The organism is Vibrio sp. 10N.286.49.B3 (assembly GCF_002873395.1).
Lineage (GTDB): Bacteria > Pseudomonadota > Gammaproteobacteria > Enterobacterales > Vibrionaceae > Vibrio.
In genome coordinates this window covers 57,672-102,781 of record NZ_MCUV01000018.1, presented here as the reverse complement: position 1 = coordinate 102,781, position 45,110 = coordinate 57,672, and the positions used below count along the sequence as shown (strand labels likewise).

Here is a 45,110-nt window from a genome sequence, read left to right as displayed (position 1 = left end):
TGTCGAGAATTAAGCGCTTACATTAACGCTTTCCTAGAAGGCGTAGATAAGGTACTTACTTGCCCCTGAATTATCTGCTTACTTTTCAGCCTCTTATGAACAAAAGCCGGTGTTATTACATTTACTAGACCTTCATTAGTAATTAGGATCAACTCATTTTCAATAGCTTCATCTAGGGCTTGACCTTTAAGAGTTGTCATTGACTAGCTTCCTCATCTTTATATTCTTGTTTTCCTTTCTCAATACGAATTTGTTCGATGGAAAACATATCAGCTATCGTCACAGGTCGCTTATTAACAACAAGTTGTTTTTTAGTTGGTGGCTCTACCAATGATACGATAACGCCTTTAGATAGAGATTCCACTGACTTAATTTTCATATGTTCCAGTACCTTACCGCTCGCTTTAACTTTAACTAAAGACTCCGAATAGTTGCTATCGTTCTGTGTTAGTTCAGACATGGTTACAACGTGTTTCGTATTACTAATAGAGCGATTTATTATTGTTTCTAATTCGCCAGCACGCCCGGTAAGATTATGATAGGCACATTCTTGCCCTGCCTGACATTTAGCCCCAAATGGACAACCCCAAAGGCTAAGATTTCGCGTACAAATACCAAGAGGGAATGGATTGAGGTGTGAATGTGTCTCAAGTAATTCTTTCGCTTTTTCTTCTTGTTCACTACCCATTAATTCTGAGTAACTATCGTTGAGGTCAGGCATGAAATTTTCTGAAAGAGTCTTAGCTAGATAAGCCGTATTTTCTTTGTGGGAACCTAGTGTATGAAGGTTGTTTTTAATATTTATCTCTAGATCAAAATTAGGGTTAAATATCATTGCACCTGTCTTTTTTACGTACTCCACAGGGTTTGTTGTGACTGAGTCATCTAGAGACCCAGCAAATAGCTCATCGAGATCGGTACTCAGGCTGTTGTCAATACTAATTTCCTGAGAGATAACGTAAGTATCAGTATCTCTTGTCGCAATAGCTTCGCTTTCAAGCTCATCAAACGTAGACAGCGATGGTGCTTTGAGCTTTTGAGCCATTGTTAGGTGTTGGTAATGTTGGTTCTGAAATATATTACTTCGCCCCATAAGCATCGCTTGTAAATGCTCTGAAATATCAGCAATAGATAAGAAGGTATTAACATTGTGCCTAGGGATATGTGTGGTTAACTTAGTCGTTGAGCCATCTTCTTCAACTAATCCATATTTCTTAAAGAAAGAAACACCTGTTGGACGCCCACTCTTATTTGGAGAACCCAACACGCGAGCTATCTCATTTTTATCAACATCTCGAATAATATTGTTATAGGAACGATTTTGACCGATGGAGCTAGCTCCTGAAGGGTAAATGAATAGTAAATTTTCGTAGTTAATCCGAACATGCTTACCTTTATGAGGTTGATTTCGAAAAAAACCATCACCATTATTCAACAGTTTCATTTCCTTGGAGATATAGTGCAAGTAGCCATCGTTAAGGTCTGTTCTGGTGTACTTAAAAATACTTTTTGACGCATTATTGGGATCTTCGATGTCTATAGAAGGAAAGATCTTCAAATTAGTTAATGTTTTTTTTGCACGGTTTCTAGCATCTTGTCCACCAGTAGCCGCTGTTGTAACTAAAATCCCATCGATATCACTTAGATCGACCAAACCATCAATTCCAATAGGTAATGCAGAAGGTAGAAAATCGGTAAAGTTTGAACTTCTTTGGTTTATAAGGACCTCTCGAAAAGGCTTGGTTAAGCTAATTACAGTAGCAAATATTGATTCGACTAACGGTATTGCATTGGGTTCTACCCAGTGCGCTGTCGCTGATGAAAGTTTAGCCCCAAGATAGTTTATTTTTAAATCATACAACGGTAAATTAAACTTTTTCGCTAGAGCCAGCGCATCTCCTTTCAATGGAATTCGTTCTAGAGCATCCTCTTGAACACCAGATGCTTCCTCAAACCTAAATCCAGTAGCAATTAATAATAATAATAAATTAAGTAAAATTTTCTCTCCGACAGTTTTGGTAAGAGTAATCAAAGCGACAATATTCAGAAAAGCTTTAATAGTTATTAGCTTATTTTTATCGCCAGCAATACTAGGATCAGCACTACCATCAGGCGTCTCTTTTACTGCTTTTGCGTCTTGAGCTTTCTTTGTATAATTGGTGTTAACACTGCCATAAGTAGATTTGTAATCGGTTGGCGTTAAAGTAAACCCCAATGCATCGATAGCCTTTGAAATGGCTTGTAGCCGTATTGCGTTGTTTGCCACATTGCGTAAATCATTAGGTTTAGCTTCAAAGATCAGCCTAATAGCGTGATTGAATACCTCATGATTAAGATAAATAGGATTAGTCTGCCCAGTAACTTCTATCAAAGAACGGTAAATATGGCGTAGGAGTTGGATGGTATCGTAAGTTTTAGATGCTGAAGGCACTTCGCCATTCAATGGAATGATTGACATAAAATACGCACGAATAAAATCTTGATATTTAATATCTTCAATTTGAATATCTGGTTGTTTGAAAGCCTTACCTGTACAAACAAAGACCGCGTTGACTGAACGACCACTCGTTTTCAACCAACCAATACCTTTTATTCCTAGGCGGTGAAATTCTGAGTTCCAATCAAGGCTATCGCTAAAGTTCTCATTCCGAATATTCCAACGCCTTTTTTGTACTGCTATAAATTCATTCAGTTTTTCACGACTTTCATTCATAACCGTTTTCCTTATCTGAGTTAACAATTGTCTCTGAATATGTTGCTGGTAACTCACTCGAAAGTAGGACAGCAAAGTATACTCTACTCATATACTCTACTCAGATCTGGATGGCAGATTTTCAACACGCTTCACTACTAACATGATGTTCTCTTTAATACGAGTTAGTATCTCCACTGCGGGGTTTCGAGCATCTCCAACAGCATTGGAAAGTGCTACCGCTTCAGTAATTTCTTTTTGCACTCCTAAAAGAACTTGTTCATGTTCACCGTCAATAAAAGGGCGAAAATAGAGGCATCCGTAGCAAGCTCTAAGCTCAGCGAAAGGACATTTCATAGAAATCCTCCCACAGCCACCGCAATTAGTGTGCAGTTGACTACCGACAATTCCAGCTACCTTTATTCCATCCCAGTCTTCGGCATAAAGTAAATCTCCTGTAACCATTAAACTGATCATATTCTGCCATGCCGCATTTACACCTAAAGCCCGGTAGCGCACTCTTGCTAATTGTGGAGTAGCTAAAATATAATGCTTTGCAACCACATGCGAAGAGTGACCCAAAACAAACGCAATTTCAGCAGCAGATGCACCTTGCATTGCTAGTGAGTGACCTACGTTGTGACGGAATTCTGAGGAGGTAAATAGCACAATGGCTATTTTATTTTGGCGTACAAGCTCCTGATATTCCTTAGGTGAGAACCTGAGTATTTGGCGGTTTAGTGCTCTTTTTATAGCTGAACTAGTTTGATTCCAAGTAGGGAAAAGTTTATCTTTAAAGCATAATTTTTTTTGTTTAATGTATGTAGAGATTAGATTAGCGATTTCATAGGGAAGGGCGATATTTATTCGTTCCATATCACCAGAAAGCTCTCCTGTTTTAGCGTAGGGCATACCTATCGAGTAACGTCCTATTTCTCCTTTTTTTACTGATGTATCTACGTTAAAATCTGCGACCACCAACTTATCTAACTGAACAGGGCGAGCCCCAGTTACATATTCTAACCCTAAAATACTAGCATCCATTAAATTTTTCGTTTCAAACACTTCTCCGTCATTAATCGATTTACTCATCGCCCAAAGACCGTTTGATATCAAATGAAGAGTATTATTAGATATGACATTGTCTATTTCTTGGTATATGAGGAAAGAATCATTTTTAGGGCGAGCAATGGGTACTAAATCATCCTCAATTTCGCCACCAATTGATGGAAAGTCATATTTAGACAATGTTCTGAGCATAAAAACAACACTATAAAACTGTTGATTTCTAGACGGGAACTCATCCCATTCGCCACAATCTAGCAAAGCGATTAAGTTTTCCTTTGAGAACTGTAATTGATGATCTGCAAGCCAATCGAGCAGATGATGTATATCCATTGAAAGGTTATACAACTTGGTTGGGAGATTACCTATAACGTATTGAGATAAAATGAATTTTACTATGTTGTTTCTATAGTGACACGATGCTCTATTTGTGCACAAGGCGAATGTTTGGCCAGAATACCGATACAGCCATACATCGCTATCAGTTTCAATTGATTTAGTATCAAATTCACCCGCTGCTAAGAAAGTTAGCTCTTTAGGAATGGGCAAATCATCAATTGCACGCTTCTGACTAGCCGAAAACAATTCATATTGGCTAATTCCATTGAGATGATTTAAATTATTAGAATTCATAGAAGGTTTCCTCGGTTTCTTCAGTGTCTAGGTGTGCTTTGAAACTATTTAGTATGTTTGACCTATCAGTATCTATACGCTTAATATTTTGAAAATTGCCTTGTTCATCAAAGAAGCGTCTTGCATATTTCATAGGCATTTTACTGTCTTCTGACCAACCACCTTGTGAGCGCAAAGTGTTGACTGCATTTGACATTAACTCTTTGCTGTTTAGGACTTGACCAGTGCTTGTCGCCATCTCGATCGCTTTTCTTCTTTCAACATTGTATAAGTGATTAAGTTGCTCATAAGCCCAAGTATGACGAGCTACTTTAGGAGTAAGCTTCGGCAAGCCTAAATACAGTTTCGTATCCCTGAACATTGGAAAATGCTTTGTTATCGCAGAATCAAGGGCTTGGAAAATATCCCTAACTGTTTCATAGGAAAGTGGGTTAAAAGGAGCTACAGATGAGGTGAAAATATAACCATGATCATCATAAGTGCCATCGTGAAAATGTTGGTTTCTATACTGCGTAGTAAATCCTTTTAGGTGTAGATAATCTCGCTTACTTAACGAGATTATACGATGAGAGTGACCAGTTTTTATTGAGGGTTGGCGGGTTCGTTTATCAATTACACCTTCTTCTCTATTAGTGACAACTAGCAAATAATTAATAGCACCACTCGGATCGGGTGCGCTCATTTTAAAAGATCGAGTATCCAATATTAATGCTTCAGAGGCTCGTAAACCATAGTAAAAATATAGCCTGATCAGTAAATCATTACGGATCTGGAGGTAGGTGGAAGAGAAAGGATTACGTGAATTAGGTTTAGTTGGGGTTGATGGAATCGTTATTACCATAATTGCCTGCCGCATGACTTTAGGAATATCTTGGTATAAAGTCTTTCTACCACTAGAATCACTACTTGTACCTATTAGATTTAATCTATTACTCATAGAGACAAGGTCTTGCTCGTACTGTTCACGAAGTTTATTACAATCGTTAACTGACATATTGAGGTATTTAGTAGTTGAGTATGTACGAGATATATATTTAAGGAATCGTATAACAGTTCGCACCCGCCCAGAGTTGGTTTTTTTCGCACTGCTTGAAGCTGCATTTAAGTAATGAACAATTCCATCTTTTGAATTATCATTTATGTGCTGGCAAGAGCAGAGGAATTCGAAATAGCTATCCAATTCATTTATTACTTCAGTTAAACAATAATTATTTTTTTGTAAATAGTGGCAAAAGGACATTTCATATTTTTGTTCCCAAAACTTATAAAAGTAGGATAGGGAATAAAGCGTCTTCTTTTGAGTCTCTAGTGCATTCATTGCTTGCTCAGCAAGATAATACATCGTTGGATAAAGGATCGGCATCGTGGTTTCTGAATCATACATCACCCAATGCTTATGTCTTCCATTTGAAACCATTTTAATCTTAATCATTTTTTTCCAGATTTATTAGGAGTTGTTTAACAAAGACTAGTAGTAAATAACAAAAGGAAACCAGATCAATATCTCATTTATCAATGTAAGACCATGTAAATAACAATCAACAATGAGTGGGGCTTGACATTTTTACCAACCATGGTAATAAAAGTAACTCAATGGAAAGACGCAACTAAAGAAAATAATTAATAGTAGTATTTGTCGTTGTATTCGATGATGTGGCGTGTACATAAATATGACAGTGTAATAATGTAGGGCATTCTTGTAACAATAGGTTTGTAAAAAACTTTACAAAAAGAAAGTAAAGCGATTAAATTTAGTCGCGATCATAATATATTTTGATCGAATTAAAAGCATAGTAACTTCGATCATTAATAAATGAGATAAGGTTTCATAGTGAATTTTTTAATAAAAAAATTCACAGGATAATAAAGCAAAATCACTTACCATAATATTCATTTTTATTTAGCTAGCTAGAATGAAAATGAATATTATCTAGTTTATGGTAAATACTGTTAAATATGAATTTATGATGCACCACAGATATCACACGATGAATATATGGTAAACACTGAGTATGTCATTTGGATTGGAAATAGAGTAGTGATAATTCATTGATCTATAGTACTGAACTAAAGACCATGAAGTTATAGAACCCCACAGAGAATTTAACATAAGATACATAATGCGCACCTAATTTGTAAGCGCAAAGCGATAATGTCCTTATTCAACCAAGTTAAAATGTCCCTGCATGTATACTTTATACATCCATTTTTGCTTGGAGTATTTGGATGTTAATTACTATGAGTCAGCAAGAATTAAACCGTTTGCCTTTAATACGTGATGTTGCTGAGCGAATAATTAGTCGCTCAGATGCTGCAAAGATTTTATCTTTAAGCATCAGACAAGTTCAGCGTTTAGTTTCTTCTTATCGTCTTAATGGCCATGAGGCATTAATCCACGGAAATCGCGGTAAGCCTTCGAATAATAAATTAAACTCAACGACTAAGGTTAAAGCTTTAGCTTTAATTCATGAATATTATTCTGATTTTAATCCTACATTAGCTCACGAGAAATTAGTTGAAAAACATAATGTCAAAGTATCACTTGAAACACTCCGCCAATGGATGATCGCTGATGGTCTTTGGGTACCTCGATCTCAACGTAAACCCAGAGTTTACCAACCTCGTTACCGACGAGATTGTTTAGGTGAACTTATCCAAATTGATGGTTCACATCATGATTGGTTTGAAGGACGCAGTGATAAATGTTGTCTTCTGGTTTTTATCGATGATGCGACTGGTAGATTGATGAACTTAAGATTCAGTGAAACTGAATCTGCTTTTGACTATATGATGGCAACAAAAGATTATATTAATCAGCATGGTAAGCCTGTTGCACTATACAGTGACCGGCATGCAATTTTTCACTCAAGTAATAAAAATGCCGTCGAATCAAAACGCCCAACCCAATATGCACGTGCACTGAACGATTTAAACATTGAACTCATTTGCGCTAACAGCTCTCAAGCTAAAGGTCGCGTTGAACGCGCGAACTTAACGCTACAAAATCGTCTGGTAAAAGAGATGCGTCTCCATGGAATTAACACCATTGAGGAAGCCAATGCCTGGCTTCCCTACTTCATCGACGATTTTAATCAGCGATTTGGTAAAGTCGCTAACTACCCGAAAGATATGCATCGTCCAGTCCGTGAGACTGAAAATCAACTAAGGGATATCTTTGCTTGGCAAAGTGAACGCCGAGTCAGCAAATCACTCACTATCCAATATGATAAAGTTTTATATATTATTGAGCCAACTGAAGAAAATACACGATTAAGCAATGAAATCGTGATGGTTTATGATTACCCTGATGGAAGCATTAGTCTGCAATATGGATATAAAAATCTGGCTTTCACTATCTTTGATAAGTTAGCAAAAGTTGACCAAGGCCAAGTTGTCGACAATAAACGTTTAGGAAATGTGCTCAAATTTGCAAAACATAAACAAGACGAATTGGAAGCTGAATATAAGCGAAACCGGAGTCAACAGATGCCTCGTCGACGAGCACAAAAACGTGCCATACATGAACAACTCAAAGCATTAAATCCAGTATTAGTTGAACCTGAAACCTTTAAAGCCAGCTCATCAAGAAAGAGTTAATTGAACTAAAAAGGGACATTTCTATTTTGGAATAAAGAGGACATTTTAAAATGGGATTGACATAATTTGATTTTTAATTGTGGGTTGAGTCTAGCCATATCTATCTCAATTTACTTAGCGTCTCTAGCGATGTGATCACTATAAATAAGCTTCAACGCTTAACTATCTTACAACTTTAAACAGCAACAAACTTCATCAATACTTACCGCTAGCTCTTGCCATTTACCTCGCTCGCTGAAAACTTTCAAAGTATCAGCCTAGCAATTCTACCTCATCAAAATCTTTTGATAGTTAAAGCAAACCACTGACTATTTTAATTATCAGCTTCACAAAACTCTGCAGAGATTAATTTAAGTTCACCGCCAAGCCGATAATTTTTAGTCGAATTGAAAATAGTAATCACGACTAAAAACCTTATTCACCAGTGACTATGTAACTAATCCTGGTAGTCTCTATAATTGCAGTATAAAAACCTAGTCATTTTTATCTCAAATATACCATATGTAATTTAATTACAACGTAGCTCATTGGCAGTATATAACTCCGCGATAACATACTGTTTTTTATGCTGTTTAATGTTATTTATACATTCAACTACACTTTTTTTAACTATGGGCTTTCTCGCTTCTTTCTTGATAAAAGTATTGGTTATCTTTGATAGCGTCAGTATATAATATTGGCAAACACAAAAGGTTAGTTATAGTGCATCAGATAGATGTAAAAAAAGGGCATCTCTACCCTTTTTATTACTCTTGATCTTGTTCCGCTTCTTTGGCTTTCTGCTCTCTAATTTCCTTAGCCACTATACCAATAGCTTCACCGGTACTGATCCCTTGCTTCATCATTTCTTGAATACGCTCAACCGCAGCTTGTTGCTCAGAATGAGAAAGGCTTGGTAAATCATTAAACATAAATTTTAACTCCAAAAAAAGAATGCAGACTATATAAGGACTATCAATATGTAGCAAGGAAATTTAGCGTTATACCAAAAGCACTTTCATCGGTATAACTCGCGGCAATGTCCATTTCAATTAAGTTAAGAGGTGATAACCCAATACCAGCGGTCAAAGTCGTTTCATTATCTTGAGCTAGGTTAACCTTATAACCTCCCCTAGCCTGTATTTGACGCAGTAAATCCACTTCAAAACCAACACTTAGCATCTGAATATTATCATTAAAACCAGCAAAGCGTTTTTGTTCGTTGAGATCAAAGTCTGCACTTATAGTAAAGTAATCAGCCACAATCCCAGCACCAACGGTTAAAGCTGGTCTCATGCGGTATGTGTGCTGAATTGTACTGCCATTAAATGAGTAGCTTTTAGTTTCTATATCACGTGGGATCATGTTCTTGCCGGCAAAACCAACTCGAAATGGACCATGGAACCATAAAGCGCCAACATCAAAGTTAATGGCTGTCTCCGAGTTTTCATTATCTCTAATTTTACCTGAGTCAAAGCCATCAAAATCAACAGAGTAACCATAAGTATTGATTCTTTGCATCTTAGGCGTAATGCCCCAAGAGATATGCTGATACATAAAGGTTTGATATTTCGCTAAGGTAATACCAACTTCAGCCACGCCTAAAGTCACAGCTTCAACAAAAGAATCTGAGTATTCATTACCAGCATGAACTCGAGGAGTAATAAATGATTCAGTATAAATCTGACCAAATAGATTAGCAGCAATGTAGCGGTTAGGAATACCAAGAGCAAAAGCGGCTCCTAAATCAAATTTAACTGAATCACCATCAATGCTTTTTAATGCTTCTTCCAGTTCATTATCATCCTTTATGTTACCAATATCCTCAATACGATTGATCACATCATCTTTGTCATTAATCGATAAGCTAACACTTGGTAAAATCATACCGGCATCATCATTACGACGATAAATAGCGACAAGGGCTGGATTATAGAATGGCGCTGTTAGATAAGAGGCCGAAACAACACCAACACCACCCATTGCTGCACCTCTTGCCTCCGCACTATAAGTTGAAGCAAAACTATTTGAAGCAAATAAAAGTCCGGAAGCAATCAATAAAGGATGAAGTTTATGCATAGTAGAATCAATAATATAGAGAAAGTTATACCTATAACGACCGTGCTATTAATAACTTTAATTATTCTTCTTCATTAAGTAGATCATAGGTTTTACTGATCTGCTGGATGGTATCAATCACTATCTTTCCTTGCCATCGACTTTGTTTTAAAGAGAGTAATAAAACATAGCGATTATCCGGAATATTTTTTTCTTCTATTACTCTTGGGTAATCTGAAACATACTCTTTTCCCCATACTTGTCGATAATCACCATCAACATAATCGAGCAGTTCTACAGTTAGTGTTGGTAGTGAACAATATGGATTCAATAACGCTCTTTTTTCAATGGCCCACTCATCTTGAGAAACCCAAAGTACTCTTTGTCTTATATTTGGCTTCTCAATGATCACCCAAGTATTCCAGTCCACCTGACTTTTAGCTTGTATCTGTAACCGATAGAGACCATAAGCAAGCGGTTCGGTTAAGTTATAGCGCTTTACATACCCAGTTACACTGTCACTATCGTGTTTACGTAAGTAACTATCGGCTGACAATTGCTTATCAACCCATCGAGATAAGGTAATACTGGCTACCTTTTCATCAGTATTAACCTGAATTAGCGCCTTAGCTGAGTCATTACCAGGGCTTCGCGTTGTTATTCTCTGAATATGGATACTATCTATCCAATCAGGCAATGGATTGTGGTCAAAACTAGCACCACAATCTTTCTCTAAAGACTGAGCAAAAAGAGCATTCAGATGTTGACCTAAAGGTTGATGCTCCATTTTTTGCCAAACTTCAACTAAAGATGTAAACATTCCTGATAAATCATCGTTTAGCAAATGAGTATGAGCTTGAGTGAGTGCTGAACTATCTTCAAACCAATCAATATTCGCTTTGCCTTGGTAACTAAAGCTAAGTAGTGCTGAACTCAGTAATAGCGTTTGTAGCCTTTTATTCATACTAAGCTTTCATCTTGTAGCCGACACCGCGTAACGTTTCTATCTCTAGACCCACTAGCTTTTGACGTAATTGCAATACATGAGTATCAACAGTACGTGTGGTTGGGAAATGATTATAACCCCAAACATGATCAAGTAATTCATCACGGGTAAACACGCGCCCTAAATTACTCGCAAGGAAAAGCAGCAAGTCAAATTCAGTGCGAGTTAACGTGATGTTTTCACCACGGAACACCACATCACGAGTCAATTTATCAATCATTAAATCGTCAGTGATCACTTTATCGCTATCTTCCTGTTCATTTTCAGGTGAGCGTAATTGAGCACGAATTCTTGCAAAAAGTTCAGCTTCAGCAAACGGCTTAGTTAGATAATCATTTGCCCCAGCATCGAGTCCTGCCACTTTGTCCTTAATCGTGACGAGTGCGGTTAATAGAATAACCGGAATATCCTTCTCATTTTTCCACTCTGGTAAATGTGAAACGGAATCACCATCTGGTAATTGGCGGTCTAAAATAACCAAGTCAGCTTGGCTCCATAATGCGGCTACCTTAGCAATCGTATCAGCATGTAGACATTCATATCCTGCCTGCTCTAAACTTACCAATAAACCATCGGCTAAGTTTTTATCATCTTCAACGAGAAGCAATGTCTGTTTCACAGGGTATCTCCAAAATAAAAGTTGTCGGTGGGCCAATTAGGGTCATCTTCCCTCCCATTCTTCCCACCATTGATTCTACAATAGTCAATCCAAGACCAAGACCACTTACACTAACAAATGGTTTTCTTAAATGTCGCCAATCTTTTTGAGTTAACAAACCTTGGTCGATGACCTTAATAAATAATGTACCATCATTATGTTCTACATCCAGTGTCACTGGGGCAACACCGTACTTTAATGCATTCTTGATCAGGTTATCGATACAAGTCCCTAACCAATAAATATTCAACTTTGCAGCAAAATCTTTGGGCATATTCAGTTGTAATTGATTGTCAAAATCTTCAACTTTATACTCTAGCCACTCAGCGACAGAAGGCACCCACTCAACAGCAAGTGGTTGATTATCCGACTGTAAGTAATCTTTACTTGCTTCTGCTAATTGCCTTAGTCGACGTGTATCCTCACATAGTCGTCGGAACTCATCGTAAACACTTTCAGGCAACGATTCAAATTCTCTTCGAAAACCTTCAACGGTTAAAGACAAACTCGCAATAGGTGTTCTTAATTCGTGAGTCAGTATCTGTAAGACTAGCATACGACTTCGAAGTTCTTGTTTTTTTGTATTCCAGCGATAAAAAATCCAGAAAATGACGAACAAAATATTGGCAGTAATAAGCAGTATCATACTCAATTGCAATATTCGAGAATGATCTTCTGGCTCCCAGCACAAATTACCTCGTTGTACATAACAGTTGGCTGCTTCCCCTAACAACTTGTAATTGAGTTGCGCTTTATCAGCATTACCTTTCCAAACCGAAGGGCTAAATAGATAATATTCATCGCCTCGACGCAGCCAAATCTCATCTTGCTCGACAAACATAGTCGCACCCGATAACAGAGCGGAAATCGCATCACTATCCATGGCCTGTAAACGAGAGAGTAACGAACCATCGGCATTATGCTCACGCTCTTTGATATGCATGACATGCTCTAAATCTTCAAAGTATTCTGGGAATTTTGTCACGTAACGGTAAGCATACGTACCACCACCAGGATGTATAAAGTTGCTTCTTGAAAACCAAGATAGTGAAATTTCTGTGCCTTTACACATGGTTCTAGTAAAGAATAAAGGCTGTGTCGTTAGTGGGCTCAACGGCAGTTTGCCATAACATGTCTTGGCAAATTGATAGAGTTTTTGTACATCACTTAACGGATATTTTGACGTCTGTGGAAGCATCGATTCAGGTGCAATCAATGTCGTGGGGTAATCGGTTTGTAGTTGACGAATATCATAGGACTCAACGGCTGCACTGTAATCAAACCGTTTGGTAAAGTCGTCAATTCTTTCTGGTAAAGAGTCAGCGTGAGCTAGATATGAGAAGCTAACTAATAGTAGAAGACAATAGGGTCTGATTAAGTTTATCAAATTGAATACTATATATTGTGATGAAAAAAGTGTGTCACTATTGCCATTATTCTAGCGTATAGAGAAACCTGGATTGTGAGAACCATGTCAGTTATACCGTAAAAATAATCCCCTATTAAATGTAGTTGCAAACCCATCCGTTAACTTGATTGTTTAAAATATCACCAACTCATTCCAGCCAATTGTACTTTGGTGGAAGTTTAAGCAACAAAAATACATTCAAGCATATAAATTCAATAAGAAAGCGGTGTAAGCCTTTTTTTATAAGGGATTATTCAATTTATAAGGTATGATGCTCTACTTTCTACGGCACAGCAACTTCATAGACAGGTTAATGTGCGTTTTGTTCCTAATACAGATAATCTTTTATGCTTTACAACGAAAATTTACCCGTAAGATACCCTAAAGGATCGTTCGCAATGTGGACGGTGTATAGTTTTACTGGCGCATCGATTCTTGCGTCAATTGTCTTTTCTTTGCTTCTATTTCTATCTATTGATGATGACCCTTTAATGCAGGTCTTATTTGGTGGTTTAGCGGTGATCTTTGAACTGGGTAAATTCTTTGCTTGGTATGAAGTTGGAGAGCGTAAATCTCGTCGTAATTACCCAGGAACCCTATCCGCTTTTACTTTTTACGCGGTACTCGCAGCCATTTCCATTGGTGGTTCCGTCGGTGGTATTAATAGTGCGACAAACAAAGCGCAAGAACATATCAACCTACATGAAAGCAGAATTAATGCCTTCAATATGCAAATTGCCTCTCTTGATCAGCAAATCGCTCTTAATAATACGGCGGCTGAAAGATACATTGAAATGAACATGATCGCGACGGGTGTATCAAGAATTCAAAAAGAGAACGAAGCACTGCGCCATCAACAGCAAGAACTCGCCGTTGAACGTGATAGCATGCCGATTGTTGGTCAAGGTTCTGTCATGGGACTTATCGATAGTTTGGCACAATCGTTAAACGTAGAGAGTCAAACTGCGCAATTAGGCTTAGTGATATTCCTCTCCATTTTGCTTGATTTCTTTGCTGCATTCTTTGTGGGCTTAATTGGTGAGGAGCAGCGCTTCCGCAATACATTTAAGCATAATGAGCCAATAACCATTGATGAATTTGATAAAGCGCTACCGCAAAAAACTGAGCTATTAGCAAGCAAAGCAAACAGTGACTGCGATACCAGCGAAGGGACCATTCATGAAGGGGATATAGCGGAAGTTAAATCTTTATATGATCAAGCGATTGATGCACTTAGTCGTAACCAAGTGAATTGTAGCAAACGTGCCATGGGAACATACCTAAAAACAAACAGTGATGAAGTTGATACAATTTTCACTCAACTGTTAGATAAGGGCTATGTAAGTAAGAAGCCAAATAATCATTATCAGTGGCACGGCATTATGGAAAGCTAATCTATTCTTCTGTATCGAAAATATAAAAAGGCTCATCGATTGATGAGCCTTTTTGCTTTTATTTTTAAGTAATTACCACATTATGACACTGATCCCAGATGGGATGGGGAACTCTAATGTAAGCTACTTGTGCTATAATATTCGTCGAATAAGTTGTAAAAGAAATTGAGATTATCATGGGTCTAAATCTGGAGTATGCTTTATAGACTTTTTGGGTGCGATATCAATGCGAGTCATAATCGATAATTTCTAACTGATAAGAGCCCTGCTTTAATCTTGATAGTTTTATACTTACATCAGGATTAGCAGAGCGTGCAGTGTCGATAACAAGTTTTTTCTGGTCTTTAGGCATTTTCTCACCGATAACAATTTCAATCAGTGAATCTGGCAGATAGTCATGCGCATTACTATTCTCTAGACTTATCATTCTGAATTCTTTTTCATAGCTCCATGCTTTAGATTTTGTACCAACCGATTTAGTTACATCAGAGATAACATCTGTCATCAGATTATCATTCAGAATATATCTAGAGCGCGCGAATTCATTTAGCGATAACGTAATTGGTACATCTTGATACTCAACCTCGATTGGGCGAACTATTAACTCTTGTTCATAAAAGTGTGTTTGTAGCTTTTCACTATCGAAAACCATACAGAATCCTCTCAAACCATCAGCGTAATGAGACCACATTAAGTTTTCGTACAGCGGATCCTTATCTGCTTCTAAATCTTCCATAGACATACAGATAGCTTTTGATTTATGGACAGTACCTACTAACGCTTTTTCGAAGTCACGTTTTAACATTTTGCGGAAGAATACTTTTTTATCAGCACCACCATCTTCAACTCCCGCTTCTTCAAACATTCTTTGTCTCAAAACGACATCTACTTCAGAATCAGGCTTTGGAACAACTCTATTGACAAGAATCTGCTCTACCTCACGAGAAAGTTGCTCATCGAGAATATAACTTCGTTCAAAAGGGTCGTTAAAATCACTCAAGTTAGAAAACCATAAGGTACTATTCGAAAGCCCACTCAAACTGTAAGTATCTACCTGCCTAAACTTATATAACTTCATAATTCACCATGAAAAATTATCTTCGCTGATTCTACCTTATAGGCACAAAAAAGCCGACTCATTGAGCCGGCTATTTGTTCATTCAATTTAGAAAACCACACACCACTTAGACATCTCCCCACCACCTTAGAACACAACTTATCCATCTTGAGTAGAGACGCTGTTCATAGATAGAAGTTTGCTTTTTAACTCATACACGTTTTTGTTCACTGAATTGAAACCTTTATCTTCAGTAACAAACCTTAGGTAGTTCGGCTTTTGCTCGATACTAATTACTTTAGAAGTGCCTTTCGTAACATGGCTATTGTGATTTTCATTATATGTCAGCAAGGTAACGGTAGCACCATACGTATATCGGTCTGAGCCGTATTCAGCGCAAGATATGGTCAAATTAGTATTGGATAATGCTGGAAAGCCAATTAAGGCAGTAACTAATAATGCGTACTTCATGGTTGCCTCTCGATAAAGAACAGAATATCCATTATTACTAGTAGTTATCACACTGTCTCTAGTTCTTTGATAGCAGCTAACACAGGCATCATCTTGATACTTCAAATCAAATCCATCGGATCCGAGCAACGTAAAGCAAGTTAATTGATAAATGTTCTATTCCTGTACCAACGGTCATCGAGAAAAGCATTATAGAAGATAACAAAAGGATCCTCGCAAGAGGATCATTTTAGGCTTATTTGGTTTTATTTCGTCCAAGTAAGTGCTGTAAGTCTGTGTATGCTTTACTTATGAATAAGTCATATACCAATTTGAATGACGAAAATAATAAAGAAGATATTGCAGAAATCTGTACTGCAAATAGAAACCAAACTAATATCGCACATAATGCTTTAATGCTGTCTGCACTAGTCAACTGACTTATCGAGGTGTGCGTTGAGAAAGTTAATGCTAAATCACAAAGCAAAGACGCTATTAGTGACGTGGTACTAAAGAGCAATACAAGTACTAAGCTCTTTAAAACACTTAGGTCTACACCACTATAGGCAAGCCCAATGTTTTCTTTTCCCTGTACCTTTTGCAATGCAGTAGGATAAATCAGAGCTAGCCAAGCTCCGATTACACCAAACAAGATTGCTGACACATTAACTAGTATTCCTATCTGAGACTTTAGCAACTCTACTTTGAGAGTTGATGCCAAGTCATACAGGTACTTATTGGCTACTATTCCATAGCCAACAATGAACGCAATCCATAAACCAAACTTTAGCCAGCTGAAACTAGCGGTTTTACCGGTCATGCTGCTTTTCTCTTCTTAGGTTTTCTTGGTACCAATCTGACTTGCTTTGTACCGATGTAATCAAGCAACTCAGGTGCACCAAATGGATTTTTACCAGCTCTCTTTATCTCAAAATCATGCTCTGTTCTGAGGTACTTACCATCTAAGAATACCTTTCTACCACTTTCCCCTTTTAGTACAAAACCAAGATTATTGTACTTATCAGGGTCAATGATTTCCTTTTGATAGGCTGCAACTATATCCAAAAAATCTCTTTCAGTTTCAGGAGTAAAATCAAGCTCAACCTCCACATGGACATCTTTTGCTTTCGGCAAACCACGACCAACAGCTTTACTTGCTAAATTATGAAACCAACCTATAAGCTCAACATCCTGAGCTTGCTTTTGGGTTCGACGAACGATTTTAGTTATCTTACTATACTTTTGAGTAAGCTCTTCAATCGTTGACTCATCAGTTTTACGCTTCAAGTCAAATTTAAAAAAACCTACATCACCTTCTTTATTATCCGGATGTCGATAGCCAATAACTTTATCTTCGTTATCTTTATGCGTGACAGCAAACTCCGAATAGTTTTGCATATATCCTGTAATGTAGTTTCTTAAAGCCACAAGAGATGTCATAGCATGGTCAAAATGGAGCGTTGCAACAAGATCATGATTTAAAGACACCCAATAGTAACTCGGTAAACCGGGGATAACTGTTTTAGAGTCAACACCCGATTTGACTTTAGCACTGCCTGGTTTTGAGTCTTTCGAAATAGTAAGAATTTCATCGTCTGCATTAGTCAACTCATTCCAAAGAACAAAGACGTACTCACCATTAGCACCATCAATGTCATAGCAATAGACGTTTGATTGCCCTATTGCCTTATCAGCTTCTCTTGTACTTGTGTTTACTAAACTGGGTCTTTTCTTAAACCAGCCAATAAGTGAATCGAGTACAGCCTCACTTGAATCAAACAACTGCTCATCAGAGCCTCTCTTATAAATACCAAGCTTTTCGATATCGTAATACTGAAGGGTGCCTTTCATTCAAACCTCTTATTGATTGTACGAGGCACGAATGCCATCCTGATAGCCTATTGCAAAAGCTGCATGAGGACTTTTATGCCGAACTGTCCCCGCCTGACTAATAGGTAAAGAATCAATATTGATATTGAGCATTTCTTCACGAACCAACCCAAGCTCATATCCTCGCTCATACGCACAGCCACAACACTTGTGACGCCCCATGCCACCTTGGTCATGTGGTAACTGTTCAAATTCAGGGTAATGACGATGTTCACTTTGACATGTAGACATAAAACCTCCTATCGCTTCTTGTTCGATTGTGCGAGCACTGAAGCCGCAAATTCTTTGGTATCATCGTTGTACTTGTCTGACTGAAGAACTTTAGAGGCTTTTGTCTCCATGTCTTTGCCTGTCTGTTTTGATGAACTAGCTTGAGCCATTGCGCTAGCTGCAAGTGACTTTTGAATCTTCGAAGCGTTAGGGTCTGAAAGGGCCTTAGCTGCTTTTGAAGCAACTGACTTAGAGGTTTTCTTAGTATTCATAATCTTATCCTGTGAAATAGATAATAACGATATGGTGTTCGTTGAATATCATTTCAAGGCATAGATACAAAAAAGCCCTGAATAAATCAGGGCTTTGTATTCTAAATTGAGCTAACCCAATTAAAGTGCAGAACTTATCGCATCTACCGACGCTTTCGCATCACCAAATAACATATGTGCATTATCTTTAAAGAACAATGGGTTTTGCACGCCAGCATAACCTGTGTTCATTGAACGTTTAAAGACGATCACGTTTTGTGCGTTCCATACTTCCAGAACTGGCATCCCAGCAATTGGACTGTTTGGATCATCAAGCGCTGCTGGGTTAACAGTGTCGTTAGCGCCTATAACTAAGACAGTATCAGTGCTAGAGAAATCATCATTAATTTCATCCATTTCTAATACAATATCGTACGGCACTTTCGCTTCAGCTAATAAAACATTCATGTGACCAGGTAAACGTCCCGCGACTGGGTGAATACCAAAGCGAACATCAATCCCTTGAGCACGAAGTTTGTCAGTAATTTCATGCACTGGGTATTGTGCTTGAGCAACTGCCATACCGTACCCTGGAGTGATGATCACTGACGTTGAGTTTTTCAACATGTCAGCCACATCCTCTGCGCTGATTTCACGGTGTTCGCCTTGCTCTTCATCACTGGTTGAAGTTACTGAGGTCTCTTGCCCAAAACCACCGGCAATCACACTGATAAACGAACGGTTCATTGCTTTACACATAATGTAAGACAGTATCGCACCAGATGAACCGACTAAAGCACCAGTTACAATCAGTAAGTCATTCGCTAGCATGAAACCTGCTGCCGCTGCTGCCCAACCTGAATAAGAGTTCAGCATTGAAACAACTACTGGCATATCAGCGCCACCAATCGAAGCCACTAGATGATAGCCAAATACAAAAGCAATCAAGGTCATGACAATCAGGGCAAACATGCTGCCTTGTGCATTTACAAACATAATCATTAATAAAACAGAAACGACAATCGCTGCTAAATTCATTTTATGCTTGTGTGGAAGATTAAGTGCTGATGATGGGACTAAGCCACGCAGTTTACAAAACGCAACAACAGAGCCTGTAAAGGTCACCGCACCAATGAATACACCAAGGAAAACTTCAACTAAATGGATATTCAGCAAAGCGCCTGTCAGTTCACCATGATCAATATAACTATTATAACCAACCAGAACAGCTGCCATACCAACAAAGCTATGTAGGATCGCCACTAACTCTGGCATTTCCGTCATTTCAACTTTCTTCGCATAGTGAATACCAATGCCACCACCAATAACCATGGCAACAATGATCCAAGCGATACCTGATGAATCTGGGCTAAAAATAGTCGCTACTAAAGCAATCGCCATACCTGCGATACCATAGTAATTACCTGAACGTGCCGTTTCCTGCTTAGACAATCCTGCCAAGCTCATGATAAATAAAACCGCAGCAACAATATATGCCGCTTGTACTAATCCTGCAGACATTTGTTACTCCTTAATCTTTACGAAACATTTCAAGCATACGTTTGGTCACGGTAAAGCCACCAAATATATTAATACTTGCAATTAACACGGCGATAAATGACAACACAGTCACCACCGTACTTCCCTGACCTATTTGTAATAAAGCGCCGACAACAATGATGCCAGAGATAGCATTCGTTACCGACATAAGTGGAGTATGCAGTGAGTGAGAGACATTCCACACCACGTAATAACCAACAACACATGCCAATACAAATACCGTAAAGTGCGCAAGAAATTCTGGTGGAGCAACAGAAGCAATCCAGCCAAATGCGACAATCCCTAAACCAAGCGCGGCAATTTTCTTGATCGGTGATTTAGGTTCTTCTTGTTTTACTTCAGGCTCGGCTTTCGTTGGCTCTTCCTTTTGCTGAGGTTGAGCTGAAACTTGAATTGGCGGTGCAGGCCACGTCACTTCACCTTCTTTAACAACGGTAACGCCACGCAATACCACATCATCAAAATCAATATTGACGCTGCCATCTTTCTCTTTGCATAGCAGCTTTAACAAGTTAACGATGTTGGTACCATAAAGCTGTGAAGACTGCGTTGGCAAGCGAGCCACCATATCGGTATAACCCACAATTTTCACACCATTTTCCGTCGTGATAACCTGATCGGCAACGGTATATTCACAGTTACCACCATTAGCCGCAGCCAGATCCACAATCACGCTGCCCGCTTTCATATTATCAACCATCGCTTTGGTAATTAAGCGTGGTGCAGGTCGACCAGGGATAAGTGCAGTAGTAATAATGATATCAACGTCTTTAGCTTGCTCGGCATAAAGTTCTTCGGCTTTTTTATTAAAAGCGTCAGACATTTCTTTAGCGTAACCATCACCTGCGCCTGAATCTTCTTCAAAATCCACTTCTAAAAAGTCAGCGCCCATTGACTGAACTTGTTCTTTTACTTCAGGGCGAACATCAAACGCACGAACAATCGCCCCTAAGCTACCAGCAGCACCAATGGCAGCTAAGCCTGCAACGCCTGCGCCTGCAACGAATACTTTTGCTGGCGGCACTTTTCCTGCCGCGGTTATTTGCCCGGTAAAAAAGCGTCCAAATTCATGAGCTGCCTCAACAACAGCACGATAACCGGCAATGTTTGCCATTGAACTTAAGGCATCGAGCGCTTGTGCACGAGAAATACGAGGTACGGCATCCATCGCCATAACATTAATATTTTTACTTGAAAGTTGCTCCATCAGCTCGGCATTTTGTGCAGGCCAAATAAAGCTGATCAAACTGGATCCTTCATTAATCAGAGCGATTTCATCAATTGATTGGTTTGAGTCGATAAGTGGTGCATTAACTTTTAAGATCAGTCCTGAATTCCAAACGTCTTCTGCTGTTCCTATTTTTGCTCCAACCGCTTCAAAGGCAGTATCATCAAAACTAGCAAGTGCGCCAGCTTTCGATTCAATAATGACTTCAAAGCCTAACTTTAATAACTGCTCGACCGTTTTTGGTGTTGCAGCTACCCGCGTTTCTCCAGGTAGTATTTCTTTTGGTACCCCAATTTGCATAGCGATTCCTTGACATTGGCAGAATGGATATTTCGTTTTTAACGAATGATAAGGTTAACTTCAAGACTTTTGTTACAAAAACATGAAATTTTATTACATATAACCATATAACGAGGTAAATTGTCATGCCAAAGAAAGTAAAAGCACAACATAAATCAAACAAAGCCGAGGTCAAACCGTAATTATTTTAACTTTGCAACCAACAAATTACCTCTACTTGGTTAACAAAATCAAAAAAAGAGCGACTAGCTACGCACTAATCGCTCTTTCTTTATGTTTTAGAGGTGAACAATTCACTTAATCTATTGAAATATGCTATCACCCATCTGATCTATTAACATTTGAGATTTTTTTAACATCAATTCATTGGCATCATCTTTTGCAGAAATCACATCAGAGCGAATAAATCGGTGCTCTTTAAGTTCACCATCGATCTCTTTGGTGATTCGACCAGCTATTCGGTATTGACCACCTTCTGGCAAAGAATCTTGATATATAAGACAACCTTTGTACTCAACTGGCGTAATCTCAGTTACTGCTTTTTCATCTTTTTTACCGAATAAACGTGAAAAAAATCCCATAATAAATTCCTGTATGAATGCGTAAGATTAGCCTTAGTATATTATAAAATTAGCGTAATTAAGTTATTGTTATTCATTTATTTATACCGCAATCAATAATTTGAATTTTTACTGCTGCATCAACCTAGACATTAATATCGATTTAGTTTTGACCATTGATATTATCGTGTTCTGATACTTTTTCCATGATGTAGGCAATAAGTGCTTTCGCCTGAGGCGATAAGGTTTTTCGTCTTGGATAGAGTAGCCAACCGTGTCCTTGCAAGGTAGGGAAACTGGGTAAAATTTCGACTAACTCCCCTCGCTCAACTTCTGTTCTAACTGACTGATTGGCAAGTAAACAGATGCCTTGATGATCGATACAAGATTGTGTCATCAAATCAACATTGTTTAATATTAATCGCCCTGAAACATTGATCACTTCATGTTCAAAGTGAATTTGATTATCCAGTTTACCACTGAATCGCCTAAATAAAATGCATTCATGTTTCTCTAAATCTTTCGGTTTTTCAGGTACACCATGCTGGTTTAGGTAGACTGGAGAGGCATAGAGATTAAGATCGACAGATGTCAGCTTTCTTGCAATAAGATCAGTATTTTCAAGTTCATAGCCAATACGAAAGCCAATATCGACATTATTCTCAATAAGCTCAAACTCTGTTGAACTCGTGATGATTTCTACGGTGATCTTTGGGTGATCACGCATAAAATTTGTAATGATGTGAGTGAGAGCTTTAGAGTTAGGTAATGCTAAAATTTGTACTCTAATATGACCCGACAATTCAAAACTATGACTGGTGATTTCTTGGATCTCAGTTTCAAATTGGTCTATGAATGTTTTACTCGATTTATAAAAGTGACGTCCATTCTCACTAACTACAATCGTTTTATGCTGACGATGAAAAAGGTCAATACCAAGCTCCTCTTCCAGTGCCTTTAGGCGACGACTTAAGTTTGACTTCGGTAAATCCATTAACTCAGCCGCTCTAACCAGTCCACCGCTTTCGACGATGCGGTGGAACATCTTGATATCTTCTGTTTTCATGCTCTGATCTCAACATTAAAAGCAAGTAAATATCATACAAAATAGTTCTGAAATATGGAACTCTTGGTGCTAATTTGTTGTGTTTTATGCAACAAAAATATTCCGTATAGTCTTTTTTTAAACTTCAAAGACGGTAAATACCACCATGCGCCCTAGTCTCTCATTTAAACTACGCTACTTTATTGCAATATCAGTGACTGCCATTGCAATATCCGCTTTTATCTTTATTCCACGAACCAGTGCCGAGCAAACCTCCCAAGAGGTTGAAAAAACTCCGAGTTACGCTCGCGCTGTTAAGCTCATGCAGGTTGATAACTTATCGTCTCATTTTACCAGAACGTTTCCTGCTAAGGTTGTTGCCAGTCAACAAGTCGATCTTGCTTTTCGTGTCAATGGTCAACTAACGCATTTAGACCTTCTCGCTGGTCAACAAGTGAAGAAAGGCGATCTATTAGCTCAATTAGATAATAGAGACGCAACGAACAACTTATTAAATGCGCAAGCTAACCACCAATTGGCTACAGCAGATTTCTCACGTAAAAAAGAGTTGCTAGCCAGAAAGTTAATTTCAAAATCAGACTTTGATACCGCTGAAGCACAACTACAGTCCACCTTGGCTACCCTTAATGCTGCTAAAGACCAGCTGAGTTATACTCAACTTATCGCACCTTTTTCAGGCATCGTTGCCAAAGTTGATCTCGAAAATCATCAAATGCTTCAAGCATCTCAAGTTGTGATGACGCTTCAAACTAACAAAAAGTTCGACCTTACCTTTAATGTACCTGAATCCTACCTTTTTAATAATAAAGAGAATATCAACGCTAACCAAGCTGAATACAGCGTCAAATTTCATGGCTCAGATGACACGTTTCCTGTGACATTCAAAGAAATGAATACCGTGGTTAATAATGGCAGTCAAACCTATCAAATGACTTTATCATTTACACCGGCAACGCATTTTAATCTGTCTATTTTACCCGGTATGAGTGCTGATGTTGTCGTACATGAGAAACATGCTAGTCAACCCCTTCCGGTTTTACCGCTTAGTGCAATCGGTCATGACGAACAGACGGAGCAAGATTTTGTTTGGATTTATCAACCTCAAACACAAACACTGACGAAATCGATCGTGCAGCTAGGAAAGATCCGCACACAAGGCAGTGAAATAATTAGTGGTATTAATGAAGGTGACCAAATCGTTGCTATTGGAGCAAGCAGTATTCATTCGGACACAAAAGTAACGCCGTTGCGTTGGGAACGAGGCATTTAATCAATGAACGCAGCAATTTTTAGTATTAAAAACAAAGTGATTACATGGATGGTTATCATTCTAATGACACTGGGTGGCGTTATTTCATTTTCAAAACTTGGTCAACTTGAGCAGCCTGAATTTACCATCAAACTTGCCCTTGTTATTACGGCTTATCCAGGTGCATCACCTGAACAAGTTGAAGAAGAAGTGAGCTTGCCACTCGAAGATGCTATCCAGCAAATGCAGCAAGTGAAGTTGGTTAAATCCATGAACAGTGCTGGTTTATCTCAAATCGAAGTCGAAGTTCACAGTCAATATGGCAAAGATCGTCTGCCTGAAGTTTGGAATGAATTGCGTAATAAGATCAATGATAGCCTTGCTCAACTTCCTTCCGGTGTGCAGCAACCTATTATTGTCGATGACTTTTCAGATGTATTTGGCTACTTAATGAACCTTGTGGGTGACGACTACAGTTACCAAGAGCTAGAGAAGTATTCAGACATCATCCGTCGAGATCTAGTATTAATCGATGGGGTAAAAAAAGTATCAGTAATGGGGGCGCCTCAGCAACAAGTTGTGGTCGAAATCAGTCAAGCTAAGTTATCAGCATTGGGCCTCGATCCTAGTTATATCTATCAACAATTACAGAACCAGAATGTGGTTTCAAATGCTGGTAAAATGTTGATTGGCTCAACACGAGTACGAATCACACCAACAGGTGAATTTAGCCAAGTTGAGGAGATGGAAAACTTAGTGATAAGTGCGCCTAATAGCCATGCTTTGGTTTACCTAGGTGATATCGCGAAGATCTATAAAACCACCTCAGATAGTCCGCAAGAAATTTATCATGATAAGGGACAAAGAGCACTTTCCATTGGCGTATCGTTAAGCCCTGGCGTGAATGTCGTTGATGTGTCTAAAGCCATCACTAACAAAATGGATGAGCTACTGGCAAAGCGTCCTATCGGTATGGAAATCAATACGGTTTATAATCAAGGTGCCATCGTTGAAGATACCGTGAGTGGTTTTTTGATTAACCTTGCTCAGTCGGTTGCCATCGTTATTGTTGTACTACTTATCTTTATGGGTGCTAAAGCCGGCATATTAATGGGGGGCGTACTGCTTATTACGATACTTGGTACCTTCATTGTAATGAACCAGATCGGCATTCAACTGCAAAATATCTCTCTAGGGGCACTGATTATCGCGCTCGGTATGCTGGTTGATAACGCGATTGTGGTGACCGAAGGCATCATTATTGGCATTAGACGTGGTCATACGAGATTGCACTCAGCCAAGAAAATTGTCGAGCAAACACAATGGCCACTCTTTGGTGCAACGATCATCGGTATTTTGGCTTTCGCACCGATCGGGTTATCACCTGATGATACCGGTGAGTTTTGTGGATCTCTGTTCAAAGTGCTTCTGATCTCTTTGTCTATCAGTTGGTTTACAGCGATGACAATTACCCCTTTCTTCTGTTATCTATTATTTAAAGATGGTAATAACGAGCACGCCAATGATTCAGATGATGCGACGTATCAAGGTGTTGTCTTTACGGTTTATCGTGGCATTTTAAATATTGCTATGCGCTTTAGAAAAACAACCATGCTATTGATTATCGGTCTTCTTTTTTCTGCCATCATAGGTATGGGACATGTTAAACAGGTATTCTTCCCTGCTTCTAATACACCTATTTTCATGGTTGATGTATGGCTAGAGGAAGGAAGTGACGTACTGTTCACCGATGACTTCTTACGCCGAATCGAAAAAGACATTATTACCCAGGATGCGACCAACCCCATTGGTCTTGAAAATATCACAACGGTGATTGGCCAAGGTGCACAGCGATTCATGTTGTCGTATCAACCAGAAAAAGGCTACAGCTCATATGGTCAAATGATCATTGAAATGGATAGCCTAGACAGCATGGATGCTTACCTACCGATTATTAGTCAGCACCTGCGTAGTGAATATCCCGAAGCAGAATACAAGGTAAAACGTATTGAGAATGGTCCGACACCAGCGGCGAAAGTTGAAGCGCGTTTTTATGGTGATGACCCTGTTGTATTGCGTCAACTCGCAGCGAAAGCTAGCCGTGTCTTTAATGATGAACCGGCTATGGAAAATGTGCGCCATAACTGGCGTAATCAAACCCTACTCTTGCGTCCTCAGTTTAACTTAGCGCAAGCGAAAGAAGCCGGAATTAGTAAACAAAGCCTAGATTCAGCCTTACTCACTAACTTTAATGGTCAAGTGATCGGCACATACCGTGAACAATCGGATTTAATGCCAATTATTGCTCGTGCGCCAAAAGAAGAACGTTTAAATGCTGAAAGCCTTGCTCAATTACAAGTTTGGAGTGCCGAAAACAACACGTTTGTTCCCGTAGCTCAAGTTATTTCATCACTGGATAGCGAGTGGGAAAATCCGCTCATCATGCGACGAGATCGTAAACGAGTGATTTCAGTACTTGGAGACCCAGTACTGATGAGTGATGAAACGGCGGATTCTGTGCTTAGAAAGGTGCGAGATAAGATAGAAGCCATCGAACTACCTGAAGGCTACGAGTTGGAATGGGGTGGCGAATATGAAACATCACTTGATGCCCAGCAAAGTATTGGTAATTCTTTACCACTTGGATTCCTTGCCATGTTCCTGATCACTGTCGCCTTATTTAACTCTGTCAGACAGTCGCTGGTTATTTGGTTAAATGTCCCACTGGCATTAATTGGTATCAGCTTTGGCTTACTTGCTCTTAATGCGCCTTTTAGCTTTATGGCTATTCTTGGGATGTTGAGTTTAAGCGGAATGATCGTAAAAAATGGGATTGTACTCGTCGACCAGATTAATACGGAGTTAGATGATGGTAAGCCAGCTTATCAAGCCGTTTACGACTCATCAGTTAGTCGAGTTAGACCAGTATGCATGGCAGCACTGACCACAATGTTGGGGATGATCCCATTATTGTCTGACCCATTCTTTTTATCTATGGCGGTCACCATTGTCTTTGGTTTAGGTTTTGCAACAGTATTAACACTGATTGTCTTGCCGGTTGCTTATACGCTCATTTTTAGGATTTCTGTTCCTAAATTTAAACCGTTGAATCAATAAAGCGCTCGTTTTTGCGTGAACCCCCACCATTGCCAAGTTTTTAGGGTGTTCACGCTTTTTCTACTTTTTATTAGCGACTCTCTACTAAGAATGCGACTCGATTGAGTCGTATATTATCTACTTAGGTGGGCTTAGCTCTTCTAGCATTTCCATAATCACCAACTCTTCCATCTTTTTAGGCGACAAACGCTGCTCATCAGGGATAGCAAGTTGTGTTGCGGCATATTGCTCAAACAGTTTCCAATGAGCCACCAGCCGATCATCAAAAGTGAGCGAAGAATCAGGCCATATCACTTGCATAAAAGGTCTTAGTGAAGCTGCACCATGGGCAGAAAGCATCATCTGCCATTTCAAGTCGAAAATATTGATCACCTTCTCTGGCATGTACTGATTATGCTTCTCGGCTAAATCTAAAAAGAATGTCTTCATCGTATCAGCTGAAGTTATGAAGTAATCCACCAGCTCATCCATATCTTGACGCACAGCATCCGCAACCAATTGAATCGGTGCAGGATGAACAAGCATCAAAGCTAACATCCTAGTCGAAAAGTGATAAAGGAACTCATTGGGAAGCAGGCTTTTGTTCAGTTCAGCAATTAATTGATCGCGATAACATCCCATAAAGTTATGAAAATTATCACTAATGCTATGCCAGATTTTTTCTTTGCTACCAAAATGATAACGTATCAAACTATGAGAAACGCCCGCTTTTTCACTAATATGACGCAAAGAGACACGATCATAACCTTTCTCACAAAATAGCTGTGAAGCAACCATCATGATTGTTGATTTGGTTTTTTCAGCATCTTCAGCACTTCGCTTACCCTGCTTTCTCTCTACAGTGTCACTCATATACATCACCTCTATATTTCTTTACTGCCGATTGTACTTAAAAGCGCAGTATATTTTCATTATTTTTACTGCACAGTCGGAAAATAAACATTGATCAACCTCTTCCTTTGATTATACTACACATATGTGCAGTAACATATTATCCACTAGGACAGTAAGAGAACACTCATGAACCAAGCCTATTTTTTACCCACTCGGTGGAAGAAGTGCTTAAACAGGGCTATGAACAAGTCGCGCTTGGAGAGCCTGTAATAACTATTTATGACTCTTCTGTTGTTTACGTGGAGCTATTAGTCTCAGGCTCTATATTAGTAGTACAAGAAGCGATGTTTACCTCGCTACCTATGGGTTACATGTTAATGTTTCTTATCACTATTCTTCTGTTTAACTCAGTCAAGAAGTCACTGGTTATTTGGTTTACAGTGCCGTTGTCTATTATTGGTGTGGTTATCGGATTATTAGCGACCAATATGCCATTTAGCTTTACTGCACTACTGGGTTTATTGAGCCTAAGTGGGATGATTTTGAAAAATGGCATCGTACTGGTTGATCAAATCAATATTGAGCTAGAGAGTGGTAAACATCCATACCTTGCGATTTATGACAGTGCAATAAGTCGTGCTCGCCCAGTAAGTATGGCGGCATTAACTACTATCTTAGGGCTTATTCCGCTGATGTTTGATGCTTTCTTTGGTTCGATGGCAATCACAATCATGGCAGGCCTTGGTTTTGCTACCGTATTGACGTTAATTGTCGTTAATTGTCGTGCCGGTTTTATTTGCCCTCTTCTATCAAGTAAAGCCAATCACTGAGTAGTAAGTAGTAAGTAGTAAAACGCAATAATGGATTAAGCCTTATTGCGTTTATTTTGATGGTTCACAAACTTGTGCCCTCTGAAGTATATAAACGCTAACCCAAGCCCTCACACTGTTTTATCGAGTTGAAGTTTTCGCTTCTCTCGTAAAAATGTTAAGATCATCACATTAAACGTTGTGTGGTTCTTAATTTGTATATACTGATTAAGAAACAAACGCTTTGGGCTTGCTTTATTTTTGTACCCCCACATCGTACCCAGAATAGAAAAAGAATAATTAATACAAGGTATTCAAATGGTTAACAATACAATTCAATGGTATCCGGGCCACATGCATAAGGCTCAAAAAGAGATCGCAGAAGTGATCCCTCAAGTTGATGTCATCATTGAAGTCTTAGATGCTCGTATCCCTTTTAGTAGTGATAACCCAATGATTGCAAAGCTTCGCGGAGATAAGCCTTGTGTAAAAGTGCTGAATAAACGCGATTTAGCCGATCCTGAACTCACTCAAGTATGGATTGACCACTTTGAGAAAGAGCAAGGGGTAAAAGCGATGGCTGTTACCACTTCAAACCCACAAGAAGTTCATAAAATCATGGAACAGTGTCGTAAACTGGCGCCTCACCGTGAACAGTTGGGTAAAAACATTCGTACGATGATTATGGGTATCCCGAACGTGGGTAAATCAACCATCATCAATACTTTAGCAGGTCGTATGATTGCAGTAACCGGTAACCAACCAGCCGTTACTCGTCGCCAACAACGTATCAACTTACAAAACGGGGTCATTCTTTCCGATACTCCTGGTATTTTATGGCCAAAAGTTGAAAACCCGCATAGTGGCTTTCGTTTAGCGGCGACTGGCGCAGTAAAAGATACGGCAATGGAATACGACGAAGTGGCTTTCTACACTGTTGAGTACTTAGCAAAACAGTACCCAGAGCGCCTAAAAGAGCGTTACCAGTTAGAAGAGCTACCAGAAACCGATGTTGAACTGATGGAAGCGATTGGTCGTAAACGTGGTGCGCTACGTTCTGGTGGTCGTATTGATCTGCATAAAGCATCAGAGATCTTACTGCATGAGCTACGTAACGGTACTTTAGGTCAATTAACGTTAGAGCTACCAGAAATGGTAACTCAAGAGTTGGTTGAAGTTGAGATTGAAGCGGAACGCAAAGTTGAAGAGCAAATCAAGAAAAAAGCGGAACGTCGTAAGCGCTACCTACGTAATAAGCGTTAAGTCTTAACCGATTAAAATACAAAAGGGCGAGTCACTTTGTCGATAAGATAGATTATCAACAAAGTAAACTCGCCCTTTTTCGTTGTTATATTATCCCAAACTCAATAAAGGACTAAGAACGACGTCCGCGACCAGACTGACCTCGGTTTTTATGAATTTGTAGCTTCGCTTTCATCTTTCTCTTTTCTGCAGAGCGACTATTGCGACGACTCGGTGCTGTCTCTTCTTCAATATCCGCCACTAAGCTTGGTTCAAAGCCCTGTAGCCACTCTTGAGGTAAACGGTTATCAAGTAACGTTTCGATTGCTTCTAATAAGTACGCTTCATCACGACTCATTAAAGAGACCGCTAAGCCCTCATTACCAGCACGACCAGTCCGTCCAATACGGTGAATATAGTCTTCGGCTTTATAAGGTAAATCGTAGTTAACCACTTGCTCTAACTGGTGAATATCAAGACCACGAGCAGCAACATCAGTGGCAATTAAAGCGCGAACGGCACCCGATTTAAAATCATCTAATGCCTTTTGTCGTGCGCCTTGGCTCTTATCACCATTAATTGATGCCGCTTTAATACCGTCTAGTTTTAACTCTTTCACTAACGCATCACTGCCCTGCTTTGTCTTAGTAAAGACCAGCACTTGCTTCCAGTTTTTAGAGCCTATCAAGTAAGCTAATAATTCACTTTTTCTTTTCTTATCAACAGGATAAACCATCTGCTTAACGGTATCAGCGGTGGTATTTTTTGGTGTTACCTGAATTTTTGCCGCATCAGTTGCCATCATGCGATGGGCTAATGTCTTGATTTTCTCATCAAAGGTTGCCGAAAAGAACAGAGTTTGACGCGCTTCGTTCATACGCTTCAAAATACGTTGGATATCAGGCATGAAACCCATATCGAGCATGCGGTCAGCTTCATCCAGTACCAATACTTCAGTTTGGCTTAAAATGATATTGCGGGTAAATAAGTGATCCAATAAGCGCCCAGGTGTCGCGACTAAGATATCAGCGCCACCACGAAGGTTCTTAGTTTGAACATTCATGCTGGTTCCGCCATAGGCAACCACGATCTTTAGACTGCTCGATTCAGCATAAGTTGTCAGGTTATCGAAAACCTGTTGCGCTAACTCACGGGTTGGAACTAGGACAAGTGAACGGATGATTTTTGAAAATGGGTCGCGCTCTTCAGAAGTCTCTGCTAAACGCTGAATAATAGGCAAACCAAAAGCCGCTGTTTTTCCTGTTCCTGTTTGAGCACCAGCCAGCACATCCTTGCCGTTAAGAATAAGAGGAATGGCTTGTTCTTGAACGCTTGTAGGCTGGGAGAAGTTTAAACGATCTAATGTAGATAATAGATACTCAGACAGCCCTAAAGCGGCAAATGAAGATACAGATTCAGACATATGGAGAAATACTCAAATAATAATGGGGGGTAACAGGTAACTAAAGGCAGATTGTAGCAAAAGAAGGATAAACAATCGAATTAGCTTAATTTGTACATAAAAGTTTACAGTGGTTATTTATTTTTACGTTTTTGTTGATATTAGCATTAAATATCTTCATTATAGCCAACATAAAGTTATTTAACGAAGTGAATGGTTATAGATTGAGTATAAATAACTTGCATCTATCCTCTTACTTATCCACCATCAATCAAACGTAAAGAATATTATACAATGACAAAATCAAAGGTAATCGGTAGTACTTTGATCATTGCAGGAACCACAATTGGTGCAGGTATGCTTGCCTTACCATTAGCCTCTGCAGGGATTGGCTTTTTCTCCTCTTTAGCGCTTATGCTTATGATCTGGGCATTGATGGCGTTCACTGCGCTATTAATGCTGGAATTGCACCAGTATGCAGATAAAAGCGCGACTCTACATACTTTAGCGAATACTATTCTAGGCAAGCAGGGTAAATGGGTAGCGAGTGCTTCGGTTCTTTTCTTACTCTACGCATTATGTGCCGCATATATTGCTGGTGGTGGCGCTCAATTTACGCAGCGCATCAACGGACTATTGAGTAGCGATATTTCTAGCATGGTTGGTACGGTTATCTTCACACTCGTCGTAGCGGCTATCGTAACGGTTGGTACACATAGTGTTGATAAGGTGAATCGTGTTTTATTTACTATCAAGTTAATCATGATGGTGGCAGTACTTACCTTCCTTGCTCCTAATGTTACTCAGTCATTCTTATTAAGCATGCCTATCCAGCAAGGTCTTGTTGTTGCCGCAATTCCAGTGATTTTTACTTCTTTTGGTTTCCACAGCAGCATTCCTTCTATTGTTAATTACTTAGATGGTAATACTTCTGCACTACGCAAAGTCATCATTATTGGCTCCGCTATGCCGCTTATTGTTTACATCTTATGGCAGGTCGTGACTTTAGGCGTTATCAGTCAGAATGAGTTACTGGCAAATACTGGGCTAACGGCTTTATTAAGTACGCTATCTGATTCTGTTCAGCACTCTAATATTTCTCACAGTATCGGCCTATTCGCTGATTTAGCCCTTGTCACTTCTTTCTTAGGTGTGAGTTTAGGTCTATTTGAATTCTTAGGTGACTCTCGTAAGAAGCAGCAAGGGACAGCAAACCGTATTCAAGCAGCTGTGATTACCTTCACTCCGCCACTATGTTTTGCTCTATTTTACCCGCAAGGTTTTATTACAGCGCTTGGCTACGCAGCCATTGCACTGGCGGTTCTTGCAGTATTATTACCTGTTGCGATGATCCATACGGTTCGTAAAGGAAAGATTCAACCAGTAACGGTAACGGGTAGTTCGGTATATAAAGTGGCTGGTGGTAAGTTCTCTCTAGCGATCAGCTCGATGGCTGCTATCCTTGTGATCAGCTCACAAGTATTGATTAGCTTTGGCGTCTTACCGTCACTCGGCTAACAAGATATAATCAATAAAGCCGAGTAATCTGTTTATGATCACTCGGCTTTATAATTATAGAAATTGTGCAATATCATCTAAATGCTTAATCGGTGTTACCTGTTCAAATAAGTTCGGTATCTCTTGCATATCATAGCAATAGTGTAAGGTTTTAACGCCTGCATTCACCCCTGCTTCAACCCCCATCGGCGTATCATCAATATACAAACACTCACTTGGTAAGAATCCCATATTCATGATGCTGTACAAAATCAGATCAGGATCAGGCTTCCAACTGTTCGCTTCAAATCCAGAAAAAATCCGCCCATCGAAGTTAGTCAATAGCCCTGTTAAACTCAGCGCTTTTTCTATTTTGTCTTTGGGACCATTGGAAGCAATGCAGTATTCAATCTTTTGAGCTTTAAGATAATCGAGCAGTTCAAATGCACCAGGCATTGGCAAAAGGTATTTTTGGAACAAGTAGCTTACATTTTCACGATACATCGGCTCTAAAATATCCAAAGAGATAGATAGACCGAGTCGCTGCTGGGTTGTATTGAGAATATCCGCCAGTTTTCCACCTTGAAAGTGCTGCAAACACTCTTGCATGGTTAAAGCGACATCAAATTGCTCGAAAACATTAACGATAGCTTGGCAACATAGCCTTTCACTATCAATCAGTGTCCCTTCACAATCAAAAATAACGCATTTAATATGAGACATACACAACCCTATATTGGATATTGAGTTATGAGCTTAACGGAGGAATGTGGATTGTAATGTCAGAGGGGCTAAAAACTGATAAGTTAAACCACACTTTATAAAATAAGTTCCATATTAGTCACAATTTAACGACAAACTGCTTCAAAACTCATTTTAAGCTTATTAGATAACTTATCAGCTTTATATTTTCACTAAGGTTCTTTTTTATAAAAGATTAAACTTCAACCCATAGATTATCAAGGTTAACATTTTCTTTTAACGTTAAGATTTGTTGGCAGAATGAGGATTTGAACTGCGCATTATCTGTTGGTGGGATGACAATATCAGAAATAAGTACCGATTCATCTTTATCTGTCACGATGGCTGCTGTCACGGGTGTATTACCATGAAAGCCGACATAAAGTTGATGTGCATCGGATAAAATAATTTGTGTGAAGAACTCAATCAGGTGGGCTTGATCTTGCTCTGCTGGCCATTGCTTAGCTTGCAAGATAGAAAACATAATCGTCAAACGGTGGAAATCGACTAAATAGAGTTCATCAACCACAGGGGCTAAACTGGTATCACCAGACCACATCTTATACTGTTTTTCAGTCAGAGCGGTTTGGTAGAGATCGCGCCCGATTAAACTTTCTTTGGTGGGAAACTCGACATTAACTTGATCTAATAACCATTGATTTTTATCGTCTATTACAGATGGTAAGGGATGATTCATTCTTTTTATACCTTATTTTTGCTATTCATCCACTGAGAAACACCTATTTCCCGCAATAAATAGCATCTAGACTGCTTTACCTCTCACTTTAGCAGCTTTTTAGCCAGAAAACTGATTTCATTGCTGGTCAAAGCTGGGTTATAAAACTTGATAAGTCATTCACTTCACTCAATATCTGCCCTACACTTGAGGTAACTACATAATTGGATAATGTTTAATATGAAAAAGATAATCTTGGCGGCATGCCTATCTACTCTGCTTATGGGGTGCTCTGATAGTGAGGTAGGAGGAGTTTCATTAGGACTCTTTACCATGAAGGATATTAAAATCAGCTCTCTAAAAGATGAAGTAGTTAGCGGTGTGACTTGCCACATTGCCTCGATTGAAGCCAACCTTAGTCTATCTGATCCTAGTGATAGCTCGATTTCATGTCGTCAAACAGGTGACATTACCCCTGAGATGATCGCTGCCATCGACAAGAGTAAATCTGGTGAGGTGGTATTTAAAAAATCCAAAAGCATCTTCTTTAAAACAATGAAAGTTCGCCGTATCTACGATCCAGAAAACCAAACTCTGCTTTATGTCTCCTATACGACCAAAGAAACTGAAGGTAGTTTCAAGCATAGTTTGTCAACGGTTCCTCTATGGGGAACAAAAGCTTATGTAGATCCATCCGTGATTGATAACCAACAGTAGCGGATTACATCGCGTAAAATTCATGCCAATGTAATAAAAATGAAAGAACCGAGGAAGTTTTGTGATACAATGCACAAAATTTCCTAGCTATTTTATGTTTATATGAAGTTTCCTGGTCAACGCAAATCTAAACACTATTTCCCAACTCGCGCTAAAGATCCACTCGCTAACCAACCACAGCAGATGCCAAAGTTGCATCGACCAATTATTATTGGGGTCGGTCAAACTATTGTCGACATTGAAGCTCAAGTCGATGATGCGTTTTTAGCTAAATATCAGTTGAGTAAAGGACACTCACTTGTTTTAGAAGAAAGCCAAGCTGACGCTTTATATGAAGATTTGGTAGCTGAAGGTTTGATTACTCACCAATACCCAGGTGATACCATTGGCAACACTTTACATAACTACTCAGTACTAGCAGATAGCAAATCGGTTCTACTTGGTATTATGTCAAAGAATATCGAAGTTGGCTCATACGGCTATCGCTACCTTTGCCGCACTTCTTCTCGTATGAACCTAAACCACCTACAAACAGTAGATGGTCCTATCGGTCGCTGCTATACCCTGATCACTAAAGATGGTGAACGTACTTTCGCTATCAATGAAGGGCATATGAACAAGCTTGAACCGGATAGTGTTCCTGAGAAAGTGTTTGAAAAAGCGTCTGCATTAGTCGTTTCTTCATACCTGATGCGTGGTAAACCGGAAGATCCAATGCCTCAAGCTGTTCAACGTGCTGTTGAATATGCGAAGAAGCACGATGTTCCTGTTGTATTAACGTTAGGCACTAAGTACGTTATTGAAGGCAATGCGAAGTGGTGGCAAGAGTACATCCAAGAAAATGTAACGATTGTTGCGATGAATGAAGAAGAAGGTGAAGCACTAACCGGTGAATCTGATCCACTTCTTGCAGCAAATAAAGCATTGGACTGGGTTGATCTTGTTCTTTGTACTGCTGGGCCAAGTGGCTTATACATGGCTGGTTACACGGACAACGAAGCAAAGCGTGATACTGCACTACCTTTGCTTGAAGGTAAGATCCCTGAATTTAACCGCTATGAATTTAGCCGTGCAATGCGTAAAGACGATTGTCAGAATCCATTAAAAGTGTACTCGCACATTGGTCCTTACCTTGGTGGTCCTGCTGAAATCAAAAACACCAATGGTGCTGGTGATGGTGCCCTTTCTGCACTACTTCATGATATGGCGGCTAACAGCTTCCATATTAAGAATGTAAAAGATTCAGAGAAGCACGACTTTACTTGCTTAACCTATTCTTCGCTTTCACAGATCTGTAAGTATGCAAACCGTGTAAGTTTTGAGGTTTTAACTCAACACTCACCACGTTTATCACGCGCGCTACCAGAGCGTGAAGATAGCTTAGAAGAAGCTTATTGGGATCGTTAATCTAACCTTCTACAATACTATTAAGGTCGCTTTTGCGGCCTTTTTCTTTCCATAAAGATAAATAATCTATTAAGCACAGATATTTACACAACTCATGATTTGATAAGCTTATTTATCTCTTATATTTTAGCTTTACAAAGCGTTTTATATGAGTATTATCATCACGCAAACGTTTCCCTTTCTACTTTAAGCGTTATTTGAGGACTTTTATGCTATCTGACATTGATATCTGTCGACAAACCCCACTTTCTAAAATAACTGATGTTGCTCAAGGCATGGGCTTACTTGAAAATGAAATTACCCCTCAAGGTTATAACAAAGCAAAAGTATCCCTCACTTCTCTCCAGCGCTTGAAAGACAAAGAAGATGGTAAGTTAATCGTTGTTACTGCAATTACACCAACCCCGCTTGGTGAAGGTAAAACGGTAACAACAATAGGTCTTGCTCAAGGCTTAGCAAAACTGAACCAATCGGTTACCGCTTGTATCCGCCAACCTTCTATGGGACCAGTATTTGGTGTAAAAGGTGGGGCTGCTGGTGGTGGTTACTCACAAGTCACACCAATGGAAGAGCTCAACCTTCATTTAACCGGTGACATTCACGCAGTAACTGCAGCACATAATCTTGCCTCTGCTGCTATCGATGCCCGTATTTATCATGAGCAACGTGAAGGCTATGACAAGTTTGAGCAACGTACTGGACTAAACGCATTACAGATCGATCCAAATTCAATTAGTTGGAAGCGTGTTGTCGACCATAATGATCGTGCATTACGTATGATCTCAATTGGCCATAATGAAGCTGGTAAAACCATTAATGGCTATCAGCGCGAAGAGGGCTTTGATATTTCAGCAGCCTCAGAGTTAATGGCAATTTTAGCATTGGCCTCCGATCTTCAAGATCTGCGCAAACGTATCGGTCAAATTGTTATAGGCTACACTTTTAGTGGTGACCCTGTAACGACGGAAGATTTGCAAGTTGCAGGTGCAATGGCCGTAACGATGAAAGATGCGATTGAGCCAACACTGATGCAAACACTAGAGCATGTCCCTACCCTAATTCATGCCGGTCCTTTTGCGAACATAGCGCATGGTAACTCTTCAGTCATTGCTGATAAAATAGCGCTTAAGACATCGGACTATGTCGTAACTGAAGGTGGATTTGGCTCAGATATGGGCTTTGAGAAAGCGTGTAATATTAAAGCTCAAACGGCAAACAAAGCACCGGACTGTGCGGTGATTGTGGCAACTTTACGCGGTTTAAAGGCAAACTCTGGCTTATACGACTTACGTCCTGGTACACCACTGCCTGACTCCATTTTTAATGATGACAATAAAGCACTTAGCGCTGGATTTGCTAATTTGGAATGGCACATAAACAATGTCAAAAAATATGGCGTTCCAACGGTTATTGCCATTAACCGCTTCCCGCAGGACTCAGATGAAGAGTTAAGCAGCCTAAAAAACCTAATCGAATCTTTAGATCCTACTATCAAAGTCGCCATCAGTACTGCTTTTGGTCAAGGTGGTGAAGGTGCTATTGAACTTGCTAAACACGTCATTGAAGCTTGTAAAATGCCTAGCCAATTTAAGCCGCTTTACCAATTAGAGCAGTCAATTGAAGAGAAGTTAATGGCTGTTACTGAAGTTGGTTATGGCGCATCAATGGTAACGCTATCGGATACGGCAAAACAGCAATTACAGCAATTCACCCATCAAGGGTATCAGCACTTAGCCGTTTGCCTGGCAAAAACACCATTATCGATCACTACTGACCCATCAATTAAAGCAGCACCACGTGGCTTTAATGTGCATATTAGAGAACTTAAACTTTGTGCAGGTGCTCAGTTTATTTATGCACTGTGCGGTAATGTAATGACAATGCCTGGATTGCCAGATAAGCCTGCATTTATGAACTTAGATATCGATGCACAAGGTAATGTTACGGGAATATCATAAGCTTGTAACGTATCTATTGTTTAAATATAAGGCTATTGGATTTTCATTTAGTAGTCTTATTATTGCTAGTCGCTACTTGCATAAATTACAAGTAAATTGCTCACTTATGGAACAAAGATCACATAAAAACCCTGTATTTTGATTTATAATAGATCTCCATATTCAGGAGTGTCTACATTGTCTCATTATATTAGTATAAGCTTTCGCTTTATTATTACCCTTTTTGCCTTAGGGATAGTACCAAGCTTATATATTATCAATGAGTATGACCGCGTTCATAACAGTTATATTGCCAACCTTCAGCAACGCAGCCAAGATCAAATTACCTACACCCTTCATCAGTTAAATCAAATTGTTTTGAATATTGATTCATCCGTTAATGAATTAGTCTCATCGCGCAGTTTTAATCGTGTTATTGCTTCACCTACTGTCGAAAATAAAGAAGCAGTCAGTGATATATGGAAAATGATCACCAGCACTCAACGCTATTACTCTCAACTAAGACTATTCGATAGCCAAGGGATGGAAAAGATTCGCGTTAATTATGATGGTAAAACATCTGAGGTTGTCCCTGATGAACAACTACAAAATAAATTTCACCGTGATTATTTTCGCTTTGCTAAAACATTACGAACCGACTCAGTTGACACCTTTGGTATTGATTATGAAATGGAACATGGTGTCTATGTTCAACCATTTACGCCCACATTTCGTATTATTAAATCCATTGATCGTCACGAAGAAAATGTCGGCTATTTAATTGCTAACCTCTCAATCTCTGAGATATTCAATCAAATCCAATTCAATAGAGATAGTGATGTCTCCTTATCGCTAATTAATGACGATGGCTATACTTTAATGGGCGATGACCTTGATAGTGCCTTCGGTAACATCATCCCAGCACGAGCGACTCAAACCCTTGCAATTCAAAATAAGCCCCTATGGGATATGATGAATAGCCAAGCAAAAGGGCAATATTATCATCATGACCAATGGTATGCTTTTACTCAATTAAACTCTCTATTAGTGCACGAAAGCCAAGAGCCTCTCTATATTCTTATTGCCATTAAAGAAGATAGCTTTAATGAATTACTCGCAAATGCTCAACAAACTTTGTATGAAAAAAGTGTCATTCTATTTATACTGATTATGTGCCTAACTTCTTGGTTTACCTTCTGGCATACTAATCACAAGAAAAAATCCATCGATAATCAACTTGCTCAGGCTGCCATGAATGGAATGTCAGCCATGATTGTTACCGACAAAAATAATCGAATTGTTAAGGTTAACCAAGAGTTTACTCGTTTAAGTGGCTTTACTCTTTCCGATGTCATAGGTCAGCAACCTTCTGTCTTCTCTTCTGGAAAACATCGCCAAGAATTTTTTATTCAGATGTGGAAAGAGCTACAAGAAAAGGGTATATGGCAAGGTGAAGTGGTTAACCAACACAAAAACGGCGAGTTAATTACTGAGATTCTACGCATACAAACAATCCGAGATGCTAATAAAGTTATTCAGTTTTATGTAGCTTCATTTGTCGATATCACAGAGCGTAAAAAGCTTGAAAACAGATTGCGTGAATTGAGTGAAAAAGATGCGCTTGCCAATTGCTGGAATCGCCGTAAGTTTGATATCGAACTCAACAATGAACACATTAGAGCCAATCGATACCCAGATAAAAGTGAAGCCTGTCTCGCCATTATTGATATTGATAACTTTAAGCCTATTAATGATCAACTAGGTCATGACGAAGGTGATAAGACGATTAAACAAGTCGCTCGAATTTTACAAAGAGAGTGTCGAGAAACGGATTTCATTGCTCGTATCGGTGGCGAAGAGTTTGGCTTAATATTACCTCACACCTCTATTGAGGAAGCCTATGTTGTGCTTAATCGATTAAGAGCGGCAATCAGTCGAGATACGAGCCACAATATTACCATCAGTGGTGGTTTAACGAATATAGCAACCAGTTCTGCACACTCATATAAATGTGCTGACTTAGCACTCTATGAATCCAAAACGACTGGCAAAGATTGTATCTCCATTTTTTCTAGTGATGAGCTCTCTTACATTGCTTAATCCCCATAATAGTGCACATCATTTATAGTGCACCATTATGATCTTCCATACCCAACTCAGCTTTACCGACCTTTATCTCGCAATAATTTGATCTATAAGATAAAAACACCAATTGTATCTTGTTGCATATTAATGGCGTATTTCTTGCTCTATTCTATATAACTAATATTGAACAAATATGGAGCAAGACATGCAAGACACACTTACCATTATTTTAGCTGGCGGTGTAGGTTCAAGATTAAGTCCACTTACTGATAATAGAACAAAACCCGCTGTCCCTTTTGGCGGTAAGTATCGCATCATTGATTTTGCCTTAACCAATTGCCTTCATTCTGGTCTACGTCGAATTTTAGTCCTGACTCAATATAAGTCTCACTCTTTACAAAAACACCTTAGAGATGGTTGGTCACTGTTTAATCCTGAACTTGGTGAATACATTACTGCGGTACCACCTCAAATGCGTAAAGGTAATACTTGGTATGAAGGGACTGCGGATGCTATTTATCAGAACCAGTGGTTACTATCTCGTAGTGATGCAAAATATATCGTTGTTTTATCAGGTGATCATATCTACCGAATGGATTACAACGCCATGCTTGAACAACACAAAAAAACCAACGCCAAGCTTACTGTTGCCTGTATGGAAGTGCCTATCGATCAAGCACGTGAGTTTGGTATTATGGCAACCAATGATCAAATGCAAATAACAGATTTCGTTGAAAAGCCTGAGCATCCGACTCCCCTACAATCGAACCCAAGTCATAGCCTAGCCTCTATGGGCATTTATATTTTCTCAATGGATGCCCTTAATAAGTCTTTAGAAGATGACGCACAAATAGCGTCTTCAGAGCATGATTTTGGCAAGAATATCATTCCTAAACTCATTGAAAAGGAAGGCGTTTACGCTTACCAGTTCTGTAATGAAGCAGGTCGTGTCTCTAATGATTGTTATTGGAGAGATGTCGGTACAATAGATTCCTATTATGAATCAAATATGGATTTGTTAGAACCGGTTCCACCAATGGACTTATACCAAAGAAACTGGGGGATTCGAACTTATGAACCGCAATATCCACCAGCAAGAACGGTTTCTTCAGCAACAGGTAACGAAGGCATATTTATTAATTCGATTATTTCCAATGGTGTGGTGAATTCAGGTGGTTCTGTACATCGCTCAATCTTATCGTCTAACGTCAGAATCGATGATGCAGCAACAGTTAATGGCTGTATTTTATTTGATAATGTGGAAGTCGGTGCTGGTTGTCAGTTACAAAACTGCATTATCGATAAACATGTGAAAATCCCTGCGCATACCTGTATTGGTATTCACCCTGAAGAAGATGCACAGCGTTTCCATATTTCACCAGCGGGCATAATTGTCGTACCAGAAAGCTATCAGTTTGAGTAATAGCCGCACCTCTACCCTTTTTATTCAGTCAAAATATAAAAAGTATTAACGCAATCATAGATTTGATATTTAAGCTTTCATAGTGACCAACGTAAGTCTATGATGCTTAATATAATAATGCGTTGATACTTTTAAAGTCTAACTGAGGTCATAAATTATGCAATTCTCATACGTTAATCCTACACAGATTCACTTCGGTCAAGGTCAAATAGCGGCAATCACGAATGCTATCTCCAATGAGAGTAAGGTATTAGTTGTTTATGGTGGTGGCTCGATCAAAAATAATGGTGTTTATGACCAAGTAACTGCGGCTTTATCGAATCATACTTGGTCTGAATTTTCTGGCATTGAACCTAACCCAACCAAAGAGACACTCGATAAGGCAGTGGCAATCGTTAAGGAGCAAGATATTGATTTCATTCTTGCTGTTGGTGGTGGTTCTGTTATTGATGGCTCAAAGTATATTGCTGCTGCCGCTCAATACGCTGGCGATGGTTGGGACATTTTACAAGGCAAAGCATCGGTTAATGCAGCAACCCCTATCGGTGCGATCCTGACACTACCAGCAACGGGTTCTGAATCAAATCAAGGCGCGGTAATTACTCGTGCTGAAACGAAAGATAAATTAGCTTTCATGTCTCCACTCGTTCAGCCTAAATTTGCCGTTATGGATCCGGATGTAATGAAGACACTCCCTGAACGCCAACTCATTAATGGCATTCTTGATGCGTGGGTTCATACGTGTGAGCAATACTTAACAACCCCAACGGGTGCGATGGTACAAGATGGTTACGCTGAAACATTATTGAAAAACCTGCTCACACTGGGTGCACAATATGACCAACGCGATAATGATGCGTGGCGTGCAAACCTGATGTGGACGGCTAACCAAGCACTAAATGGCTTAATTGGTTCTGGCGTGCCTCAAGATTGGGCAACTCACATGATTGGTCATGAATTAACAGCCCAGTGGCATGTTGACCATGCTCGCTCTTTAGTTATCGTCCAACCATCTTTATTACGTAATCAGATGGAGTTTAAACGTGCCAAGCTAGAGCAAATGGGACGTAACGTCTTTAATTTAAGTGCTAGTGATGATCTTGCAGAGCGCACTGTTGATGCCATTGAACAGTTCTACCTTAGCTTAAACGTACCAACTAAACTGAGTGGGTACGCTGAAAGCAAAACGGAAGCGATTGATATCGTAACTAACCAGCTAACAGCCCACGGCTTTACCAAGCTTGGTGAGAACCAATCAATAACCATAGATAAAACGCGTGAAATTCTCAATGAAGCGTTCGCATAACCATTAAGATCAAAAATGATAAAACCGCTATTTAGCACTAACTAGTAGCGGTTATTTTTTTGCTCAAGTTTATAGATACCACAGAAAACCTTAGTAAATATGATAAGTTATTGTTAATATTTAATTAATATCTATAGATTGAGTATTTAGCTTGCCTTTAACAACAGCTATCGTCAACTGCACGCAACTTCATAAGTGGTATGATGATTTTCATGCTTTAAAAAATATTAATCTCACCGTAAATCAAGGTGAGATCGTCGTTATTTGTGGTCCTTCAGGATCGGGGAAATCATCGCTTTTACGTTGTTTCAATCAGTTAGAGTCTTTTCAACAAGGTCAACTATCGGTTTTTGATCAGGATATTCAACAACACAAAATAGCCCCTGGAAGAGTTGGTATGGTCTTTCAGCATTTTCATCTTTTCCCACATTTAACCATTCTTGAAAATTTGGCACTCGCCCCACAGCGCACCTTAAAAATGTCTCGAATTGATGCACAACAGCGTGCAATGCACTATTTACGACGCGTTAAAATCGAAGAACAAGCTGATAAATACCCGATTCAACTATCTGGTGGGCAGCAGCAACGTGTCGCTATTGCCCGTTCTTTATGCATGCAGCCAGAGTTGCTCCTTTTTGATGAGCCAACATCCGCACTTGATCCAGAAATGATCAATGAAGTGCTTGATGTGATGATCGAGTTAGCCGATGAGAATATCACCATGGTTTGTGTGACGCATGAAATGGGCTTTGCTAAAAAAGTCGCCGATAGCGTTATCTTTATGGATCAAGGCGAGATCATTGAAGTCGCTCCACCAGCACAACTCTTCTCTAACCCTAAGAACGCTCGAACCCAGGCTTTCTTACAACAGATACTGACACATTAATGTTTAGCCGAATCGTTAAGCCAGTCTTATCAGCACTGACACAAATCTTAGTGCTACTGATTGCTATTGTTCTATTGCTCGACTCGGGTGCTAATGCCATGAATTACCAATGGCAATGGCAACGAATCGTCGATTATATTGCGTTTTATGAAGATGGTGAGTGGTGGTCGGCAGAATTACTGCAAGGCTTATTTATAACGCTAAAAATATCCGCAATAAGCTTAGTTGCCACCCTGCTCTTAGGTTTGACTGTCGCGCTCCTGCGTCTATCCGATTCTATCGTCGGTAGAACATTAGCTAAGTTGTATGTAGAAGTGATCCGTAATACACCACTGCTTGTGCAAATTTATTTACTCTACTTTGTCTTTGGTCCTGTGATTGGTTTGGATCGTTTTACCACTGCAATTTTAGCCTTAACACTCTTTCAAGGAGCGTATACCGCTGAAATATTGAGAGCAGGATTGCAAAGTATTCCTCAAGGGCAATTTGAAGCCGCACACACATTAGGTTTACCTCGTTATTCAACCTATCTTGATGTCATTTTTCCTCAGGTATTACAGCGTACGTTACCCTCATTAACCAATGAAGTGGTGTCATTAATCAAGAACTCATCCATTGTCAGTGTGATGGCTATCTTTGATTTAACCACTCAAGCACGAAATATTGTCTCAGAAACAGCAATGCCCTTTGAGATCTGGTTCACTGTTGCTGGCATATATT

General features: G+C 39.3%; 37 protein-coding genes and 1 pseudogene (1 of these 38 only partly in view). 15 read left to right on the top strand and 23 right to left on the bottom strand.

The window, feature by feature from the left end:
* Positions 1 to 17: 17 nt before the first annotated feature.
* The 4 genes from BCU68_RS08480 to BCU68_RS08465 form a co-directional block, all read right to left on the bottom strand.
* On the bottom strand, positions 18 to 200 hold the full coding sequence (locus BCU68_RS08480; protein ID WP_198591704.1) for a hypothetical protein: 183 nt from the start codon (positions 198 to 200) through the stop codon (positions 18 to 20).
* Positions 197 to 2,713 carry a hypothetical protein gene (locus BCU68_RS08475; RefSeq protein WP_102564349.1) on the bottom strand — a complete coding sequence of 839 codons (2,517 nt, stop codon included), beginning with the start codon at positions 2,711 to 2,713 and terminating at the stop codon, positions 197 to 199. Before BCU68_RS08475 ends, BCU68_RS08480 begins: the two co-directional genes overlap by 4 nt.
* A gap of 96 nt (positions 2,714 to 2,809) precedes the next feature.
* Complete coding sequence (locus BCU68_RS08470) at positions 2,810 to 4,390, bottom strand: tyrosine-type recombinase/integrase (protein ID WP_102564348.1); 1,581 nt, start codon at positions 4,388 to 4,390, stop codon at positions 2,810 to 2,812.
* Positions 4,380 to 5,822, bottom strand: coding sequence for a site-specific integrase (locus BCU68_RS08465; RefSeq protein ID WP_102564347.1), 1,443 nt, complete (start codon positions 5,820 to 5,822; stop codon positions 4,380 to 4,382). The genes BCU68_RS08470 and BCU68_RS08465 overlap by 11 nt, the downstream gene beginning before the upstream one ends.
* An 806-nt stretch (positions 5,823 to 6,628) precedes the next feature.
* On the opposite strand from BCU68_RS08465, the gene BCU68_RS08460 reads away from it, so the two are divergent.
* Entirely contained in the window at positions 6,629 to 7,987 is a 1,359-nt protein-coding gene (locus tag BCU68_RS08460; protein ID WP_102564355.1) for an ISNCY family transposase, read from the top strand.
* 746 nt (positions 7,988 to 8,733) lie between these two features.
* On the opposite strand, the gene BCU68_RS08455 is transcribed toward BCU68_RS08460, so the two are convergent.
* From BCU68_RS08455 to vxrA, 5 genes are all read right to left on the bottom strand, one after another.
* On the bottom strand, positions 8,734 to 8,898 hold the full coding sequence (locus BCU68_RS08455) for a YoaH family protein (protein WP_102564346.1): 165 nt from the start codon (positions 8,896 to 8,898) through the stop codon (positions 8,734 to 8,736).
* Between the two features lie 43 nt (positions 8,899 to 8,941).
* Positions 8,942 to 10,045 carry a conjugal transfer protein TraF gene (locus BCU68_RS08450; RefSeq protein WP_241901313.1) on the bottom strand — a complete coding sequence of 368 codons (1,104 nt, stop codon included), beginning with the start codon at positions 10,043 to 10,045 and terminating at the stop codon, positions 8,942 to 8,944.
* 61 nt (positions 10,046 to 10,106) lie between these two features.
* Positions 10,107 to 10,988: a DUF2861 family protein gene (locus BCU68_RS08445; RefSeq protein WP_102564345.1), complete on the bottom strand. Its 882-nt coding sequence runs from the start codon at positions 10,986 to 10,988 to the stop codon at positions 10,107 to 10,109.
* A gap of 1 nt (position 10,989) precedes the next feature.
* Complete coding sequence (vxrB, locus tag BCU68_RS08440; protein WP_102564344.1) at positions 10,990 to 11,649, bottom strand: response regulator transcription factor VxrB; 660 nt, start codon at positions 11,647 to 11,649, stop codon at positions 10,990 to 10,992.
* The gene (vxrA, locus tag BCU68_RS08435) at positions 11,624 to 13,075 is read right to left on the bottom strand and encodes a sensor histidine kinase VxrA (protein ID WP_102564343.1); all 1,452 of its coding nucleotides are present in this window, start codon (positions 13,073 to 13,075) and stop codon (positions 11,624 to 11,626) included. Before vxrA ends, vxrB begins: the two co-directional genes overlap by 26 nt.
* 419 nt (positions 13,076 to 13,494) lie before the next feature.
* Here vxrA and BCU68_RS08430 point away from each other — a divergent pair, with 419 nt between their 5' ends.
* Entirely contained in the window at positions 13,495 to 14,490 is a 996-nt protein-coding gene (locus tag BCU68_RS08430; protein WP_198591703.1) for a Preprotein translocase subunit SecY, read from the top strand.
* A gap of 223 nt (positions 14,491 to 14,713) precedes the next feature.
* Here the strand turns inward: BCU68_RS08430 and BCU68_RS08425 are convergent, their stop codons facing one another.
* From BCU68_RS08425 to BCU68_RS08380, 10 genes are all read right to left on the bottom strand, one after another.
* Entirely contained in the window at positions 14,714 to 15,568 is an 855-nt protein-coding gene (locus tag BCU68_RS08425) for a DUF2971 domain-containing protein (protein ID WP_102564341.1), read from the bottom strand.
* A gap of 138 nt (positions 15,569 to 15,706) precedes the next feature.
* A complete protein-coding gene (locus BCU68_RS08420; RefSeq protein WP_102564340.1) occupies positions 15,707 to 16,018 on the bottom strand; it encodes a hypothetical protein in 312 nt (103 codons plus the stop codon).
* A 235-nt stretch (positions 16,019 to 16,253) separates the two neighbouring features.
* Positions 16,254 to 16,817 (bottom strand): hypothetical protein, encoded by a 564-nt coding sequence (locus tag BCU68_RS08415; RefSeq protein ID WP_102564339.1) that lies wholly within the window; start codon positions 16,815 to 16,817, stop codon positions 16,254 to 16,256.
* On the bottom strand, positions 16,814 to 17,848 hold the full coding sequence (locus BCU68_RS08410; protein ID WP_102564338.1) for a hypothetical protein: 1,035 nt from the start codon (positions 17,846 to 17,848) through the stop codon (positions 16,814 to 16,816). The genes BCU68_RS08415 and BCU68_RS08410 overlap by 4 nt, the downstream gene beginning before the upstream one ends.
* 9 nt (positions 17,849 to 17,857) lie before the next feature.
* Positions 17,858 to 18,118, bottom strand: coding sequence for a hypothetical protein (locus BCU68_RS08405; protein ID WP_102564337.1), 261 nt, complete (start codon positions 18,116 to 18,118; stop codon positions 17,858 to 17,860).
* Between the two features lie 8 nt (positions 18,119 to 18,126).
* Positions 18,127 to 18,369 carry a hypothetical protein gene (locus tag BCU68_RS08400; RefSeq protein ID WP_102564336.1) on the bottom strand — a complete coding sequence of 81 codons (243 nt, stop codon included), beginning with the start codon at positions 18,367 to 18,369 and terminating at the stop codon, positions 18,127 to 18,129.
* 120 nt (positions 18,370 to 18,489) lie between these two features.
* A complete protein-coding gene (pntB, locus tag BCU68_RS08395) occupies positions 18,490 to 19,869 on the bottom strand; it encodes a Re/Si-specific NAD(P)(+) transhydrogenase subunit beta (RefSeq protein ID WP_102564335.1) in 1,380 nt (459 codons plus the stop codon).
* A gap of 10 nt (positions 19,870 to 19,879) precedes the next feature.
* On the bottom strand, positions 19,880 to 21,436 hold the full coding sequence (gene pntA, locus BCU68_RS08390) for a Re/Si-specific NAD(P)(+) transhydrogenase subunit alpha (RefSeq protein ID WP_102564334.1): 1,557 nt from the start codon (positions 21,434 to 21,436) through the stop codon (positions 19,880 to 19,882).
* Positions 21,437 to 21,738: 302 nt separating this feature from the next.
* A complete protein-coding gene (locus BCU68_RS08385) occupies positions 21,739 to 22,017 on the bottom strand; it encodes an HlyU family transcriptional regulator (RefSeq protein ID WP_102564333.1) in 279 nt (92 codons plus the stop codon).
* Positions 22,018 to 22,159: 142 nt separating this feature from the next.
* Positions 22,160 to 23,062 carry a LysR family transcriptional regulator gene (locus BCU68_RS08380; protein WP_102564332.1) on the bottom strand — a complete coding sequence of 301 codons (903 nt, stop codon included), beginning with the start codon at positions 23,060 to 23,062 and terminating at the stop codon, positions 22,160 to 22,162.
* A gap of 145 nt (positions 23,063 to 23,207) precedes the next feature.
* On the opposite strand from BCU68_RS08380, the gene BCU68_RS08375 reads away from it, so the two are divergent.
* Both BCU68_RS08375 and BCU68_RS08370 read left to right on the top strand, forming a co-directional pair.
* Positions 23,208 to 24,332: an efflux RND transporter periplasmic adaptor subunit gene (locus BCU68_RS08375; protein WP_102564331.1), complete on the top strand. Its 1,125-nt coding sequence runs from the start codon at positions 23,208 to 23,210 to the stop codon at positions 24,330 to 24,332.
* A 3-nt stretch (positions 24,333 to 24,335) separates the two neighbouring features.
* Positions 24,336 to 27,428, top strand: a complete 3,093-nt coding sequence (locus BCU68_RS08370) for an efflux RND transporter permease subunit (RefSeq protein ID WP_102564330.1) — start codon at positions 24,336 to 24,338, stop codon at positions 27,426 to 27,428.
* A gap of 117 nt (positions 27,429 to 27,545) precedes the next feature.
* Here BCU68_RS08370 and BCU68_RS08365 read toward each other — a convergent pair whose 3' ends face one another.
* Positions 27,546 to 28,280 (bottom strand): TetR/AcrR family transcriptional regulator, encoded by a 735-nt coding sequence (locus BCU68_RS08365; protein ID WP_102564329.1) that lies wholly within the window; start codon positions 28,278 to 28,280, stop codon positions 27,546 to 27,548.
* A gap of 317 nt (positions 28,281 to 28,597) precedes the next feature.
* On the opposite strand from BCU68_RS08365, the pseudogene BCU68_RS08360 reads away from it, so the two are divergent.
* Both BCU68_RS08360 and ylqF read left to right on the top strand, forming a co-directional pair.
* Positions 28,598 to 29,096 (top strand): annotated as a pseudogene (locus tag BCU68_RS08360) (efflux RND transporter permease subunit); the annotation flags it as partial.
* A gap of 293 nt (positions 29,097 to 29,389) precedes the next feature.
* Entirely contained in the window at positions 29,390 to 30,334 is a 945-nt protein-coding gene (gene ylqF / locus BCU68_RS08355; RefSeq protein WP_102564328.1) for a ribosome biogenesis GTPase YlqF, read from the top strand.
* A gap of 112 nt (positions 30,335 to 30,446) precedes the next feature.
* Here ylqF and BCU68_RS08350 read toward each other — a convergent pair whose 3' ends face one another.
* Positions 30,447 to 31,736 carry a DEAD/DEAH box helicase gene (locus tag BCU68_RS08350; RefSeq protein WP_102564327.1) on the bottom strand — a complete coding sequence of 430 codons (1,290 nt, stop codon included), beginning with the start codon at positions 31,734 to 31,736 and terminating at the stop codon, positions 30,447 to 30,449.
* A 273-nt stretch (positions 31,737 to 32,009) separates the two neighbouring features.
* Here BCU68_RS08350 and BCU68_RS08345 point away from each other — a divergent pair, with 273 nt between their 5' ends.
* Positions 32,010 to 33,233: an aromatic amino acid transport family protein gene (locus BCU68_RS08345; protein ID WP_102564326.1), complete on the top strand. Its 1,224-nt coding sequence runs from the start codon at positions 32,010 to 32,012 to the stop codon at positions 33,231 to 33,233.
* 54 nt (positions 33,234 to 33,287) lie between these two features.
* Here the strand turns inward: BCU68_RS08345 and BCU68_RS08340 are convergent, their stop codons facing one another.
* A complete protein-coding gene (locus BCU68_RS08340) occupies positions 33,288 to 33,941 on the bottom strand; it encodes an HAD-IA family hydrolase (RefSeq protein ID WP_102564325.1) in 654 nt (217 codons plus the stop codon).
* Positions 33,942 to 34,149: 208 nt separating this feature from the next.
* Complete coding sequence (locus BCU68_RS08335) at positions 34,150 to 34,650, bottom strand: hypothetical protein (protein WP_102564324.1); 501 nt, start codon at positions 34,648 to 34,650, stop codon at positions 34,150 to 34,152.
* Between the two features lie 219 nt (positions 34,651 to 34,869).
* Between BCU68_RS08335 and BCU68_RS08330 the strand changes: the two genes are divergently transcribed.
* From BCU68_RS08330 to BCU68_RS08295, 8 genes are all read left to right on the top strand, one after another.
* On the top strand, positions 34,870 to 35,346 hold the full coding sequence (locus BCU68_RS08330) for a CreA family protein (RefSeq protein ID WP_102564323.1): 477 nt from the start codon (positions 34,870 to 34,872) through the stop codon (positions 35,344 to 35,346).
* Positions 35,347 to 35,448: 102 nt separating this feature from the next.
* Positions 35,449 to 36,753 carry an inosine/guanosine kinase gene (locus tag BCU68_RS08325; protein ID WP_102564322.1) on the top strand — a complete coding sequence of 435 codons (1,305 nt, stop codon included), beginning with the start codon at positions 35,449 to 35,451 and terminating at the stop codon, positions 36,751 to 36,753.
* A 209-nt stretch (positions 36,754 to 36,962) separates the two neighbouring features.
* The gene (locus tag BCU68_RS08320) at positions 36,963 to 38,711 is read left to right on the top strand and encodes a formate--tetrahydrofolate ligase (RefSeq protein ID WP_102564321.1); all 1,749 of its coding nucleotides are present in this window, start codon (positions 36,963 to 36,965) and stop codon (positions 38,709 to 38,711) included.
* Positions 38,712 to 38,888: 177 nt separating this feature from the next.
* Positions 38,889 to 40,790 carry a diguanylate cyclase gene (locus BCU68_RS08315; RefSeq protein ID WP_102564320.1) on the top strand — a complete coding sequence of 634 codons (1,902 nt, stop codon included), beginning with the start codon at positions 38,889 to 38,891 and terminating at the stop codon, positions 40,788 to 40,790.
* Between the two features lie 190 nt (positions 40,791 to 40,980).
* Positions 40,981 to 42,198, top strand: coding sequence for a glucose-1-phosphate adenylyltransferase (gene glgC, locus BCU68_RS08310; RefSeq protein ID WP_102564319.1), 1,218 nt, complete (start codon positions 40,981 to 40,983; stop codon positions 42,196 to 42,198).
* 157 nt (positions 42,199 to 42,355) lie between these two features.
* On the top strand, positions 42,356 to 43,504 hold the full coding sequence (locus tag BCU68_RS08305; RefSeq protein WP_102564318.1) for an iron-containing alcohol dehydrogenase: 1,149 nt from the start codon (positions 42,356 to 42,358) through the stop codon (positions 43,502 to 43,504).
* A 151-nt stretch (positions 43,505 to 43,655) separates the two neighbouring features.
* Positions 43,656 to 44,390, top strand: coding sequence for an amino acid ABC transporter ATP-binding protein (locus BCU68_RS08300; protein WP_102564317.1), 735 nt, complete (start codon positions 43,656 to 43,658; stop codon positions 44,388 to 44,390).
* Positions 44,390 to 45,110, top strand: the 5' portion of a protein-coding gene (locus tag BCU68_RS08295) for an amino acid ABC transporter permease (protein ID WP_102564316.1). 77 nt of this gene lie beyond the right edge of the window; the window shows 721 of its 798 coding nt (coding positions 1–721); it begins with the start codon at positions 44,390 to 44,392; its stop codon lies off the right edge, out of view. The genes BCU68_RS08300 and BCU68_RS08295 overlap by 1 nt, the downstream gene beginning before the upstream one ends.

Excerpts from the sequence above, each read along its gene's own strand:
- BCU68_RS08480 (WP_198591704.1), bottom strand. The coding sequence starts at position 200 with ATGACAACTCTTAAAGGTCAAGCCCTAGATGAAGCTATTGAAAATGAG.
- BCU68_RS08475 (WP_102564349.1), bottom strand. The coding sequence starts at position 2,713 with ATGAATGAAAGTCGTGAAAAACTGAATGAATTTATAGCAGTACAAAAA.
- BCU68_RS08470 (WP_102564348.1), bottom strand. The coding sequence starts at position 4,390 with ATGAATTCTAATAATTTAAATCATCTCAATGGAATTAGCCAATATGAA.
- BCU68_RS08465 (WP_102564347.1), bottom strand. The coding sequence starts at position 5,822 with ATGATTAAGATTAAAATGGTTTCAAATGGAAGACATAAGCATTGGGTG.
- BCU68_RS08460 (WP_102564355.1), top strand. The coding sequence starts at position 6,629 with ATGAGTCAGCAAGAATTAAACCGTTTGCCTTTAATACGTGATGTTGCT.
- BCU68_RS08455 (WP_102564346.1), bottom strand. The coding sequence starts at position 8,898 with ATGTTTAATGATTTACCAAGCCTTTCTCATTCTGAGCAACAAGCTGCG.
- BCU68_RS08450 (WP_241901313.1), bottom strand. The coding sequence starts at position 10,045 with ATGCATAAACTTCATCCTTTATTGATTGCTTCCGGACTTTTATTTGCT.
- BCU68_RS08445 (WP_102564345.1), bottom strand. The coding sequence starts at position 10,988 with ATGAATAAAAGGCTACAAACGCTATTACTGAGTTCAGCACTACTTAGC.
- BCU68_RS08430 (WP_198591703.1), top strand. The coding sequence starts at position 13,495 with ATGTGGACGGTGTATAGTTTTACTGGCGCATCGATTCTTGCGTCAATT.
- BCU68_RS08425 (WP_102564341.1), bottom strand. The coding sequence starts at position 15,568 with ATGAAGTTATATAAGTTTAGGCAGGTAGATACTTACAGTTTGAGTGGG.
- BCU68_RS08420 (WP_102564340.1), bottom strand. The coding sequence starts at position 16,018 with ATGAAGTACGCATTATTAGTTACTGCCTTAATTGGCTTTCCAGCATTA.
- BCU68_RS08415 (WP_102564339.1), bottom strand. The coding sequence starts at position 16,817 with ATGACCGGTAAAACCGCTAGTTTCAGCTGGCTAAAGTTTGGTTTATGG.
- BCU68_RS08410 (WP_102564338.1), bottom strand. The coding sequence starts at position 17,848 with ATGAAAGGCACCCTTCAGTATTACGATATCGAAAAGCTTGGTATTTAT.
- BCU68_RS08405 (WP_102564337.1), bottom strand. The coding sequence starts at position 18,118 with ATGTCTACATGTCAAAGTGAACATCGTCATTACCCTGAATTTGAACAG.
- BCU68_RS08400 (WP_102564336.1), bottom strand. The coding sequence starts at position 18,369 with ATGAATACTAAGAAAACCTCTAAGTCAGTTGCTTCAAAAGCAGCTAAG.
- pntB (WP_102564335.1), bottom strand. The coding sequence starts at position 19,869 with ATGTCTGCAGGATTAGTACAAGCGGCATATATTGTTGCTGCGGTTTTA.
- pntA (WP_102564334.1), bottom strand. The coding sequence starts at position 21,436 with ATGCAAATTGGGGTACCAAAAGAAATACTACCTGGAGAAACGCGGGTA.
- BCU68_RS08385 (WP_102564333.1), bottom strand. The coding sequence starts at position 22,017 with ATGGGATTTTTTTCACGTTTATTCGGTAAAAAAGATGAAAAAGCAGTA.
- BCU68_RS08380 (WP_102564332.1), bottom strand. The coding sequence starts at position 23,062 with ATGAAAACAGAAGATATCAAGATGTTCCACCGCATCGTCGAAAGCGGT.
- BCU68_RS08375 (WP_102564331.1), top strand. The coding sequence starts at position 23,208 with ATGCGCCCTAGTCTCTCATTTAAACTACGCTACTTTATTGCAATATCA.
- BCU68_RS08370 (WP_102564330.1), top strand. The coding sequence starts at position 24,336 with ATGAACGCAGCAATTTTTAGTATTAAAAACAAAGTGATTACATGGATG.
- BCU68_RS08365 (WP_102564329.1), bottom strand. The coding sequence starts at position 28,280 with ATGAGTGACACTGTAGAGAGAAAGCAGGGTAAGCGAAGTGCTGAAGAT.
- ylqF (WP_102564328.1), top strand. The coding sequence starts at position 29,390 with ATGGTTAACAATACAATTCAATGGTATCCGGGCCACATGCATAAGGCT.
- BCU68_RS08350 (WP_102564327.1), bottom strand. The coding sequence starts at position 31,736 with ATGTCTGAATCTGTATCTTCATTTGCCGCTTTAGGGCTGTCTGAGTAT.
- BCU68_RS08345 (WP_102564326.1), top strand. The coding sequence starts at position 32,010 with ATGACAAAATCAAAGGTAATCGGTAGTACTTTGATCATTGCAGGAACC.
- BCU68_RS08335 (WP_102564324.1), bottom strand. The coding sequence starts at position 34,650 with ATGAATCATCCCTTACCATCTGTAATAGACGATAAAAATCAATGGTTA.
- BCU68_RS08330 (WP_102564323.1), top strand. The coding sequence starts at position 34,870 with ATGAAAAAGATAATCTTGGCGGCATGCCTATCTACTCTGCTTATGGGG.
- BCU68_RS08325 (WP_102564322.1), top strand. The coding sequence starts at position 35,449 with ATGAAGTTTCCTGGTCAACGCAAATCTAAACACTATTTCCCAACTCGC.
- BCU68_RS08320 (WP_102564321.1), top strand. The coding sequence starts at position 36,963 with ATGCTATCTGACATTGATATCTGTCGACAAACCCCACTTTCTAAAATA.
- glgC (WP_102564319.1), top strand. The coding sequence starts at position 40,981 with ATGCAAGACACACTTACCATTATTTTAGCTGGCGGTGTAGGTTCAAGA.
- BCU68_RS08305 (WP_102564318.1), top strand. The coding sequence starts at position 42,356 with ATGCAATTCTCATACGTTAATCCTACACAGATTCACTTCGGTCAAGGT.